The organism is Phenylobacterium sp. FG114, from assembly GCF_057809855.1.
This window is the reverse complement of record NZ_JBMDKU010000001.1, coordinates 221,950-273,483: the sequence shown is the minus strand read 5'-3', so window position 1 is coordinate 273,483 and position 51,534 is coordinate 221,950. Positions and strand designations below refer to the sequence as shown.

63 protein-coding genes (1 of these 63 only partly in view) are annotated in these 51,534 nt (G+C 69.5%); 36 read left to right on the top strand and 27 right to left on the bottom strand.

Translation table 11 applies throughout. The annotated features are described in order from the left end of the window. Nucleotides 1-259 carry the 3' portion of a DUF2237 family protein gene (locus ACODSY_RS01445; protein ID WP_488949847.1) on the top strand. 134 nt of this gene lie to the left of the window's left edge, so 259 of the gene's 393 nt are visible here — the last part of the coding sequence; its start codon lies off the left edge, out of view; it ends in the stop codon at nt 257-259. On the opposite strand, the gene thpR is transcribed toward ACODSY_RS01445, so the two are convergent. Beyond that, on the bottom strand, nt 256-789 hold the full coding sequence (gene thpR, locus ACODSY_RS01440; RefSeq protein WP_488949846.1) for an RNA 2',3'-cyclic phosphodiesterase: 534 nt from the start codon (nt 787-789) through the stop codon (nt 256-258). The genes ACODSY_RS01445 and thpR overlap by 4 nt on opposite strands. A 116-nt stretch (nt 790-905) precedes the next feature. Between thpR and ACODSY_RS01435 the strand changes: the two genes are divergently transcribed. Further along, nucleotides 906-1,658: a Bax inhibitor-1/YccA family protein gene (locus tag ACODSY_RS01435; RefSeq protein WP_488949845.1), complete on the top strand. Its 753-nt coding sequence runs from the start codon at nt 906-908 to the stop codon at nt 1,656-1,658. A gap of 61 nt (nt 1,659-1,719) precedes the next feature. On the opposite strand, the gene ACODSY_RS01430 is transcribed toward ACODSY_RS01435, so the two are convergent. The 3 genes from ACODSY_RS01430 to ACODSY_RS01420 form a co-directional block, all read right to left on the bottom strand. After that, nucleotides 1,720-2,055 (bottom strand): DUF2794 domain-containing protein, encoded by a 336-nt coding sequence (locus tag ACODSY_RS01430; RefSeq protein WP_488949844.1) that lies wholly within the window; start codon nt 2,053-2,055, stop codon nt 1,720-1,722. Between the two features lie 301 nt (nt 2,056-2,356). Next, a complete protein-coding gene (locus ACODSY_RS01425; RefSeq protein WP_488949843.1) occupies nt 2,357-3,055 on the bottom strand; it encodes a DUF1223 domain-containing protein in 699 nt (232 codons plus the stop codon). 60 nt (nt 3,056-3,115) lie between these two features. After that, complete coding sequence (locus ACODSY_RS01420) at nt 3,116-3,793, bottom strand: DUF1223 domain-containing protein (RefSeq protein WP_488949842.1); 678 nt, start codon at nt 3,791-3,793, stop codon at nt 3,116-3,118. A gap of 98 nt (nt 3,794-3,891) precedes the next feature. On the opposite strand from ACODSY_RS01420, the gene ACODSY_RS01415 reads away from it, so the two are divergent. Next, a complete protein-coding gene (locus tag ACODSY_RS01415; protein ID WP_488949841.1) occupies nt 3,892-4,413 on the top strand; it encodes a hypothetical protein in 522 nt (173 codons plus the stop codon). 206 nt (nt 4,414-4,619) lie between these two features. Here ACODSY_RS01415 and acnA read toward each other — a convergent pair whose 3' ends face one another. Beyond that, nucleotides 4,620-7,313 (bottom strand): aconitate hydratase AcnA, encoded by a 2,694-nt coding sequence (gene acnA / locus ACODSY_RS01410; RefSeq protein WP_488949840.1) that lies wholly within the window; start codon nt 7,311-7,313, stop codon nt 4,620-4,622. Between the two features lie 198 nt (nt 7,314-7,511). On the opposite strand from acnA, the gene ccmA reads away from it, so the two are divergent. Then, complete coding sequence (gene ccmA / locus ACODSY_RS01405; protein WP_488949839.1) at nt 7,512-8,111, top strand: heme ABC exporter ATP-binding protein CcmA; 600 nt, start codon at nt 7,512-7,514, stop codon at nt 8,109-8,111. Then, complete coding sequence (gene ccmB / locus ACODSY_RS01400; RefSeq protein WP_488949838.1) at nt 8,108-8,773, top strand: heme exporter protein CcmB; 666 nt, start codon at nt 8,108-8,110, stop codon at nt 8,771-8,773. The genes ccmA and ccmB overlap by 4 nt, the downstream gene beginning before the upstream one ends. On the opposite strand, the gene ACODSY_RS01395 is transcribed toward ccmB, so the two are convergent. After that, nucleotides 8,770-9,198: a nuclear transport factor 2 family protein gene (locus ACODSY_RS01395; RefSeq protein ID WP_488949837.1), complete on the bottom strand. Its 429-nt coding sequence runs from the start codon at nt 9,196-9,198 to the stop codon at nt 8,770-8,772. The two genes, ccmB and ACODSY_RS01395, sit on opposite strands and share 4 nt — an antisense overlap. A 165-nt stretch (nt 9,199-9,363) precedes the next feature. On the opposite strand from ACODSY_RS01395, the gene ACODSY_RS01390 reads away from it, so the two are divergent. From ACODSY_RS01390 to ACODSY_RS01365, 6 genes are all read left to right on the top strand, one after another. Continuing rightward, entirely contained in the window at nt 9,364-9,951 is a 588-nt protein-coding gene (locus ACODSY_RS01390; protein ID WP_488949836.1) for a Spy/CpxP family protein refolding chaperone, read from the top strand. 49 nt (nt 9,952-10,000) lie between these two features. Next, entirely contained in the window at nt 10,001-10,729 is a 729-nt protein-coding gene (gene ccmC / locus ACODSY_RS01385) for a heme ABC transporter permease CcmC (protein WP_488949835.1), read from the top strand. Then, nucleotides 10,729-10,866: a heme exporter protein CcmD gene (gene ccmD / locus ACODSY_RS01380; RefSeq protein ID WP_488949834.1), complete on the top strand. Its 138-nt coding sequence runs from the start codon at nt 10,729-10,731 to the stop codon at nt 10,864-10,866. Before ccmC ends, ccmD begins: the two co-directional genes overlap by 1 nt. Nucleotides 10,867-10,929: 63 nt before the next feature. Beyond that, nucleotides 10,930-11,445: a DsbE family thiol:disulfide interchange protein gene (locus ACODSY_RS01375; RefSeq protein ID WP_488949833.1), complete on the top strand. Its 516-nt coding sequence runs from the start codon at nt 10,930-10,932 to the stop codon at nt 11,443-11,445. Between the two features lie 61 nt (nt 11,446-11,506). Continuing rightward, entirely contained in the window at nt 11,507-11,770 is a 264-nt protein-coding gene (locus ACODSY_RS01370) for a hypothetical protein (RefSeq protein ID WP_488949832.1), read from the top strand. A 111-nt stretch (nt 11,771-11,881) separates the two neighbouring features. Beyond that, nucleotides 11,882-12,070, top strand: coding sequence for a hypothetical protein (locus ACODSY_RS01365; RefSeq protein WP_488949831.1), 189 nt, complete (start codon nt 11,882-11,884; stop codon nt 12,068-12,070). 4 nt (nt 12,071-12,074) lie between these two features. Here ACODSY_RS01365 and ACODSY_RS01360 read toward each other — a convergent pair whose 3' ends face one another. Both ACODSY_RS01360 and ftsY read right to left on the bottom strand, forming a co-directional pair. After that, nucleotides 12,075-12,656, bottom strand: a complete 582-nt coding sequence (locus tag ACODSY_RS01360; RefSeq protein WP_488949830.1) for an inner membrane-spanning protein YciB — start codon at nt 12,654-12,656, stop codon at nt 12,075-12,077. After that, nucleotides 12,653-13,597, bottom strand: a complete 945-nt coding sequence (gene ftsY / locus ACODSY_RS01355; protein ID WP_488949829.1) for a signal recognition particle-docking protein FtsY — start codon at nt 13,595-13,597, stop codon at nt 12,653-12,655. The genes ACODSY_RS01360 and ftsY overlap by 4 nt, the downstream gene beginning before the upstream one ends. 56 nt (nt 13,598-13,653) lie before the next feature. Here ftsY and ACODSY_RS01350 point away from each other — a divergent pair, with 56 nt between their 5' ends. Next, on the top strand, nt 13,654-14,280 hold the full coding sequence (locus tag ACODSY_RS01350; RefSeq protein WP_488949828.1) for a trimeric intracellular cation channel family protein: 627 nt from the start codon (nt 13,654-13,656) through the stop codon (nt 14,278-14,280). On the opposite strand, the gene ACODSY_RS01345 is transcribed toward ACODSY_RS01350, so the two are convergent. The 6 genes from ACODSY_RS01345 to ACODSY_RS01320 form a co-directional block, all read right to left on the bottom strand. After that, nucleotides 14,277-14,723: a GFA family protein gene (locus ACODSY_RS01345; protein ID WP_488949827.1), complete on the bottom strand. Its 447-nt coding sequence runs from the start codon at nt 14,721-14,723 to the stop codon at nt 14,277-14,279. The two genes, ACODSY_RS01350 and ACODSY_RS01345, sit on opposite strands and share 4 nt — an antisense overlap. Then, on the bottom strand, nt 14,720-16,000 hold the full coding sequence (gene mtaB / locus ACODSY_RS01340; protein ID WP_488949826.1) for a tRNA (N(6)-L-threonylcarbamoyladenosine(37)-C(2))-methylthiotransferase MtaB: 1,281 nt from the start codon (nt 15,998-16,000) through the stop codon (nt 14,720-14,722). The genes ACODSY_RS01345 and mtaB overlap by 4 nt, the downstream gene beginning before the upstream one ends. Next, a complete protein-coding gene (lepB, locus tag ACODSY_RS01335) occupies nt 15,981-16,886 on the bottom strand; it encodes a signal peptidase I (RefSeq protein ID WP_488949825.1) in 906 nt (301 codons plus the stop codon). The genes mtaB and lepB overlap by 20 nt, the downstream gene beginning before the upstream one ends. After that, complete coding sequence (gene dapF / locus ACODSY_RS01330) at nt 16,883-17,716, bottom strand: diaminopimelate epimerase (protein WP_488949824.1); 834 nt, start codon at nt 17,714-17,716, stop codon at nt 16,883-16,885. Before dapF ends, lepB begins: the two co-directional genes overlap by 4 nt. A 142-nt stretch (nt 17,717-17,858) precedes the next feature. Beyond that, nucleotides 17,859-18,422, bottom strand: coding sequence for a PadR family transcriptional regulator (locus ACODSY_RS01325; RefSeq protein ID WP_488949823.1), 564 nt, complete (start codon nt 18,420-18,422; stop codon nt 17,859-17,861). A gap of 216 nt (nt 18,423-18,638) precedes the next feature. Then, nucleotides 18,639-19,535 carry a hydrogen peroxide-inducible genes activator gene (locus tag ACODSY_RS01320; protein WP_488949822.1) on the bottom strand — a complete coding sequence of 299 codons (897 nt, stop codon included), beginning with the start codon at nt 19,533-19,535 and terminating at the stop codon, nt 18,639-18,641. A 193-nt stretch (nt 19,536-19,728) separates the two neighbouring features. On the opposite strand from ACODSY_RS01320, the gene ACODSY_RS01315 reads away from it, so the two are divergent. Then, entirely contained in the window at nt 19,729-20,286 is a 558-nt protein-coding gene (locus ACODSY_RS01315) for a peroxiredoxin (RefSeq protein WP_488949821.1), read from the top strand. Nucleotides 20,287-20,405: 119 nt separating this feature from the next. Further along, nucleotides 20,406-20,942, top strand: coding sequence for an alkylhydroperoxidase, AhpD family (gene ahpD, locus ACODSY_RS01310; RefSeq protein ID WP_488949820.1), 537 nt, complete (start codon nt 20,406-20,408; stop codon nt 20,940-20,942). Between the two features lie 43 nt (nt 20,943-20,985). On the opposite strand, the gene pdxR is transcribed toward ahpD, so the two are convergent. Beyond that, the gene (pdxR, locus tag ACODSY_RS01305; RefSeq protein WP_488949819.1) at nt 20,986-22,440 is read right to left on the bottom strand and encodes a MocR-like pyridoxine biosynthesis transcription factor PdxR; all 1,455 of its coding nucleotides are present in this window, start codon (nt 22,438-22,440) and stop codon (nt 20,986-20,988) included. A 94-nt stretch (nt 22,441-22,534) separates the two neighbouring features. On the opposite strand from pdxR, the gene ACODSY_RS01300 reads away from it, so the two are divergent. Beyond that, complete coding sequence (locus ACODSY_RS01300) at nt 22,535-22,762, top strand: hypothetical protein (RefSeq protein ID WP_488949818.1); 228 nt, start codon at nt 22,535-22,537, stop codon at nt 22,760-22,762. Beyond that, the gene (locus tag ACODSY_RS01295; protein WP_488949817.1) at nt 22,759-23,493 is read left to right on the top strand and encodes a pyridoxamine 5'-phosphate oxidase family protein; all 735 of its coding nucleotides are present in this window, start codon (nt 22,759-22,761) and stop codon (nt 23,491-23,493) included. Before ACODSY_RS01300 ends, ACODSY_RS01295 begins: the two co-directional genes overlap by 4 nt. Here ACODSY_RS01295 and ACODSY_RS01290 read toward each other — a convergent pair. Together ACODSY_RS01290 and ACODSY_RS01285 are read right to left on the bottom strand one after the other, a co-directional pair. Next, on the bottom strand, nt 23,469-23,993 hold the full coding sequence (locus tag ACODSY_RS01290) for an SRPBCC family protein (protein WP_488949816.1): 525 nt from the start codon (nt 23,991-23,993) through the stop codon (nt 23,469-23,471). The genes ACODSY_RS01295 and ACODSY_RS01290 overlap by 25 nt on opposite strands. Before the next feature lie 15 nt (nt 23,994-24,008). After that, nucleotides 24,009-24,860 carry a glutamate racemase gene (locus tag ACODSY_RS01285; RefSeq protein WP_488949815.1) on the bottom strand — a complete coding sequence of 284 codons (852 nt, stop codon included), beginning with the start codon at nt 24,858-24,860 and terminating at the stop codon, nt 24,009-24,011. A gap of 127 nt (nt 24,861-24,987) precedes the next feature. On the opposite strand from ACODSY_RS01285, the gene ACODSY_RS01280 reads away from it, so the two are divergent. Then, nucleotides 24,988-26,370 (top strand): alpha/beta hydrolase family protein, encoded by a 1,383-nt coding sequence (locus ACODSY_RS01280; protein ID WP_488949814.1) that lies wholly within the window; start codon nt 24,988-24,990, stop codon nt 26,368-26,370. Here ACODSY_RS01280 and ACODSY_RS01275 read toward each other — a convergent pair. Continuing rightward, nucleotides 26,367-26,906 (bottom strand): methylated-DNA--[protein]-cysteine S-methyltransferase, encoded by a 540-nt coding sequence (locus tag ACODSY_RS01275; protein ID WP_488949813.1) that lies wholly within the window; start codon nt 26,904-26,906, stop codon nt 26,367-26,369. The genes ACODSY_RS01280 and ACODSY_RS01275 overlap by 4 nt on opposite strands. Before the next feature lie 109 nt (nt 26,907-27,015). On the opposite strand from ACODSY_RS01275, the gene ACODSY_RS01270 reads away from it, so the two are divergent. The 4 genes from ACODSY_RS01270 to rimM all read left to right on the top strand — a co-directional run bounded on the left by ACODSY_RS01270 (nt 27,016) and on the right by rimM (nt 30,167). After that, nucleotides 27,016-27,264 carry a hypothetical protein gene (locus ACODSY_RS01270; RefSeq protein WP_488949812.1) on the top strand — a complete coding sequence of 83 codons (249 nt, stop codon included), beginning with the start codon at nt 27,016-27,018 and terminating at the stop codon, nt 27,262-27,264. 306 nt (nt 27,265-27,570) lie between these two features. Beyond that, nucleotides 27,571-29,085, top strand: coding sequence for a signal recognition particle protein (ffh, locus tag ACODSY_RS01265; protein ID WP_488949811.1), 1,515 nt, complete (start codon nt 27,571-27,573; stop codon nt 29,083-29,085). Between the two features lie 24 nt (nt 29,086-29,109). Continuing rightward, nucleotides 29,110-29,649, top strand: coding sequence for a 30S ribosomal protein S16 (gene rpsP / locus ACODSY_RS01260; RefSeq protein WP_488949810.1), 540 nt, complete (start codon nt 29,110-29,112; stop codon nt 29,647-29,649). Nucleotides 29,650-29,660: 11 nt separating this feature from the next. After that, nucleotides 29,661-30,167, top strand: coding sequence for a ribosome maturation factor RimM (gene rimM, locus ACODSY_RS01255; RefSeq protein WP_488949809.1), 507 nt, complete (start codon nt 29,661-29,663; stop codon nt 30,165-30,167). Here rimM and ACODSY_RS01250 read toward each other — a convergent pair whose 3' ends face one another. Together ACODSY_RS01250 and ACODSY_RS01245 are read right to left on the bottom strand one after the other, a co-directional pair. Continuing rightward, nucleotides 30,168-31,043, bottom strand: coding sequence for an acyl-CoA thioesterase (locus ACODSY_RS01250; protein WP_488949808.1), 876 nt, complete (start codon nt 31,041-31,043; stop codon nt 30,168-30,170). Between the two features lie 66 nt (nt 31,044-31,109). After that, entirely contained in the window at nt 31,110-32,000 is an 891-nt protein-coding gene (locus tag ACODSY_RS01245; RefSeq protein WP_488950149.1) for an acyl-CoA thioesterase, read from the bottom strand. An 84-nt stretch (nt 32,001-32,084) separates the two neighbouring features. Between ACODSY_RS01245 and ACODSY_RS01240 the strand changes: the two genes are divergently transcribed. Genes ACODSY_RS01240 through rplS form a run of 3 tightly spaced genes read left to right on the top strand, consistent with a single transcriptional unit; the run spans nt 32,085 to nt 33,871 of the window. Beyond that, nucleotides 32,085-32,687 carry a hypothetical protein gene (locus ACODSY_RS01240; RefSeq protein WP_488949807.1) on the top strand — a complete coding sequence of 201 codons (603 nt, stop codon included), beginning with the start codon at nt 32,085-32,087 and terminating at the stop codon, nt 32,685-32,687. A gap of 39 nt (nt 32,688-32,726) precedes the next feature. Then, nucleotides 32,727-33,437, top strand: a complete 711-nt coding sequence (gene trmD, locus ACODSY_RS01235; RefSeq protein ID WP_488949806.1) for a tRNA (guanosine(37)-N1)-methyltransferase TrmD — start codon at nt 32,727-32,729, stop codon at nt 33,435-33,437. A gap of 20 nt (nt 33,438-33,457) precedes the next feature. Further along, a complete protein-coding gene (rplS, locus tag ACODSY_RS01230) occupies nt 33,458-33,871 on the top strand; it encodes a 50S ribosomal protein L19 (RefSeq protein ID WP_488949805.1) in 414 nt (137 codons plus the stop codon). 71 nt (nt 33,872-33,942) lie between these two features. Here the strand turns inward: rplS and ACODSY_RS01225 are convergent, their stop codons facing one another. Next, nucleotides 33,943-34,428 carry a hypothetical protein gene (locus ACODSY_RS01225; RefSeq protein WP_488949804.1) on the bottom strand — a complete coding sequence of 162 codons (486 nt, stop codon included), beginning with the start codon at nt 34,426-34,428 and terminating at the stop codon, nt 33,943-33,945. A 122-nt stretch (nt 34,429-34,550) separates the two neighbouring features. On the opposite strand from ACODSY_RS01225, the gene ACODSY_RS01220 reads away from it, so the two are divergent. Then, nucleotides 34,551-35,438 (top strand): LysR family transcriptional regulator, encoded by an 888-nt coding sequence (locus ACODSY_RS01220; protein ID WP_488949803.1) that lies wholly within the window; start codon nt 34,551-34,553, stop codon nt 35,436-35,438. Between the two features lie 86 nt (nt 35,439-35,524). Here the strand turns inward: ACODSY_RS01220 and ACODSY_RS01215 are convergent, their stop codons facing one another. Next, on the bottom strand, nt 35,525-35,932 hold the full coding sequence (locus tag ACODSY_RS01215; RefSeq protein WP_488949802.1) for a GFA family protein: 408 nt from the start codon (nt 35,930-35,932) through the stop codon (nt 35,525-35,527). Nucleotides 35,933-35,983: 51 nt separating this feature from the next. Between ACODSY_RS01215 and ACODSY_RS01210 the strand changes: the two genes are divergently transcribed. Further along, the gene (locus ACODSY_RS01210) at nt 35,984-38,014 is read left to right on the top strand and encodes a PAS domain-containing hybrid sensor histidine kinase/response regulator (protein WP_488949801.1); all 2,031 of its coding nucleotides are present in this window, start codon (nt 35,984-35,986) and stop codon (nt 38,012-38,014) included. Nucleotides 38,015-38,110: 96 nt separating this feature from the next. On the opposite strand, the gene ACODSY_RS01205 is transcribed toward ACODSY_RS01210, so the two are convergent. Together ACODSY_RS01205 and ACODSY_RS01200 are read right to left on the bottom strand one after the other, a co-directional pair. Then, nucleotides 38,111-39,004: a LysR family transcriptional regulator gene (locus tag ACODSY_RS01205; protein ID WP_488949800.1), complete on the bottom strand. Its 894-nt coding sequence runs from the start codon at nt 39,002-39,004 to the stop codon at nt 38,111-38,113. A gap of 36 nt (nt 39,005-39,040) precedes the next feature. Further along, nucleotides 39,041-39,313, bottom strand: coding sequence for a hypothetical protein (locus tag ACODSY_RS01200; RefSeq protein WP_488949799.1), 273 nt, complete (start codon nt 39,311-39,313; stop codon nt 39,041-39,043). Between the two features lie 126 nt (nt 39,314-39,439). Here ACODSY_RS01200 and leuC point away from each other — a divergent pair, with 126 nt between their 5' ends. The 5 genes from leuC to leuB are packed head-to-tail and all read left to right on the top strand — an operon-like array spanning nt 39,440 to nt 43,693. Then, entirely contained in the window at nt 39,440-40,849 is a 1,410-nt protein-coding gene (gene leuC / locus ACODSY_RS01195) for a 3-isopropylmalate dehydratase large subunit (RefSeq protein ID WP_488949798.1), read from the top strand. A 9-nt stretch (nt 40,850-40,858) separates the two neighbouring features. Then, nucleotides 40,859-41,713: a VOC family protein gene (locus tag ACODSY_RS01190; RefSeq protein WP_488949797.1), complete on the top strand. Its 855-nt coding sequence runs from the start codon at nt 40,859-40,861 to the stop codon at nt 41,711-41,713. Beyond that, on the top strand, nt 41,713-42,324 hold the full coding sequence (gene leuD / locus ACODSY_RS01185) for a 3-isopropylmalate dehydratase small subunit (protein ID WP_488949796.1): 612 nt from the start codon (nt 41,713-41,715) through the stop codon (nt 42,322-42,324). Before ACODSY_RS01190 ends, leuD begins: the two co-directional genes overlap by 1 nt. Then, on the top strand, nt 42,321-42,623 hold the full coding sequence (locus tag ACODSY_RS01180) for a putative quinol monooxygenase (RefSeq protein WP_488949795.1): 303 nt from the start codon (nt 42,321-42,323) through the stop codon (nt 42,621-42,623). Before leuD ends, ACODSY_RS01180 begins: the two co-directional genes overlap by 4 nt. Nucleotides 42,624-42,640: 17 nt before the next feature. Then, a complete protein-coding gene (leuB, locus tag ACODSY_RS01175; protein ID WP_488949794.1) occupies nt 42,641-43,693 on the top strand; it encodes a 3-isopropylmalate dehydrogenase in 1,053 nt (350 codons plus the stop codon). A 127-nt stretch (nt 43,694-43,820) separates the two neighbouring features. Here the strand turns inward: leuB and ACODSY_RS01170 are convergent, their stop codons facing one another. Both ACODSY_RS01170 and ACODSY_RS01165 read right to left on the bottom strand, forming a co-directional pair. Next, nucleotides 43,821-44,741 (bottom strand): bifunctional helix-turn-helix transcriptional regulator/GNAT family N-acetyltransferase, encoded by a 921-nt coding sequence (locus ACODSY_RS01170; protein WP_488949793.1) that lies wholly within the window; start codon nt 44,739-44,741, stop codon nt 43,821-43,823. Nucleotides 44,742-44,787: 46 nt separating this feature from the next. Next, nucleotides 44,788-46,191 (bottom strand): pyridoxal phosphate-dependent decarboxylase family protein, encoded by a 1,404-nt coding sequence (locus ACODSY_RS01165; protein ID WP_488949792.1) that lies wholly within the window; start codon nt 46,189-46,191, stop codon nt 44,788-44,790. Nucleotides 46,192-46,304: 113 nt separating this feature from the next. On the opposite strand from ACODSY_RS01165, the gene ACODSY_RS01160 reads away from it, so the two are divergent. The 3 genes from ACODSY_RS01160 to ACODSY_RS01150 all read left to right on the top strand — a co-directional run bounded on the left by ACODSY_RS01160 (nt 46,305) and on the right by ACODSY_RS01150 (nt 48,845). Further along, complete coding sequence (locus ACODSY_RS01160; RefSeq protein WP_488949791.1) at nt 46,305-46,715, top strand: EVE domain-containing protein; 411 nt, start codon at nt 46,305-46,307, stop codon at nt 46,713-46,715. Nucleotides 46,716-46,717: 2 nt separating this feature from the next. Then, nucleotides 46,718-47,479: a 3-keto-disaccharide hydrolase gene (locus ACODSY_RS01155; RefSeq protein WP_488949790.1), complete on the top strand. Its 762-nt coding sequence runs from the start codon at nt 46,718-46,720 to the stop codon at nt 47,477-47,479. Nucleotides 47,480-47,645: 166 nt separating this feature from the next. Beyond that, complete coding sequence (locus ACODSY_RS01150) at nt 47,646-48,845, top strand: MFS transporter (protein WP_488949789.1); 1,200 nt, start codon at nt 47,646-47,648, stop codon at nt 48,843-48,845. 33 nt (nt 48,846-48,878) lie between these two features. Here the strand turns inward: ACODSY_RS01150 and ACODSY_RS01145 are convergent, their stop codons facing one another. Then, complete coding sequence (locus ACODSY_RS01145; RefSeq protein ID WP_488949788.1) at nt 48,879-49,247, bottom strand: PaaI family thioesterase; 369 nt, start codon at nt 49,245-49,247, stop codon at nt 48,879-48,881. Between the two features lie 208 nt (nt 49,248-49,455). On the opposite strand from ACODSY_RS01145, the gene ACODSY_RS01140 reads away from it, so the two are divergent. Next, nucleotides 49,456-50,487, top strand: coding sequence for an aspartate-semialdehyde dehydrogenase (locus ACODSY_RS01140; RefSeq protein ID WP_488949787.1), 1,032 nt, complete (start codon nt 49,456-49,458; stop codon nt 50,485-50,487). A gap of 3 nt (nt 50,488-50,490) precedes the next feature. Further along, nucleotides 50,491-51,426 carry an EamA family transporter RarD gene (gene rarD / locus ACODSY_RS01135; protein WP_488949786.1) on the top strand — a complete coding sequence of 312 codons (936 nt, stop codon included), beginning with the start codon at nt 50,491-50,493 and terminating at the stop codon, nt 51,424-51,426. Nucleotides 51,427-51,534 lie beyond the last annotated feature (108 nt).

Here is a 51,534-nt window from a genome sequence, read left to right as displayed (position 1 = left end):
CATGCACACCGTCTGCGCGGTGATGACCGCCGAATTTCTCAGCTATTCCAAGAGCGTGGGCAACGACCTGTCGACGCCACGCCCCGACCTCGGCTTTGCGGGCCTCAGGCCCGGCGACCGCTGGTGCCTGTGCGCGCCGCGCTGGAAGGAAGCCCTCGACGCTGGAGCCGCCCCCCAGCTGGTGCTGGAGAGCACCCACGAGGAGACGCTGGCGATCGTGCCGCTGGGCGTGCTGAAGGACTACGCGGTCGAGGCCTAGATCTCGTACTCCGCCTCCAGGGTGTAGTGCGAGCCGTCCCGGGTCAGCACGCTGGAATAGAGGCCGAAGCGATCCACCGCGATCGGCGGCGACTTCAGGAGGTTGTTCGACTGGATCCACGCGCCGACTTCGGCCGGGTCGGGCCGGCGCAGGTAGGCCAGGGTCACGTGCGGCTTGTAGTTCCGTTTCTCGGGCTTCAGCCCGACCCGGCGCGCGGCGCCCTCGCAGGCCTCGGCCAACCGGCGCAGCTCGGTATTTTCGGCGACGCCGGCCCATACCGCGTTGATCTCATCGCCATCGGCGAACGAACCTGCGCCTTCGAGGACGATCTCGAACGGCCGCGCCGATACGGTCACCAGCTCCGCATCGAGGTCGCGGGCGATGTCCTGCCGGATCTCGCCATAGAAGCGCAAGGTCACGTGCAACGCTTCGAGCGGCCGCCAGCGCGCGCCCTCGATCCCCGTCTGGCGGGTCAGCAGCGAACGCCCGATCTCAGGCGGAATGGAAAGGGCCGCGAAGAGGCGGATCATACATGTATTCCCACGCGTTCACCGTTTCGTGCGCGGAAGGCCTTGCTTACGCCACGCATCAAAACGATATTTCGGCTGCGTCCGGTTTGCGACGCGTATCATAGGGCCTTGCTCAGATGAGCGACTTCAACCGCGGCTACGCGCGCTCGATCCCGGCGGATCGCGCCGACATGTCGGTGGACGCGGGCCTCCGCAGCTTCATGCTCGGTGTCTACAACAAGGTGGCGCTGGGCCTCATCGTTTCCGCCGTGCTGGCGTATGTCACCGGCCAGGTCGAGCCCGTGCAGCAGCTGCTGTACCGCGTGACGACCGACGGTCGCCTGGTCGGCTACACCCTGCTGGGCTACATCGTGGCCTTCGGCCCCCTGGCGGTGATCCTGTTCGGCGCCTTCGGCATGAAGAACGCCACGCCGCGCAGCTCGGGCATCTACTACTGGACCATCGTGGCGCTGCTGGGCGCGAGCCTCGGCGCGATCACGCTGATGTATACCGGCGCGTCGATCTTCCAGACCTTCCTGATCACGGCGACGGCCTTCGGCGGCCTGAGCCTGGTGGGCTACACCACCAAGAAGGACCTGGGCCCGATGGGCAGCTTCCTGATCATCGGCATGATCGGCCTGGTGATCGCCAGCCTGGTGAACATGTTCCTGGGCAACGGCATGCTCGCCTTCATCATCAACGTGGTGGGCGTGCTCGTGTTCGCGGGCCTGATCGCCTACGACACCCAGCGCCTGAAGATGACCTACTACGAGCTGGGCGGGAACCAGACTGCCCTTGGCGTCGCCACCAACTACGGCGCGCTCAGCCTGTACCTCGACTTCATCAACCTGTTCATGTTCCTGCTCCGCCTGTTCGGCGACCGTCGCTAAGGCTTGGGAACAGCCTGAAAACGAGAGACCCCGGCGGGCGACCGCCGGGGTTTTTCATGGCCTATTCGACGACCGAGAACCGGCCCTTGTCGAAGAAGCGCAGCACCTGCTCCAGCTCGTGGCCTCGCTTCAGGATATGCCCACCCTCGCCGACGATCGCCCAGGCGCCCTGCTTGCGGGCCAGGGCCGGATGCTTCTCGATGCGGTAGAGAGGAGCCTCGGCGCTGCGGCGGAAGACCGAGAACACGGCCGACTCCCGCAGGCTGTCCATGCCGTAGTCGCGCCATTCGCCCGCGGCGACCATGCGCCCGTAGAGGCGGAGCAGGCGCTCCAGTTCGCGCCGTTCGAAGAAGACGCCGGCCTGGCGCGGGGCCGAATAGCTCGGATCGAATGCCATCGCCCTTGAGCCTGTATGAAATTTTCGAGTCCGGCCACCCCCGAAATCGAGCCGCCGCTGCCCGCATGCGCCGCCTAGAAATGACCTTATTCCGGCCAATCGCCCGCCTGATGCGGTTCCGATATTGAGATCGTCGGTTGGTCAGAGACTGTTGGTCCCGGATCCTGAACAGCCCCCCAGCCCCCCTGGATCGGCAGTGGCCAACCGACACCTCCAACTACCCTTCCCCAAGCGTCAGCCCGTGCGGAGTCTCTCCAGCCGCACGGGCTGAGGTCCGTTGGGCTTACCGACCGGCCCGCTCTCAGGTCTTGGGCTGGGCCACGCCGAGCACGCGACCGCCGCGAGGGGCCTGCACCACAACCACCGTCTTCAACCCATCATCCGACGCCGCGGGAATGCGGTAGGCCTGCGGGCGGCCGCGCCAGGCGCCCAGGCGGCGGATCTCGCGCACCACGTTGCGCTGGATGACGGTCTCGCCGCGGTTGTCGCCAGCCCGAGGCGTCACCTCGACGGCCCGCGGGTCGTAGCGGATGAGCCAGACCTCGGCGCCGCCCTTGGCCACGCGACCCGAACCCACGTCGACCCGACGCGCGCCCACGAAGCGGATGTCGGGCGGGTTGCGAGGCGCGGCGGCGGCGGCCCTGACCAGGCGGTCGACCTCGGTGGTCTTCAGCCCCTGCGCCTCTTCGTGGCCGTCGACCACCACCTGGGGCGTATAGGGCTCGCGCAGCTTCAGGCGGGTGACATAGGCCTTCTGGCGCTCGGCGTACTCGGGCTTGGCGAAGGTGTCCGTCCAGCCGAGGTAGTCCCAGTAGTCCACCGAGAACGTCAGGGCGATCACGCCCGGGCGTTCCGCCAGCCGGCTAAGGTAGTTGTTCGCGTCGTTGCACGAGCCGCAGCCCTGGGCCGTGAACAGCTCCACAAGCACGGGGGGCTTGGCCGCCGCTGCGCCCGCCGACGAGGCAAGCAGGATCAAGCTGAAAAGCGCGGCCTTCCGCATCGCCCCGGCTTAGGGCGTGTTCCGAGGGCTGTAAATCTCAAGAAGCCGTGAGGCGCGCGGCTAGAGCCGGGCCGCGGCCAGGATCGGGCCGCCGTCCGCCGCCTGAACCAGCACGACACTACGAAGCGCCGGATCGTCGACCGGCGCGGCGTAGCTCGCGGCCTGGCCGTTCCACCCGCCCAGGCGCTTCAGGCTGCGCACCACGTTGCGCTGGGGGAGGGTCTTGCCGCCATTCTCGCCCGCCTTGACCGGCACCTGGATCGTGCGCGGGTCGTAGCGCACCAGCCAGACGTCGGCGCCACGGCGGGGCGCGATGCCCTCGGCCACGGTGAGCCTGCCCCCGGTCGCCGAGATCGTCGTCGTCGGCTGGGTCCGGGCGCGGGCGATCAGGGCATCGACCTTGCCCGGCGTATTGGCCACCGCGTCGACCCGGCCGCCGGCCACGACCTCGGGCGTGAAGGGCGCGCCATGGCCCAGGGCCCTGGCGTAGGCCACTTGGCGGGCGGTGAACTCTGGCCGCGAGAAGGTGTCCCCCCACCCAAGGTGGTTCCAGTAGGTGACGTTGAAGCTGAGGGCGATGACGTCCGGCCGGTCGGCCGCTTTGGCCACCGACAGGTCGGCGGGCGGGCAGGAAGAGCAGCCCTGGCTGGTGAACAGCTCCACCACCACCGGCTGGGTCGGCGCGGGCGCGGCGGCGATCAATGGGATTGCGGCGAAGGCGGCGAGGAGCGTGCGCATGACCCCGCATAGGTGGGGACGCGCGAGGCGTCGCACACGCCCCGATGGCGGAAAAAGCGTGGCCCTGGCTAGAGTGGGACGCCCTTCGAGGAGACGCCGTGTTCCAGGCCCCGCCGCCAGAGCCCATCCCACCCGAGATCGTGCGGACCGAGTCCGACTACCTGCGGATCGCCCGTAAGGACGTACCGCTGCTGCTCACCCGCGAGAAGCAGAGCGAGAAGGCGCTTATCCGCTACCAGCTGTTCCTGCGCACCGACGTGGAGGCCCGGCAGGCGGGGGCCGAGCCCGATCGGCCGCCGCCGCCGATTCAATGCCAGTGGGCGGTTACGCTCTACCTGGAGCGCGAGCCCTGCCTCGAGTCGCTCAGCGGCAAGTTGGCGTGCGGCGAGCGCTATACCGTTCGCCTCCCCGACCGCGAGGATGGGCGCGAGACCCTGCCGCTCACCGCCGAGCCCTCGGCCTGCGCGATCTCCCGCCCCGACGTCCAGGCCTCCAGCGGACGGCTTGGCGCCGCGGCCGGGGCCAGCGCCGAGGAACGCTTCGCCGACGACCTCGCCCGCCGGTTGACGCCCGAATACGCCAAGGGCGGGATCAAGGCCGTGGCTCGCCCGGCGAAGTAGCTCCCATCCGTCTGCGCGCCGCAGGCGCTCTCTTTGAACCACGAAAGGCACGAAAAACACGAAAGGGCCGGAGCTGCTGCGCTTTCGTGGTTTTCGTGCCTTTCGTGGTTTGAATCCTCTCGGCGCTGACGCGCCCAACGAAGAAGGGGCCGCCGGACATGCCGGACGGCCCCTCTCCATCATCCCCGAAGGATAAAGGACGCTGATTACGCCGCCGGCTTGGCCAGGCTGCGCAGGACGTAGTTCAGGACGCCGCCGTGCTTGAAGTACTCGAGCTCGGTCGGCGTATCGATCCGGCAGCGGACCGGGAAGCGGGCGATGCGGCCGTCCGACGGACGGTACATCTCGACGATCAGCTGCTTGCGCGGAGCCAGTTCGGTCAGGCCGCGGATGGTGACGATCTCTTCGCCCGTCAGGCCCAGCTTGTGCCAGCCTTCCTGCAGGAACTGCAGCGGCAGAACGCCCATGCCGACCAGGTTCGAGCGGTGGATACGCTCGAAGCTCTCGGCCACCACGGCGCGGACGCCCAGCAGCTTCGTGCCCTTGGCCGCCCAGTCGCGCGACGAACCGGTGCCGTATTCCTTGCCCGCGAACACCACCAGCGGACGGCCTTCGCCCTGGTAGCGCATCGCCGCGTCGTAGATCGACATCTGGTCGCCCGACGGGAAGTGCTTCGTCACGCCGCCTTCCACGTCCGGGGTGATCCGGTTGCGGATGCGGATGTTGGCGAAGGTGCCGCGCATCATGACTTCGTGATTGCCGCGGCGGGCGCCGTAGCCGTTGAACTCGGACGGCGGCACCTGGCGCTCGATCAGGTACTGCCCGGCCGGCGAAGTCGTCTTGATCGAACCGGCCGGCGAGATGTGGTCGGTGGTGATCGAGTCGCCGAACACCGCCAGCACCCGGGCCTCGACGATGTCGGTGACCGGCGTCGGCTCCATCTTCATGTCGCGGAAGTAGGGCGGGTTCTGGACGTAGGTCGAACCCATGTCCCAGTCGTAGGTCTGGCCGCCCTTGACCTTGATGCCCTGCCAGTTCTTGTCGCCCTTGAAGACGTCGGCGTAGCGGGTGGCGAACATCTTGTTCGTCACGTGCTTGCGCTGCAGGGCGGCGACCTCGGCCGAGGTCGGCCAGATGTCGCGCAGATAGACCGGCTTGCCGTCCTTGCCCTCACCCAGCGGGTCGTTGGCCAGATCGGTAAGCATCGAGCCGGCCAGGGCGTAGGCCACCACCAGCGGCGGCGAGGCCAGGTAGTTGGCCCGCACGTCAGGGTTCACGCGGCCTTCAAAGTTGCGGTTGCCCGAGAGCACCGACACGGCGACCAGGTCGTTCTTCTGGATGGCTTCCGACACCGGCTCGGGCAGCGGGCCGGAGTTGCCGATGCAGGTGGTGCAGCCGTAGCCGACCAGGTTGAAGCCCAGGGCGTCGAGGCTCTTGTCCAGCTTTGCGGCCTTCAGGTAATCGGTGACCACCTGCGAGCCGGGGGCCAGCGAGGTCTTGACCCAAGGCTTCACCTTCAGGCCCTTCTCGACTGCCTTCTTGGCCACCAGGCCCGCGGCGATCAGCACCGAGGGGTTCGAGGTGTTGGTGCACGAGGTGATCGCGGCGATCACCACGTCGCCGTTGCCCAGGTCGTAGTTCTCGCCCTCGACCTTGTAGCGTTCGGCCAGGGCGTCGGGCTTGTTGAAGGTCTCGCCGGTCAGGGCCGTCTTGAATTCGTCGGCTGAGGAGGTCAGCAGGACGCGGTCCTGCGGACGCTTGGGGCCGGCGAGCGAGGCCGTCACGGTTCCCAGGTCCAGCTCCAGGGTGTCCGAGAACACCGGATCCGGATCGGTCGGCTCGCGCCACATGCCCTGGGCCTTGGCGTAGGCTTCGACCAGCGCCACGCGCTCGGGCGCGCGGTTGGTGGCGGCGAGGTAGTCGATGGTGGCCTGGGTCACCGGGAAGAAGCCGCAGGTGGCGCCGTATTCCGGGGCCATGTTGGCGATCGTCGCCTGGTCTTCCAGGGTCATCTTCGCCAGGCCGGGGCCGAAGAACTCGACGAACTTGCCGACCACGCCCTTCTTGCGGAGCATCTGGGTGACCGTCAGCACCAGGTCGGTGGCGGTCGTGCCGTCGGGCAGTTCGCCCGTCAGCTTGAAGCCGATGACTTCGGGGATCAGCATCGGGATCGGCTGGCCCAACATGGCCGCCTCGGCCTCGATGCCGCCCACGCCCCAGCCCAGCACCGCCAGGCCATTGATCATGGTGGTGTGGCTGTCGGTGCCGACGACCGTATCGGGATAGGCCACTTCCGGGCCCTCGTCGGCGTTCGTCCAGACGGTCTGGGCGAGGTACTCAAGATTCACTTGGTGACAAATTCCGGTGCCGGGCGGCACGACGCGGAAGTTGTTGAAGGCCGACGAGCCCCAGCGCAGGAAGTTGTAGCGCTCGATGTTGCGCTGGTACTCGCGCTCCACGTTCTCGCCGAACGACTTGGAGGTGCCGAAGTAGTCCACCATCACCGAGTGGTCGATCACCAGGTCGACCGGGTTCAGCGGGTTGATCTTCTCGGGGTTGGCGCCCAGCGCCGTCATGGCGTCGCGCATGGCGGCCAGGTCGACGACGGCGGGCACACCGGTGAAGTCCTGCATCAGCACGCGCGCCGGGCGGAAGCTGATCTCGTGCTCGACGGCGCCCTTGTTCTCGATCCAGGCGGCGACGGCCTTCAGGTCGTCTTCGCCAACCGAGACCCCGTCCTCGTTCCGCAGCAGGTTCTCGAGAAGCACCTTCATCGAGATCGGCAGGCGCGAAACGCCGGAAAGACCGGCTTCCTCAGCGGCCGGGAGGCTGTAGTAAGCGTAGGTCTTGTCGCCCACCGTCAGTTGACGGCGGGTCTTGAGGGTGTCCACAGACGCCATATTCGGGAGATCCTTTCTGCTCGCTGCCGGCCAGACACCCAAAGGGGATCGCGCGCTCTATCAGAGACGGACACACAGCGTTCGTCCCCGCGCGGCGTTGGTTCCCCCCAAGCGTCGGCGGCCGCCGCTTCATAGACCCGACCTATCCGTCCGTCCATGCACGGGCGGAAGAACCTTCCCAAAAGCTTGGGTGAACGCTTGATCTCGCAGCTTTCGATCGAGGGCGCCGCCGTCCGGCGAGGCGGGCGGCTGCTGTTCGAGGGCGTGTCCCTGGCGCTGGCGGCGGGCGAGGCCTGCGCGCTGACCGGGCCGAACGGATCGGGCAAGACCAGCCTGCTGCGCGCCGTGGCGGGCCTGGTGCGGCTGGAAGCCGGTCAGGTCGGCTTCGGTGGCGTGGATCCGGCGGACGCGCGCGGCGATCTGCATCTGCTGGGCCACGCCGACGGGCTGAAGGCGGCCCGGACGGCGCGCGAGGAGCTGACGTTCTGGACGCGCTGGGGCGGCGGCAGCGAGGCGGCGTTGCGGGAGGCGGCCGAGGCGCTGGAGCTGGTGACCCTGCTTGACCTCGAAGTCCGCCGTCTGTCGGCCGGCCAGCGCCGGCGCCTCGCGCTGGCCCGGATGCTGGCCGCGCCGCGCCCGCTGTGGCTGCTGGACGAGCCGCTCAGCCCGCTCGACGCCCGCTGGCGCGAGGGCTTCAGCCAGATCATGCAGCGCCACCTGGACGGCGGCGGCATGATCCTGGCCGCCGTCCACGACCCGCTGCCGGTCGCCACCCGCAGCCTGGAACTGATCGCGTGAGCCAGTTGGGAGCCCTCATCGCCCGCGAGACGACACTGGCCTGGGGACGGGGCGGCGGGCCGTTGGTGGCCGTGGGCTTCTACGCCGGCGTCGCCACCTTCCTGCCGCTGGCCATCGGCCCGCAGCACGACCGCCTGGCCGCCATCGCCACCGGCGCCGCGTGGGTCGCGCTCGCGCTGGCCTCGCTGCTGTCGCTGGAGCGGATGTTCGAGCGCGACTACGAGGACGGGGCGCTGGACCTCCTGATGCTCTCGCAGGTGCCGCTGGAGCTCACCTGCCTGGTCAAGTGCGCGGGTCAGTGGCTGGCGACCGGCGCGCCCCTGGCCCTGGCCGCGCCGCTCGCCGCGATCGCGCTGGGCGCCGACCCGGCCCTGTCGCCCCTGATCTTCGCCTGCGCCCTGCTGGGCGGCATCGCCTTCGCCTTCGTGGGAGGGATCGGGGCGTCGCTCAGCCTGGGCGCCCGGCGCGGCGGCCTGTTGACCGCGGTGATCGTGCTGCCGCTGTTCGTGCCGCCGGTGATCTTCGGCGGCGGCGCTCTCGCCAACTTCGCGGCCGGACTGCCCTGGACCGGCGGCTTCGCCTTCCTCGGCGCCTATGCCGCAGCCGCGGTCGCCTTCGGACCCCTGGCCATGGCCGCCGCCTGCCGTAACGCGCTGAGCTAGCCCTTCGGCTTGGGATACCAGAGGGCGTTGACGATCACCCAGCGCTCGCCGAAGCGACCCATGTGGAAGTAGTCGACGAACCAGGGCGTCTCGACCCGGGCGACGGCGGCGTTGCCGGCGATGTCCAGCACGCGCACCGAGCGGTCCCACTGGTCCTTCGGCGTCTTCAGCACGCCCTGTTTCGTCAGGTCGACCAGTTCTTCCTTCGACATGCGGCGCAGCGCCAGCTTCTCGTCGGGATCGGTGGTGACCGCGCGCTTGGCGAGGTCGGGGTGCAAGGCGCGCGCCACGCGGGCGGGATCACCCTCCAGCTGGCCGTCGACGTAATCGTAGGCCACGGCCTCGATGGCCTTTACCTGCGCGGGGTCCATCGGCGCGGGGGCGGCCGTGACCACGGCGGCAGCGGCGAACAGGGCGGCGATCATCGGCGGGGCTCCATCCTCGAAGCGTCGCCATATGCCGCCTCAAGGCCTTGGAAGCATGTGAAGAAAGCTTAATCCCGCGCGCCGCTTTTCGGCCCCATGCTCTGCCCCAGCCTGGCCCTTCGAAGGGAACCACCCCCGGGAGAAGAGACGACGATGTCGAAACCCATGACCTGGCTCCTCGCTGGAGCCCTCGCCCTCACGGCCCCCCTCCTTGCTGGCGGCGCGGCGCTGGCGCAGGCCGACACTGCGCGGCGCCAGGCCAACGAGGACTCGGCGGCCGCCGCCCCTTCGGATCGGCCCGACCGCGTCGACCGGGCCGAGCGCCGCCAGATGCGCGTCTACCGCCACGGCGGCGGCGTTCATCACACGAGTCGCAGCGACTACCTGTCCGACGTGCTCCAGCTGCGCCCGGACCAGGAGCCGGCCCTGAAAGCGTTTCTCGAAGCCACGCGCCGCGACGAGGACCATCGCGACCACATGGTGAAGTTCGAGCGGGACACCGAGCGGACGACCCTGCAGCGGCTCGACGAGATGCAGGCGCGCATGGCCGAGCAGCAGGCCGAGACCGGCCGCAAGATCGCGGCGATCAAGACCTTCTACGCCCAGCTCGACGCGAAGCAGCAGAAGGCCTTCGACGCCATGCCGATGCTCATGTTCTCCGGCCCCTCCTTCGGGCCGATGCTGATCCCGGTCGGCCATCACATGCCCATGCCGCCCGAGCCGCCGGAACCTCCGCCGCCTCCGAGGCTCTAGTCCAAAGCTGCAGCTTGCGGGGCGGGCGCTCGCTCTCTATGCCGGACGCATGAGTTGGGCGCCCGCCTTCTTGTCGAATCCGGACCGCTTCATGGCGTTCTCCCGCTGGGCGGCGCCGATGTTCGGGGTGATCGCCGTCGTGCTGGCCGTCGCCGGCCTCTACCTCGGCTTCACCGCGCCCGAGGACTACCAGCAGGGCCAGACGGTCCGGATCATGTTCATCCACGTGCCCGCGGCCCAGATGAGCATGTTTGCCTATGTCTGCCTGGGCGTGGCCAGCTTCCTGGCGCTGATCTTCCGCCACACCCTGGCCGACTGCGCCGCCGTGGCGGCCGCGCCGCTGGGCGCCGCCTTCACCTTCATGGCCCTGGTCACCGGCTCGCTGTGGGGCCGGCCCATGTGGGGCACCTGGTGGGAATGGGACGGCCGGCTGACCTCGGTCCTGGTGATGTTCCTGCTCTACATCGCCTACATCGCGCTCCGGGCCTCGATGGACGACGAGCAGAAGGCGGCGCGCGCCGCGGCGATCCTGGCGCTCGTCGGCTCGATCAACCTGCCCATCATCCACTTCAGCGTCGAATGGTGGAACTCGATCCACCAGGGCACGTCGCTGTTCCGCAAGGGTGGGCCGTCGATGCCCCCGGTCTTCTGGGTCCCCCTGCTGCTGATGGCGCTCAGCTACATGTCGGCCTTCGGGTCGCTATGGCTGGTGGGCATCCGGGCCGAGGTGTGGCGCCGGCGCGCCGAGGCCGAGGCGCTCCGCGTGGCGAGGGGCTGATGTTCGATTTCAAGTACGCCGAGTTCATCGTCCCGGCCTTCGCCATCACGGCCATCGTCTTCGCCGCCATGGTCGGCCTGTCGCTCAGCCGCGCGCGCCGGTGGCGTCGACGCTACGAAGAGCTCTCGCGCAAATGATCCTGCTTCGCCGAGCCTACGCAGGGCCCTGTCCTTCGAAGCTCCCAACGGGAGCGAAGTAGGATGACCCGCTGGCTCGCCTTCCTGCCGATCGCGGCGCTCGTGGCCCTGGGCGGTCTCTTCTACTTCTACGCCCTGAAGCGCGACCCCCAGGTCCAGCCGCAGGCGTTGGTCGGCAAGCCGGTTCCCGACCTCACCTTGCCGACCCTGGCCGAGGGCCAGCCGGTGCGAATCCGCGCAGCGGCCGCCGAAGGTCCCATGGTGGTGAACTTCTTCGCCTCGTGGTGCGCCCCGTGCGAGATCGAGCATCCTGTGCTGATGGGCCTCAAGGGCTCGGGTGTCCGCGTCGTCGGCGTCGCCTACAAGGACGCGCCGCCCAACACCCAGGCCTTCCTGACCCGGCTGGGCAATCCGTTCACCACGGCCCTGGTCGACCGCGACGGCCGCGCGGGGGTCGAGTTCGGCGTCACGGGCGTGCCAGAGACCTATGTCATCGGCCGCGATGGCGTGGTCCTGGCGAAACACACCGGTCCGCTGGACGAAGCGGAGGCCGCGAGGCTCGCGAAACTGGCGCGTTAACCCTGCGTTGAGGCGTAAGCGGCAGTTTGCCTGCGTCGCCCGTTAACCATGTTGGCCGCCCGTGACCACGATCCGCTCGAACCCGTTCCCGCAGCAGGCGCCTCAGCGTCCGATGGGACAGGACACCTCGAAACTGGCCGCCCAGCGGGCGTTCTTCGAGGCGCTTGGGAAGGCCCAGGCGCCGGTCCAGGCCGCCGCGCCCGCGCCCCAGGCGACGGTCGCAGCCCCTTCGCCCGTTGCGCCGCAACGCACGGTGGCGGTGGAGCCTGGCGATCAGCCGCAGAAAATCCTGCGCCCCGGCTCGCTGTTCGACATCCGCGTCTGAACCACCTGCCGTGGGTTCCACGGCTAAGCGCCGAAATTAACTGTAATTTATCACGGAACGCCGTACGTCCCCGGCGGGTTTTGTCCGTGCAGTCGCATTTGATAGGCCCTTATGGGACGGGATGAGCGCATCTACGAGGAAGCCGTCGCCCTTTGGCGACAGCTTTACGGCGAACCGCCGCCCCACGTGGCCGGCGGCGCGGAGCTGCTCGGCCTGATCGTCGGCGGCCTGGCGGACGCGGACTACAACCGCATCCAGACGCCCCACCTGCGCCCGACCAACATCACCTTCCCCAAATAGGCCGCTACTCCGTCGGCGGCGGGGGCAGCTCCTCGGCCTTCACGTACTTCATCAGCAATGGCGCGTGGGCGATCGAGAACGCCACTGTCAGGATCATCATGCCCGGGAAACGGAAGAGCACCCACGTGCCGTCCGGCTGGGTGCGCCAGATCACCTCGTTCAGCGCGGCTAGCGCCAGGAAGAAGGCGGCGTAGTTCAGGGTCAGCCGCCGCCAGGTGGCGTCGGGCATCTCGAACGCCTCGCCCAGCACCAGCTTGAGCGGATGCTTCTTCATCAGAAGGCCGCCCAGCAGCAACAGGCCGATGGCCGTGTTCACGATGGTCGGCTTGATCTTCAGGATTCGCGGGTCGTGGAAGAAGAGCGAGGCGCCCCCGAACACCAGGCCCGCGCCGCCCACGAACAGCGGCAGCGGCGCGATGCGGCGCTCGACCGCGAAGCCGACGACGATCGCCACCACCGAACCCACGACCAGGCCCCACGTGGCCTTCTGCAGGTCCCTGGTCACCAGGTAGACGGCCAGGAAGGCGGCCAGGGCGGCGTAGTCCACGAAATAGCGGACCCAGTGCCGGTTGTTCTCGGCGCTCATCGAATCGGTTCCTCGAGGCCCACCAGTGAGCGGGCGAACGCGCGGGCGTCGAACGGCTGCAGGTCGTCGACCCCCTCGCCCACGCCCACCAGCTTGATCGGGCTGTCGGAGGCCTGGGCCACCGGCACCAGCACCCCGCCGCGCGCGGTGCCGTCCAGCTTGGTCATCACGATGCCCGAGACCCCGATCTGGTTGCCGAAGATGTTTTCCTGAGCCAGGGCGTTGCGGCCCACGGTGGCGTCCAGCACCAACAGCGTCTCATGCGGATAGTCGGGATCGACCTTCTTCACGACCCGGATGATCTTCAGGAGTTCGTCCATTAGGCCCTGCTTGTTCTGCAGGCGGCCGGCGGTGTCGATCAGGACCACGTCGTAGCCCTCGTCGCGGGCCTTCTGCACGGCGTCGAACGCCAGGCCTGCGGCATCCGATCCCGTGGGGCGACCCATGAACTGCGCGCCGGCCCGTTCGGCCCATACCTTTAGCTGCTCGACCGCCGCGGCGCGGAAAGTGTCGCCGGCGACCACCAGCACCTTGGCGCCCTGCCGCGTCAGGTCCGTGGCGATCTTGCCCAGGGTGGTGGTCTTGCCCGATCCGTTCACCCCGATGAACAGCACGACGTAGGGTTTCGGCCCCGACAGCGGCTCGAAAGACCCCTGGCGGCCGGACAGTTCGTCGCCGATCGCCGCCGACAGCGCCTCGCGGATCTCGTTCTCGTCGACGTCCTTGCCGAATTTCTCCGAGGCGAAGCGCTCGGTGATCCGCGCGGCCGAATGCGGGCCCAGGTCGGCCTCGATGAGCATCTCCTCGAGCTCGTCGAGCTTCTCCTGGGTGAGCGGCTCCTTGGCGACGAAGACCTGGGCGATCTGCTCGCCCATCTGCTTGGATGACTTGGTCAGGCCTTCGGTAAGGCGCGCGAACCAGCCGCGTTTGGGTTCTGCCATGGCGGGCCTTCTAGCGGGCCACTTGCCCCGCGTCACGCGCCACCGCATCAAGGGGCATGGACGCGCTCGCCCAGGCCCTCGCCGTGCTGGACTACGCCGCCGTGGCGGTGTTCGGCGCTTCGGGCGCCTTGGCTGCGGCGCGGCGCAAGCACGACATCATCACCTTCGGCTTCTTCGCCGCCGTGACCGGCGTCGGCGGCGGCACGCTGCGAGACCTCCTGATCGACGTGCCGGTCTTCTGGGTGGGCCGGCCCGAGTACATCATCGTCTGTCTGGTCGCCGCGCTCGCCATCTGGCTGCTCGGCTGGGGACAAGGCCGCGAGCGCCTGCTGCTCTGGCTGGATGCGCTGGGGATGGCGGCCTACGCCGTGGTGGGCGCCCTGAAGGCCACCTCGCTCGGCGTGCCGCCGTTCTCGGCGATCATCATGGGCGTGCTCACGGCGTCGTTCGGCGGGGTGATCCGCGACGTCCTGGCCCACGAGCCGTCGATCCTGCTGCGCCGCGAGCTCTATGTGACGCCGGCGCTGATCGGCGCTGCGCTGTTCGTCGGGCTGCATGCCCTGGAGCTGCCGCTGGCGGTCAGCGGGACCACGGGGTTCCTCGCAGCTTTCCTGGTGCGCGCTGGCGCCATTCTGTTCGGCTGGCAGATGCCGGGCTTCCCCGGCCGCGCGCCGCCGACCTAGGTGTCGTGGTCCGGGTGCTGGTGGCTGACGACCTTGGCCTGGTACTCGGCGGTCTTGGCTTGGGTCTCGGGCGATTGCGTGCGCAGCGCGCCCAGCTCGTCCACCCAGGGCAGCTTGGAATCGAGGCCGATCTGGATGGTGGGCCGGATGTCGCGCGGGTCGTCGAAGGCGCCGATGGCGATGTCGAAGAAGCCCGAGCCCTCGAAGGTGAGCTGGGTGCCGCAGTCGCCGCAGAAACCGCGGCTGACCAGGTTGGAGCTGGCGAACAGCTTCCGTGCGCCGCGCGTCCAGGTCACCTGCTCGGCGTTCATCGAGACATAGGGGCCGTAGAACGCGCCGAACGCCTTCTGGCACATGCGGCAGTGACAGATGCTGGCGCGGCCCAGGTCGCCCTCGACGTGGAAGCGTACGGCGCCGCACTGGCATCCGCCCGTCCTGGTCACGCCGCCTCCGCCGTCAGCCGCCGGCCGTCATGGCCCGTAATGCGCATCGACGTCACCTGGCCCACCTCGGCCTCGCCCACGAAGGCGATCTCGGTGAAGTCCTCGGCGCGCGCCACGCCCGGCCGCTCGACCAGCCCCGACAACGTCCGGCCGACTTGGCGCCCCAAGTGGCGCGCCAGTCCCGCCTCGCCGGCGGCCCGCAGGCGGGCGGCGCGAGCCTTGACCACCTCGCCCTTCACCTTCGGCATCCGGGCGGCTGGCGTGCCGGGCCGGGCGCTGAACGGAAAGACGTGCAGGAAGGCCAGGTCCGCCTCCTCCACCAGCCGGATCGAGTTCTCGAACATCTCGTCGGTCTCGGTGGGAAAGCCCGCGATCAGGTCGGCGCCGAAGGCCATGTCGGGCCGGGCGGCGCGCACCTCGGCCACCAGCTTCAGCGCGTCGGCGCGCAGGTGGCGGCGCTTCATGCGCTTCAGGATCATGTCGTCGCCGGCCTGCAGTGACAGGTGCAGGTAGGGCATCAGCCGCGGCTCGTCGCGCAGGCAGCGCATCAGGTCGGGGTCGATCTCGGCCGCGTCGATGGACGACAGGCGCAGGCGCGGCAGCTCGGGGACCAGCTTCAGGATCCGCGCCACCAGCTGGCCCAGCGTCGGCTGGCCGGGCAGGTCGGCGCCCCAGCTCGTCACGTCCACCCCGGTCAGCACCACCTCCTGGTAGCCCTGGGCGGTCAGCTTGCGCACCTGTTCCACCACCTCGCCGGCGGCGGCCGAGCGCGAGTTCCCGCGTCCGTAGGGGATGATGCAGAAGGTGCAGCGGTGGTCGCAGCCGTTCTGGACCTCGACGTAGGCGCGCGCCCGGTCCTTCAGCCCGTCGATCAGGTGCCCTGCCGTCTCGTGCACGCTCATGATGTCGTTGACGCGCACCCGCATCGGCTCGGCGTCGGGCGCCGGCGGGGCGTAGGCGCCAGCCTGGCTCTTCTCGGCGTTACCCAGCACAAGGTCCACCTCGGCCATGGCGGCGAAGGCGGCGGGGTCGATCTGGGCCGCGCACCCCGTGACGATCAGCTTCGCCCCCGGCCGCTCGCGGCGGGCCTTGCGGATGGCTTGGCGCGCTTGGCGAACGGCCTCGTTCGTCACCGCGCAGGTGTTGAAGACGATGGCGTCGGAGAGCCCGTCCTCGGCGGCCCGCTTGCGGATGACCTCGCTCTCGTAGGCGTTCAGCCGGCAGCCGAACGTGACGATGTCGACGTCGCTCGTCTTGTCAGGGGCGTCGGCCGACACGGCTCTTGTCCTTCGCGTAGACCACCTTCAGCGCCACGGCGCAGACGTCCGCGCCCGCCACCGGGCCGAAGGTCCGCGAGTCCGCGGAGTTGTCGCGGTTGTCGCCCAACAGATACCACGAACCGGCCGGGACCGTCGTCGCGCGCGTCTGGTCCAGTTCGCCGGTGGGGCCGAGGTCATAGGTGCGATAGCGCGCGCCGTTGGCCAGCGTCTCCTCGAACTCGGTCGCGCGCACGGGCAGGTTGGGCAGCGCCACCGAGCCCATCGGACGCCGCGCCACGGCCTTTCCGTCGACGGTCAGCACGCCCTGTTCCATCGCCACCGTCTGGCCGGGGCCGGCGATCACGCGCTGGACGAAGGGCGCAGCCGTGCCCGGCCTGCGGAACACCACCACGTCGCCCGACTTCACGCCCGCGTGGCCGCACTCGGCGCGGGCGCCGTCGACCATCAGGATGTCGCCCGGCCGCAGCGTCGGCGACATCGCTTCGCTCTCGATGTTGTAGGTCGGGTGCGGGCCGTAGGCGCTGAAGACCATGTTGGCCACGACCAGCAGCACCCAGGGCGCGAGATAGGCCAGCGCCAGCTTGCTGGGCCGGCCGCCGCGCGGCGGCGCGCGCCAGGCCAGCACGGCCGCCGCGGCGCCGAACAGTACGGCGCACACCCCCGCGCCGACCAACAGTCCGTCCAGCCCGAAGCGATAGACGCCCGGCGGCGACGCCAGCGTCCACTCGTTGGCCGCCACCGCGCCGGCGATGAGTATGACCACGGTCATACCGACCGCCTTCCACGCCCCGGCATAGGCGAAGCCCACGGGCGGGAAGAGTGCGTTCAGCAGGAAAGCGATCCACCACCGACGCGGCCGGGGCGGCCAGGTCGGCTCGCTCAAGTCTGGCCCCCGGGCAGCTCACCCATGAAGTCGACGGCCGCGGGCCCGGTCATGATCACATGGCCATCATCGCGCCATTCGACGTGCAACTCGCCGCCGTCCAGCACCATCGTGGCGTGGCGCCCGACCAGGTCGCGGCGCGACGCGGCCACCAGGGCCGCGCAGGCGCCGGTGCCGCAGGCCTTGGTCAGGCCCGCGCCCCGCTCCCAGACCCGCAGGCGGATGCGGTCGCGGTCCAGCACCTGGGCGAAGCCGACGTTCACATGCTCGGGGAACAGCGGGTGCTTTTCGATCGCCGGCCCGATCTTGGCGATCGGAACCGCCTCGACGTCCGGCACGAAGAACACCACGTGCGGGTTGCCCATCGAGACGCAGCCGGGCGGCGCCATCAGGTCGGCATGGTGATAGAGCACGACGTCCAGAGCGGCCGTGTCGTGCGCCTCGGCCAGCGGGATCTCGTTCCACGCCAGGCGCGGCTTGCCCATGTCGACGCTCACCAGCCGGTCGCCGGCGCGGGTGGCCACCAGGCGACCCGCCTTGGTCTCGATCACGGCCTCGTCCTTGCCGCTGCCTTGCATGAGCAGCCAGCCGACGCAGCGCGTGCCGTTGCCGCAGGCCGAGACCTCCTCGCCGTCGGCGTTCCAGAAGCGCACGCGCGCGTCGGCGCCCTCGGCCTTCTCGATCACGATAAGCTGGTCGCAGCCAACGCCCGACTTGCGGTCGGCGATCGCGCGCACCTCTTCGGCGGTCGGCGAAAACGGGGCGCTGCGGGTCTCGACCACGACGAAGTCGTTGCCGAGCCCGTTCATCTTAAGGAACGGACGGCTCATGGCCGCGGCTATATAGGGGAAAGGCGCAGGCGTCGCACCTGAGGCAAAAAAGAGCCTCCGCTGGGGGCGGAGGCTCGAGGTGGAACCGCTCGGGCTTCTGGGGAAGAAGCGGTTCAGGCGACCGGATCAGGTGGGGAGGAGATCAGGTCCGCTCGATGGCGGCTGCGGTGTCGTCGATCATGGCGATGATCCGATCGAGCTCTTCCGGAGAGACCGGGCGGCCCATGCGGTTCTTCAGCGCCATGCCGAGGTTCATCATCGCCCGGCCCACGCGGTGGCGACCGGGGCCGGCGTGACGCGAGGCCTCGTCCATCCGGCCGAAGACCTGGTCGACGGCGGGGCGGCTGCGGTCCAGCTCGGCCTTGCCGTCGGCGGTGATCTCGAAGCGCTTGCGGCCGCCCTCGGCTTCCGTCTGCCGGATCAGGCCCTCGTCCTCCAGCATCGCCAGGGTCGGATAGACCACGCCGGGTGACGGCCGGTAGGCGCCGCCGGTGCGCTCCTCCAGCTCCTTGATCAGCTCGTAGCCGTGGCGCGGCTGCTCCTCGAGCAGGGCCAGGACCACGACGCGCAGGTCGCCGTGCTCGAAGAAGCGGCCGAAGCGCCGGCCGCGGCGCTCATGCCGGTCGCCTTCGTGGTCGCGGCCCATGCGGCCGCCCCAGCCATGGCGGCTGCGGTGGAAACGGTGTTCGTGAAAGTGTCTATGCATCTGATTTAGACCTAGTTTCGATATGTCTGAAAATTAGATACATCGAAATCGTATCGGCCCGCAAGCGGTTTTTCGATACAGTCTAAACTGTGTCTAAAACGCCGCAGGGATCGGCACGACCGGCTTGACCCGCCACTCATTCCAGAGGGCGCGCAGCCTGGATCCCCGGGTCAGGCCCGGGGATGACGAAGGAGCGGGGCCGAGGCCGAGGGGCGCTCAGACTTCCTTCAGCACCTCGGCCAGCAGCTTGCCCTCGGCGCGCCGGTTCGACCCCGCTCGCCACGCGACGACGATCTCGCGGGCGGGATGTTCGGCGTCGATCGGCCGGACGGCGACCTGCGCCGCCTCGGCCAAGCCCGCGCTCACCGCCATCTGGGGCAGGAAGGTGACCCCCAGCCCCGAGCCCACCATCTGCACCAGCGTCGGGAGGGAGGTGGCGGCGAAGGGCTCCTCGCCCACGCCCACGCGCGGCGGGTCGAGGCGGCAGGCGGACAACGCGTGCTCGCGCAGGCAGTGGCCGTCCTCGAGGAGGATCAGGTTCTCCTGCTCCAGGGCTTCGGGCGAGGCGGTCTTCAGCTTGGCCAGCGGATGATCCGCCGGCAGCGCCGCCAGCAGCTCGTCGTCCGCCACATGGGCCCATTCCAGGCCCGCCATATCGAACGGCAGGGCGATCAGGGCGGCGTCCAGCCGGCCGGCCTTCAGCTCCGCGATCAGCCGCTGGGTCAGATCCTCGCGCAGGAACAGTCGCAGCTTGGGAAAGCGCTCCCGCAGCAAGGGCAGAGCGCCCGGCAGCAGGAACGGAGCGATGGTTGGGATCACGCCCAGGCGGAAGCGGCCGGTCAGCGGCTGGCCGGCGTTCTTGGCCGCCTCGACCAGTTCCTCGGCCTCGTTGAGGATCACCGTCGCCCGGCGCAACGCCTCCTCGCCCACCGGCGTCAGGATGACTCCCGTCCGCGCCCGGTCCACCACCGGAGCGCCCAGGGTGCGTTCCAGCTCCTGGATGCCGGCCGACAGCGTGGGCTGGGTGACGTGGGCGGCCTCGGCGGCCTTGCCGAACGCTCCGTGCTCGGCAAGCAGTTTCAGGTACTGCAGCTGTCGGATGGTGGGGAGCATGCCTTGAAACCTGTCATCCCGGCCAACGGAGCGGTGAAGCCGCGCAGGCCGAGCCGGGACCCATCAGCTATATAGACCAAACCTATCCCGACGCCAAAAACTATCGATTGGAATTGTCGGCCAAGACTCCCTATCTCCCCGGTCCGGCGGCCCTCCTCCCCCTGTGGCCGCCCTTACATTTTAGGAGAGTTGTATGCTGGGTGTTGGCCAGACGCTGCCCGATTTCAAGGTTGTGGGCGTGAAGCCCAAGTTCATGCGTCACGAGGAAAACGGCGAGAGCGCCTTCGAGACCATCACCAAGGAGAGCTTCCCCGGGAAGTGGAAGGTGATCTTCTTCTATCCGAAGGACTTCACCTTCGTGTGCCCGACCGAGATCGCCGAGTTCGCCCGCCTGAACCGCGAATTCGCCGACCGTGACACCGTCGTCCTCGGCGGCTCGACCGACAACGAGCACTCCAAGCTCGGCTGGCGCCGCGAGCATCCGGACCTGAACGAACTGGCGATCTGGAACTTCGCCGACAACTCCGGGAAGTTCGCCCGCGACCTGGGGGTGCTGAACGAAGAAGAAGGCGTCGCGCTCCGCGCCACCTACATCGTCGATCCCGACAACGTCGTGCAGCACGTCTACGTGACGAACCTCAACGTCGGCCGGAACCCGCAGGACACCCTGCGCGTCCTCGACGCGCTGCAGACCGACGAACTCTGCCCGTGCAACCGCTCGGTTGGCGGCGAAACCCTGAAGGCCGCGTAAGCGACGCTTCCCTGGGCCGCGTAAGCACACCGCGCGGTCCAGTGCTGGCCGGGGGCGCTCCCCTTCTCTCCCCCAAAGAGCGCCCCCGGTTTTTTCATCTGAACTTTCCGGAGACCACCATGTCCCTCGACGCCCTGCGCGACGGCCTGCCCGCCTATGCCAAGGACATCAGCCTGAACCTCGGCAGCCTGGCCTCCGAGACCGTCCTCACCGACCAGCAGAAGTGGGGCGCCTTCGTCGCCTCGGCCCACGCCGTGGGCACCCCCGCCGTGGTGAAGGCGATCGAAACGGCTGCGGACGCCGCCGGCCTGTCCGCAGAAGCCAAGGCCGCAGCCAAGGCGGCCGCCGCCATCATGGGCATGAACAACGTCTACTACCGCTCGCTGCACCTGCTCTCGAACGGCGAATACAAGACGCTGCCGGCGCGCCTGCGGATGAACGTCCTGGCCAACCCGGGCGTGGACAAGGCCGATTTCGAGCTGTGGTCGACCGCCGTGTCGGCCGTGAACGGCTGCGGCATGTGCCTCGACGCCCACGAGGCCGAGCTGAAGAAGCACGGCGTGCCCACCGCCAACATCCAGGCGGCGCTGCGCATCGCGGCCGTGGTCAATGCCGCGAGCCGCGTGATCGCGGCGGAGACGGCGCTGGCGGCCTGATCTCTTCCGCTCATCCCGGCGAAGGCCGGGATGAGCGGAGTTTCTATCGTTCCAGCACAGCGGCCAGGCGCGCGACGCCCGGATCCATGGCCTTCGGCGGGAAGCCGGTGAAGCCCAGCAGCAGGCCCTGGCGCGGCGACGCCTGGTGATAGAGGGGGCTGATCGCACGCGCGGTCACCCCCTTTTTCATGGCCGCCGCCTCGACGTCCAGATCGCGGCGGCCATCCTTCAGATAGGCGATCAGGTGCATGCCCTGGTCTGGGACGTCCACGTCCAGCACATGGCCCAGGCGCTTCTGCAGCGCCTCGGCGAGCGCGTCACGCTGGGCTTTATAGGCCAGGCGGCGGCGGCGGATGTGGGCGGCGAACTGGCCGCTCTCCAGGAAGTCCAGCGCAATGGCCTGGGTGAGCGTCGGCGGCTGGCGGTCCGCCAGGCGGCGCAGGCCCGCAAAGGCCTGGACCAGCGGCTTCGGCGCCACCAGGTAGCCCAGTCGAAGGCCGGGAAAGAGCGACTTGTTGAAGGTGCCCACGTAGATCGTGCGTTCGCCGCCATCCAACCCCTGTAGCGACGCCAGCGGCGCGCCGGCGTAGCGGAACTCGGAGGCATAATCGTCCTCGAGGATCCAGGCGCCCGCCGCCCGCGCCCAGGCAACCAGCTCCAGCCGCCGGCCCATCGACATGGCCACGCCCAGTGGAAACTGATGGGAAGGCGTCACGAAACAGGCCCTGGCGTCCGACGCGGCGGCGATGCCCGCCTGCACCACCAGCCCGGAGCGGTCCACGGGAACGGCCACGCCCTCGGCCTGGGCGGCCAGCAGCGCCTGCCAGGTGTTGGCGTAGCCTGGATCCTCGAGCCAGACCCGGTCGCCCGGCTTCAGCAAGAGCCGAACGGCCAGGTCGACAGCATGCTGAGCGCCGGCGGTGACGATCACCTGCTCGGCCTCGCAGACCACCCCCCGCGCCGCGCGCAGGTAGTCGGCGATGGCGGCGCGCAGGCGCTGGTCCCCGGCCGGCTCGCCGTAGCCGAAATGAGCGGCGGACAGGGTCCGCAAGGCCCGGCGCGTGGAGACCGACCAGGCGTCCTGCGCCCGGGCGTCCATCAGGGTGCGGCCGTTGGAGAAGGTCTGCGGCTCCAGCGAGGGCGCGTGCGCCATGATCTCGGCCAGGCCCAGCGCCCGTTCGGGCATGGCCGGCGGCGCGGCGACGGGCGCGGGCGTCGGGGTCGTCAGGTCCAGCACGCCCGACAGGTCATCCGAGACATAGGTGCCCGAGCCGGTGCGGCCCTGGGCGTAGCCTTCGGCCAGCAACTGGTCGTAGGCCGCCACCACCGAGGCCCGCGCCACACCCAGCCGGAGCGCCAGGTCGCGGCTGGACGGCAGGCGGCCGCCGGGCTTGAGAGCCCCCGCGTGGATGGCGCTGCGGACCTGGTCGTAGACCTGGCGGATCACCGGCCGGCCGGCTTCGGGCGCAGCCCAGGGATAGATGTCGGCCCAGCTCATGCCGCCCCCGAATGGTCTGTCCAGATTGTGCGAAGTGGACCTGTTTAGCAGACCACACAAGGCGTAGCTCGCCAATCTCAGAAAGGAGGCGGCCATGCCCGACACCCCGTTCCATCCGACGATCGACACGCTGCGCCGCCTCGCCGTCAGCACCCTGGCCTACGCCGTAGCGGTGGCCGTCGTGGCGACGGCGCTCCCTGCGATCCTCATGCCCTCGCCGGTGGTCCGGCTGCTCCCAGAGCCGCCGCCGGTCGTGGCGCGGGTCCCCGTCACGCCCCCACCGGCGGGACCCGCGCCCAACCCCGCGCAGGCCACGTCATGAGCCCGCCGGACGACGGAGCCGCCGCCTTCACGCCCACCGACCGCTCGCGCGTGCGCCGCCGGCCCCAGCGGGCGCGCTACGATGAGGCCGCGGTCTATTCGGTGCTGGACGCCGGGGTGATGGCGCACGTGGGCTATGTCATCGACGGCCAGCCCTTTGTGACGCCCACGGCCTATTGGCGCGAGGGCCGCAAGCTCTACTGGCATGGCGCGGCGGCCAGTCGGATGTTGGCCACTGTCGCCGAGGGCGCGCCGGTCTGCGTCACCGTGAGCTTTCTGGACGGCTTCATCGTCGGCCGCTCGGGCATCATGCATTCGCTGAACTACCGCTCGGTGATGGCCTTCGGCCGCGCGCGGCTGATTCGCGACCTCGGCGATGTCCGCGCCGCCATGGACGCGTTCATCGACCGGCTCTACGCGGGCCGGCCGCTCAAGCTGCGGCCCACCACCGACGACGAACTCCGCCGGATCACTCTGGTCGAGATGGAGATCGAGGAAGCTTCGGCGAAGGCGCGCAACGACGGCCCCGGCGACCTACCCGCGGATGAGGGCTGGCCGGCGTGGTGTGGCGTGTTCCCGGTCGAGACGCGGATCGGCGCGGCCCTGCCCGAACCCAGCATGGGATCGGGCGGCCCACCGACGCCCGACCTCGCGCCCTACCGCGAAGGCGCCCGCCTGGACGAGGCGCTCAGCGCCGCCGCGCGCGTTCAGGGCTTGCCGGTCTCCACGTAGCTCTTCAGCCGCTTCACCGCGCCGCCGATGACCCCGTCCACGGCGGGCGCGATGGAGACGATGAAGTCCCGCGCCCCGCCGACGTTGTACGTCGTGGTGAGCTCGGTTCCGCCATCCTTGGCCTTGAGGTTGAAGGCCAGCGCGGCCGAGACCCCTTCATCCTGCAGCGGACCCAGAGCCGCATCCACCCGGACCAGCTGGTTCGGGATCACCAGTTCCACGACGCCATGACGCACGCTTCCACCGCCCGGCAGGGTCTCGCAGAAGCAGTCCGTCGCCTTCAGGGGCATCGTCATGTTCGAGGCCTTGCCGGAGTAGCTGTGGGCGCCGTCCCACCACTGGCCGATCTCGCCCAGCGCCCGGAAGACCTTGTCGGGCGGCGCGGCGACCTGCTGCACGAACTTCAGCCGAAAGCCGTAGGCGCCCTTGTCGACGACCTCGGCGCTTGCGTCCGAAACGAACGCCACGGCGGCGAGCGCCGCCAGGATCATGGACCGCATGCTTCTCCCCCGAAGTCAGGCCGGTTCGAAGCTTAGCGGTCCTCCCCAGAAGGTCTCAACCAGACTGTTCTGCTGGCCGGGCTGACCGGTGGTCAGAAAGCGACGAACGGCGGTCGTTCCCGGCTGGAACTCGGTATGGCGGGCGAAATAGCGCTCCAGCGCATCGGCCGTCGCGTCGGGCTGACGGATCAGCGGCGTTCCGGGCGGCAGCGCGGCCTGGAACAGGTCGGCCACGATCTCGTAGTGCGTGCAGCCGAGGATCGCCCGGTCGGGATGGCGGCCGATGCGGGTCGCCAGCGCCTTCACATGGCCCTGGATCGTGGCCGCCAGTTCGTCGCGTGGCGCATTGGTCTCGATCATCCGGGCCAGTTCAGGGCAGGGCTCGGAGAAGACGGCCACGTCCTGCCGGCGCTTGTCGATCTCGATCTCATAGACCCGGCTCTTCGTGGTCGCGGGCGTCGAGAACACGCCCAGGATCTCCAGCTTCTCGGCCTTCTCCTCGCGCCACTGGGCCTCGTGCTCCCAGGGCAGGCCGGTGGCCGCCTCGATGGTCGGCACCACGATGCCCAGGATGTTCACCGGCCGGCCCAGCTCGCGCCGGTAGCCGGGCAGCCAAGTCTGCTGCAGCCGGCGCAGGGCCACGCTCGCGGCGGTGTTGCAGGCCAGGACCACGACGTCGCAGCCTTCCTCGAACAACCGGATGCAGCCGGCCTTGGTCAGTTCGACGATCTCCTCGCCAGGCCGCCCGCCATAGGGGGCGTTGGCTTGGTCGGCCAGGTAGATGAAGTCGGCCTGCGGGAACCGCTCCACCAGCCGGTGGTGCACGGTGAGGCCGCCGACCCCGGAATCGAACACGCCGATGCTCATGTCCCGGTGTTAGCGGGCGCCGTCGACGCCGCCTAGAGGCCGCGTCGCCGCCGCACGGGTTCGCCACGCAATCCACGCGACAGCTGCATGGCGATGCGCGAACGTGGCCGGCGGAGGGCGAAGAGACATGACCCGGATCGACGCTGCGCTGCTGGCGGGCCTGCTGGCGGTGGCCGCATGGCGCCTGTGCGCGCCGCGCCTGGGCCGCGGCGCGCGCGCATTCGCCTGCGCGGCGCTCGTCCTGTTGGCCGGCGCGCAGTACGCGCTGCACGGCTTCACCTGGCAGTTCGTGGCGGGCTACGCCCTGCTGGCGGCCACCGCACTGCCGGTTCAGGCGCGGCCAGGCTGGGCGGTGCGCATTCTCGGCGCCACCGGCCTCGCGGCCTTGATGGCGGTCGCCGCGGCGTGCTGGGCAGTGCTGCCCGCGCCCGTGCTGCCCAGGCCCAGCGGCCCCTACGCGGTGGGCTCCGAGATACTGCGCTGGACCGACCCGGCGCGCCTCGAAGCCGCGACCGACGACCCGACCGACCGTCGCGCCGTCGTCGTGCAGGCCTGGTACCCCTCAGTCCCGGGCGCCGCGCGTGCAGGAGCCGCCGCCATTCCGTACCTGGACGGGCTCGGCCGCCTGCCGCCAAGCATCATGGGCGTTCCTCGCTTCGTCTTCCGGCGCTTCGGCGAAACTCGGATTTTCGCCGCCGCCGGGGCGCCGGTGTCCGCCGACCGCAGGGCCTGGCCGGTCCTGGTCTTTTCTCATGGCCACGGCGCGACCCGAGGCGTCTACACGGCGCTTCTCACCGATCTCGCCAGTCGGGGCTATGTCGTCCTCGCCGTCGACCATCCGCACGAGGCGGCGGTGACCCAGCTCGCGGACGGGCGGATCGTGGGCTTCACCCTCAACTCGGGCGACCGCGAGGGGGATCGCGTCGCCTACATGCAGCGGCAGGTTCTGGTCCGCGCCGCAGACGTCGGCTTCGTCCTGGACCAGCTCGGCCGTCCCAACGCCCTGGGCCCGGTCCTGGCGGGGCGCCTCGATCCGACCCGGGTGGCCGTCGCCGGCCATTCCTTCGGCGGGGCCACCGCGGTCCTGATCGCGGGCCAGGATGCCCGCGTGCGGGCGGCGGCCGACATCGACGGCATGCTCTATGGTGACGTGCGGGGCGAGGCTTTCCAGGGGCCGCTCCTGCTGCTCGAAAGCGAGCGGACGTCCGCGATGAGGCCCTATGCCGAGGCGACGCAGGCGGTGATGGCGCGCGTCCCCGCCAGCGGCTGGCGCTACGCCCTCGACGGCGCCGCCCACCTCAGCTTCACGGACGCGGACTTCATGCTGAGCCCCCCGGGCGCCTGGGCCGCGCACCAGGTGATCGGCGGCCCGCGCGGCGCGGCCGACACGGTGCGCACAACCGCCGACATCCTCGACGCCTTCCTGCGTGGACCGCTGAAGGGGCAGGCCAGCGACGTCGCCGCCGCCGCGGCGCGTCATGCCGGCGTGCGCGGCGGGCCGGCCAGCTAGAGCGCGAACAGGTCGGCCTGGGCCGCCGCCTTCGCGCCCTCGATCCCCAGCAGCTTCAGTTTGGTGTTCACCCCGCCGCGGGCGGAGAAGCCGCCGGGCTTGCCGCCGGCCGCGGTGATCCGGTGACAGGGCACCACGATGGGCCAGGGGTTCTTGCCCAGCGCTTGGCCGACGTCGCGGGCCAGCAGCTTATCGCCCAACTTCACCGCGATCTCGCCATAGGTCAGGGTCTCGCCGGGCGGAATGGCGCGGGCGATCTCGTAGACCTTGGCGTGGAACTCCGGCGTGCGGGACAGGTCGATGGGCGTGTCCAGCAGGTCGGGCTTCTCGCCGCGCATCAGGGCGCGGATGTCCTCGACCGTCTTGCCGAACTCGGCCGGGACCGGAGCCTCGGAGGCCTCGGGGAAGCGGCGCAGGAACGAGCGGCGCGCTGCCTCGGGGTCGGCCTCGGGCAGGTGGACGCCGACCAGGCCGTGATCGCCCCAGGCGATGCCGGCGTGGCCGATGGCGGTTTCGAAGAGGGCGTATTGGGTCATGGCGTGAAGATAGTGGCGTTCGCCGATAATCGCTGGCGGCTTTCGGACATGGATCGCACTTGATCGCGGGTTCGGGTCGGCGGCAACTGGACGCCTGCCGGAGACCGCCATGCCCCGCCTGTCCTACGTGAACGAGCGTCCCGACGAAGCCCTCGTGGTCATAGAGCCGTGGGCTCAGGCCGCGCGCGTGGCCCCTGGCGGCCGCATCGACGTCACCTTCGAAGCGGTCGCCCTCGGCTCCGGCGAAATTCGGATCAGCCACCGGGCGGAGAACGAGATCGTCATCAGCCTCGACGTCGCCCTGGTCTCGATCTCCGGCGACCGCGTGACGAACCTCGCGGCGCGGGGGGAAGATTGACGTCTCCTCTCCCAGGCGCGGCAGCGCCGTGGGAGAGGCCCAACACGCCTTGGCGGTTCTCACGGGCGGGGCGTTACCGGCGTCGCCTTGCTTGTGGCGGGTGCGACGTTGCCGCGCCGGCCCGCCGCGACGCCCCTTCCTTGACCTGAGTTCTCCACAGGCGCATAAGCGCGCCCTTCCGGCGCCAACCTTGGTCAGCGCCCTCCACCGCTACGACCCCCATCCTATATGGGACGAGAGCGGCGAGGCCCCCCGTCGACGCAATCGTCCACGGGGGTCGACCGCGTTTGGGCCATAGGTGATTGAATGTTCGACGCGCTTACAGATCGGCTGACAGGGGTTTTCGACCGGCTTTCCGGTCGTGGCGTGCTGTCTGAGAAGGACATCGACGAGGCGATGCGCGAGGTGCGCGTGGCCCTGCTCGAGGCCGACGTCGCCCTGCCGGTCGTCCGCGACTTCATCGCCAAGGCCAAGGAACGCGCCACCGGCGAGGCGGTGATCCGCGCCGTGAAGCCGGCCGATCAGGTGGTGAAGATCACCTATGACGGCCTGGTCGAGATGCTGGGCGGCGAGGGCGAGGCCGAGGGCCTGAACCTCTCGCTGAACCCGCCGACCGTGATCCTGATGGCCGGCCTGCAGGGCTCGGGCAAGACCACCACCGCCGGCAAGCTGGCGCTGCGCCTGATCCGCGAGCGCAAGAAGGTCCTGCTGGCCTCGCTCGACACCCGCCGCCCGGCCGCCATGGAACAGCTCGGCATGCTGGCCGAGCAGGCCGGCGCCAACTTCCTGCCGATCGTGGCCGGCCAGTCGGCCCCCGATATCGCCCGGCGCGCCATGCAGGCCGCCAAGCTGCAGGGCTTCGACGTCCTCATCCTCGACACCGCCGGCCGCACGACGATCGACGAGGCGATGATGAGCGAGGCGGCCGAGATCGCGAAGATCTCGTCGCCGTCCGAGACCCTGCTGGTCGCCGACGCCCTGACCGGTCAGGACGCGGTGCGCACCGCCAAGGCCTTCCACGAACGCCTGCCGCTGACCGGCCTGGTGCTGACCCGCGCCGACGGCGACGGCCGCGGCGGCGCCGCGCTCTCGATGCGCGCCGTCACCGGCCTGCCGATCAAGTTCCTGGGCGTCTCGGAGAAGATCGACGGCCTGGACGCCTTTGACGCGGGCCGCGTGGCCGGCCGCATCCTGGGTCGCGGCGACGTCGTCGCGCTGGTCGAGAAGGCCGCGCAGGAACTGGACATGGCCAAGGCGGAAGCCACGGCCAAGAAGCTCGCCAAGGGCCAGTTCGACCTCGACATGATGGCCGACCAACTCGCCCAGATGAAGCGCATGGGCGGGATGGAAGGTATGATGGGCCTGCTGCCCGGCGTGGCGAAGATGAAGAAGCAGATCAGCGAGAGCGGTCTGACCGACAAGACCTTCGACCGCCAGATGGCGATCATCTCCTCGATGACCAAGGCCGAGCGCAAGAAGCCCGACATCCTGGCCGCCTCGCGCAAGCGCCGCATCGCCGCCGGTTCGGGCGTCGACGTGGCCGAGGTGAACCGGCTGCTGAAACAGCACCGCCAGATGGCCGACGCCTTCAAGTCCCTCAGCAAGAACGGCGGCAAGGGCTTCGGCCAGATGGCCAAGATGCTGGGCGGCGGCAACATGGACATGGGCGCCCTGGCCAAGATGGCCGGCGGCGGGCAGCAGCCCACGCCCGAGCAGCTCGAAGAGATGGCCGCCAAGCTCAAGCAGATGCCCGGCGGCCTCCCGAAACTTCCCGGCCTCGGCGGCGGCCTGCCGCCGGGCTTCAATCCCTTCAAGAAATAGACTGAAAGACCAAGGACTTAGACCATGCTGAAGATTCGTCTCGCCCGTGGCGGCGCCAAGAAGCGCCCCTACTACTCGATCGTCGTCGCCGACAGCCACTCGCCCCGCGACGGCCGCTTCATCGAGAAGGTTGGATCCTACAACCCGCTGCTGAAGAAGGATGACCCGAACCGCGTCGTCCTGAAGGTTGAGCGCATCCAGGAATGGATGGCCAAGGGCGCCCAGCCGACCGACCGCGTCGCCCGCGAGCTCGGCAAGCTGGACCTGGTGAAGTGGGAAGCCGGCAACAACCCGAACAAGGGCAAGCCGGGCAAGAAGGCCACCGAGCGCGCCGAGGAGAAGGCCCAGAAGGAAGCCGACCGCGCCGCCGCCGCCGCTGAGGCCGCCGCCAACCCGCCGCCGGCCGAAGAGCCGGTCGCCGAGGAAGCTCCGGCTGAAGCCGCCGCTCCGGAAGCCGCTGCCGAAGAGGCTCCGGCCGCCGAAGCCGCCGCCGAGGAAGCCCCTGCCGCCGCTGAAGAGCCGGCCGCCGAAGCGCCCGCCGCCGAAGGCGAAGAGCAGGCCTAAGGTACGGCTGGGTGAGCACTGATCTCATCCAGGTGGGCCGCGTCGCGGGCGCCTTCGGGGTCCGCGGCGAGGTCCGCATCACCAGCTTCACGGCCGAGCCGCTGGCGCTGTTGGATTACAGGGACTTGAAGCGTGAGGACGGCTCGACCGGACTCACGCTGACCTCCGGGCGCGCCGCCAAGGGCGGGATCGTCGCCCGCGCGAAGGAAATCGAGACCCGCGAGCAGGCCGAGGCCTTGCGCGGCCTCAAGCTCTACATCCCAAGGGACGCCCTCCCCGAGCCAGACGAGGACGAGTTCTACGTCACGGACCTGATCGGGCTGTCGGTCGTCGACAGGGCCGGCGAGCCGCTGGGCCAGATCAAGGCGGTCCAGGACTTCGGCGCTGGCGACCTGCTTGAGATCGCGCCCGCCGAGGGCGGCGCCACTTGGTACCTCCCCTTCACCCGCGAGGCCGTCCCCGAGGTGCGGATCGCCGATGGCGTGGTCGTGGGCGTGAAGCCGGACGAGGTGGAGTAGCTAGGCCTTCGCCTTCGGCTTCCGCATCCGCATCAGCCCTTCCTGGGCGCAGCTCGCCACCAGGGCGCCGTCGGACGCGCGATAGATGTAGCCCAGGTTGAAGCCGCGGCCGCCCGACGCCGACGGGCTCTCCTGCACGTACAGGTGCCACTCGTTGAAGTTCGTCTCGCGGTGGAACCACATGGCGTGGTCCAGGCTGGCCGACTGGAAGCCGGGCGTGCGCCAGCTCACCCCGTGCGGCCGGATCGCCGTGCCCAGCAGGCTCATGTCCGAGGCGTAGGCCAGGATCACCTGGTGCATGTGCTGATCTTCGCCGATCGGATGGCGCGCGCGGAACCAGACCTGCTGGTGGGGCTCACGTGGCTCGGGCGCCGCCACGTCGAACCGGCCGCCCACGGTCCGCATCTCGATCGGCTGCTCGCGGTCGATCCAGTCCAGGTCCTCGGGCGGTGCGTCGGCCCGAAACCGGCGGCGGACCTCGGCGTCGTCCTCGACCGCGTCCCATCCCGGCGCGTCGGGCATGTCCGACTGATGTTCGTAGCCGTCCTCGGCCACTTGGAACGAGGCGGCCAGGTTGAAGATCTGCTGCCCGTGCTGGACGGCGATGACCCGCCGGGTGGTGAAGCTGCCGCCGTCCCGCGACCGGTCCACCTCGAAGACGATCGGGATCGAGGGGTCGCCGGGCCGGATGAAGTAGCAGTGCAGCGAGTGGCAGACGCGCTCTTCCACCGTCTCGTAGGCCGCCAGCAGCGACTGGGCGATCACCTGGCCGCCATAGATCCGCTGGCGCTGCTCCTCGTCGGGCGTCGTGCCGCGGAACAGGTTCACCTCAAGTCGCTCCAGCTTGAGCGTTTCGGCGAGCGTCTGGCCGGTCATGGCGTCCCCGGATGCTGCAATTGCGAAGGCGCGTGCCTTACGCCGGGGGCGTGGGCCTGTGAAGCGCTACTTGGCGGTCTTCATCCGCAGCAGCCCCTCCTGGGCCACCGAGGCGACCAGCGTCCCGTCCTCGGCGAAGATCTGGCCGCGGATCAGGCCCCGCCCGTCCGAAGCCGATGGGCTGTCGTGGACGTAGAGGTGCCACTGATTGAAGTCGCTGGGCGTGTGGAACCACATGGCATGGTCGAGGCTGGCCGACTGGAAGCCCGGCGTCTGCCAGTGCACCCCGTGCGGGCGCATCGCCGTCGACAGCAGGTTCATGTCCGACGCATAGGCCAGGATCACCTGATGCATGTGGGCGTCGTCGCCAATAGGGGTGCGGCAGCGGAACCAGTTCTGCGCCACCGGCTCCTTGGGCTTGCCGTCCATCCAGTACGTGCGGGCGTCCTGGGATCGCATCTCGATGGGAGGCGTCCGCGAGAGCCAGCGCTTCGCCTGCGCGGGCGCGTCCTTCATCAGCTCGCGCATGACGTCCATCTGGTCGGGCAGTTCGCGCCAGTGCGGGCCCGCGGGCATCGGGGCCTGGTGGCTGAACCCCTCCTCCGGATCCTTGAACGAGGCGGCCAGGTTGAAGATCTGCTTGCCGTGCTGGACGGCCACCACGCGCCGCGTGGTGAAGCTGCCGCCGTCGCGTGAGCGGTCCACCTCGAAGACGATCGGCACGGTCGGATCGCCGGGCCGGATGAAATAGCAATGCAGCGAGTGGCAGACGCGCGCCTCGACCGTTTCGTAGGCCGCCAGCAGCGACTGGGCGATAACCTGGCCGCCGAAGATGCGCCCCGGCGAATTGTCGGGCGTGGTGCCGCGGAACAGGTTCTCCTCGATCCGCTCCAGCTGCAGCGTCTCGACGAGGGTCTCGTCCTGGCCTTCGGTCTCGGGGGCGTCGGTCTGGCTCATGCGGCGGCGATTACGCTGCAGGCGGTCCATCGGCAAGGCGCAGGCGCCTTGCGCGCGTCCGGCGAGCACCGTCATCTACACGCAATGGGAGAGAGCCCGTACATCCGGCCGGTGTGGCGCACGCCGCTCGCCGCGTGCCTCGCGGCCTGGATGGCGCTCGTGGTGGCGGGCCTGCTGGGCGCGGCGCGCCTTATGGAGGTGACGCCCCCCGCCATCGCCCCGGTGCTGGTGGCGGTCGTCTACGTCCTCCCCCCGCCTATCCTGCTGGTCTGGAGCTTCTGGACCATGTTGCGGGAGCCGATCACCGGCTGGCTCGCGCCCTCGGTGCTGATGGCCTTCTGCGGCGGCCTGATCCCGGCGTTCGCGCCGCTGTACGAGGCCGGCGTCCGGCTGAACTTCGAGGCGCGACGCCCGGTCTACGAGACGATCGCCGCCGAGGTGCGGGACGGCCGGATCGGCGGACGGCCCAATCCGCGCGGCTGGATCTCCGGTGAGCGCGACGGGGTGCGTTACCGCTTCCGCCCGACCGACCGCGGCGCGATCGACTTCAACTGGACCCGCGCCTACGGCTTCACCGCCGGCGTCCGGTACGACGACACCCCCTGCATCAGTCGCAGGGGCGCGCTCTGCATCGACCGCGGCGAGCGCCTGGAACAGCGCTACACCTACTACGCCCGGTTCTTCTGAGGCTTGACGCGCGGCCGCTGAACAGCGCTTTCACCGCCGATGTCGTTCGACTGCACTGTCCTGACCATGTTCCCGGACGCGTTTCCGGGGCCGCTGGGCGTCTCCCTGATCGGGACGGCGTGGCGAGAAGCCGCGCTCTGGACCTTGGAAACAGTGGACATTCGAGCCTTTTCCACAGATAAGCGCGGCTTCCTCGACGACACCCCCGCGGGTGGCGGTCCGGGGCAAGTGATGCGGGCGGACGTGATCGCCTCTGCGCTGGACAGCGTGGAGCGGCGCGAACGGCCGCTTTTGTACATGAGCGCCAGGGGTCGGCCCCTTACCCAGGCGCGCGTTCGTGAGTGGGCCGCCGGACCGGGACTCATCGTCCTGTGCGGGCGGTTCGAGGGGGTGGACCAGCGGGTGCTCGACGCCCGGGGGTTCGAGGAGGTCTCCGTCGGAGACGCGGTTCTCGCCGGCGGCGAGGCGGCGGCGATGGTGGCGATCGAGGCTTGCGTAAGGCTGGTGCCCGGCGTTTTGGGGCAGGCCGAGAGCCTCAGTGAAGAAAGCTTCGAGGACGGCCTCCTCGAGCATCCGCAGTACACGCGACCGCGGACGTTCGAAGGGCTCGACATCCCCGAGGTCCTGCTTTCCGGCCACCACGCGGACATCCGCAAGTGGCGCCAGGCGAAGCGGGAAGAGACCACGCAGGCGCAGCGGCCGGACTTGTGGGCGCGGCGACCCGCCAATCAACAGGCAAAGGGCGACTAAGCCCAGTAAGGACGAAGACGATGGCTGCCAATATTATCGAGACCCTTCGCAAGGAAGAAGCCGACCGCCTGCTGGCGACGCGCAAGATCCCCGAGTTCCGCCCGGGCGACACCGTCCGCGTGAACGTGAAGATCAAGGAAGGCGATCGCGAGCGCGTTCAGGCCTACGAGGGCGTCTGCATCGCCCGCGCCGGCCAGGGCGTCGACGAGAACTTCACCGTCCGCAAGATTTCGTTCGGCGAGGGCGTGGAACGCGTGTTCCCGATCCTGTCGCCGAACATCGACTCCATCGAGGTGAAGCGCCGCGGCGTCGTGCGCCGCGCCAAGCTGTACTACCTGCGCGACCGCCGCGGGAAGTCGGCCCGGATCGCCGAGCGCCAGATGAGCGCCGCCGCTCCCAAGGAAGACGCCGCCCCGGAAACCACCGAGGGCTGATCCCCTTCCAGGGACGAGACAAGGAAACGGCGGCTGGAGCGATCCAGCCGCCGTTTTCGTATGCGCGGGGCTCAGGCCGCGACCGGCGGCGGGCCGGCGGCCAGCGCGGCGCGCCATCCCCCAGACGTCATGGCCGTGAGGTACTCGGCCTGCATCTCGGGCGTCAGCACCTCGATCATCAGCCGGTCCTCCAGCCAGACCTCGATGACGCCGAAGGCGTCGCCGCGCTTACGGTACTTGCACGTCCAGCCTTCGTCGGCCGCGATGGCCATGACCTCGGCCTGGGTCAGCGGAGAGGCGATGGCCACGTGGGTCGCCGAATACTGCTGCGGGACCGGCGCGATGCGGCCGTCCGGATCGGCGTCGCCGTTTCCCGGCATCAGTTCGACGCCGCGCGGATAGATCTCGACCGCCGAGTTGCGGTGGTCGCCGGCCATCACGATGACCGAGCCGTCGCCGACCGGCGGGAACGGCAGCAGCTCGCCGCGCCACAGGCGGGCGATGGCGGCGCCGACGCGCTGGGGCTCGTCGGCGTCGATGGAGAAGTGGAAGATCATGTGGGCAGGTCCGTTGTCGAAGGTGGCGCGAACCTAGGCAGCGGCGTCCGGCCCCGAAATCCGCGATGTTGCGGACCTGGGCTGCAGGAATGCAGTGTGCGGCGACGACGTCGGGAGGTCGCATGGATTGGGATGACATCCGCTTCTTCCTCGCGGTGGCGCGGACCGGCAGTACGGTCGCCGCCGCGCGCGCGATGGGCGTGAACCAGACGACGGTGGCGCGGCGCATCTCCGAACTCGAGGCCGACCTGGGCTCGCCGCTCTTCGAGCGCAGCCGCGACGGCTATCGCCTGCGGCCGGGCGCGGACGCGCTGCTCGACGCCGCCGCCCGTGTCGAGGAAGAGGTCAAGACGTTCGGCGAGTTGGCCGCCGCCATGAGCCGCGGCGTCGATGCGCTCAAGGTCACCACCAACGAGCCGCTGGCCAACCTGATCCTGGCGCCGGCCATCCGCGTCTTCCGCGAAAGCCACCCGCATGTGCGGATCGACCTGGTGATGGGTCCGCAGCAGCTGGACCTCGCCCGGCGCGAGGCCGACATCGCGCTGCGGGCGGCGCCGATGCCTACCGATACGTCGCTGATGGGCCGTCGCGTCGGCGACGCGCACTGGGCGGTCTATTGCAGCCGCGACTATGCCCGCTTCAACGGCGCGCCCCGGACGGTCGAGGATCTGACCGACCACCCGCTGCTTGTTCTGCCCGACGCCAGCGGCCGGCGCCTGGGCGAGATCTCGACGCCGCGCAGCCTGGAACAGCGCGCGACGGCCAACGAGATGGTCGTGGCGGTGCGGGCGGGCCTCGGCGTGGCCAGCCTGCCCTGCGTCGTCGGCGACGTGCTCGCCGATTTCGAACGCTGCTTCGTCCAGCCCGAACCCGTGACCCCGATCTGGCTGATCTATCACGAGCGGCTGAAGGGCGCCCCGGAAGTCCGCGCCTTCCTCGACTGCGTGATCGAACACACCCAGGCGGCCCGCGACCGCCTCCGCGGCGCCGTCACGCCGGCCATCGCCTAGGGTCGATCGACACTCGGAACGGGGCGCGCGGATCCCCCACCTCACCCGCAGGGGGGGATCAATCGGGCTCCAGATCCTCGGTCGCCCTAGCCCGGCACGAAACCCTGCGCGAACCGCGGCAGGCCGTCGTCGATCGACAGCCAGGGCAGCTTCGCGCTGACCCAAATATGCACCTCCGGCCGGATCGCATCCGGTTCGTCCAAGGTGGCGAGCGAGACGCCGATGCGCGCCGGCGCGTCCTTCGGCTCCGCGAACATCGGGGTCCCGCAGCGCGCGCACGACAGGCGATCGACCCGCGGCGACGTCGACCAGCGCGTCACCTCGCCCGACCACGCCAACACGCTCTCCAGGAAGATCGCCCGCGCGAAGAACGGCCCGCCGGTCGCCCGCTGGCACAGCCGGCAGTGACAGACGCGGACGTTGGCCGGCGCCGCCGTGGCCCGCCAGCGCACCTGGCCGCACAGGCAGCCGCCCTCGTACAGGGGATCGCTCATCGGCGGATAGAAGCGAGCCGCCTCGCAGCTTGCAAGGATTGGCGCCGCAGGATGTCGCCCGTGGGCCCGGCGTCCTTGCGTTCGGTCAAGGTCGCGCCCTGGCAGGAGATGATGCTGCTCTCAACCGTTGCGGTGCGGGCATTGATTACCCACGAGATCCTCGACAGCATTGGGGACGCCATCTACGCGCTGGATGACGCTTGGCGCTTCACGTTCTTCAATCACGAGGCGGAGCTGTTCTTCGGTCGGAGCCGAGCCGAGGTGCTCGGGCGCACCGTGTGGGACTGTTTCCCGGCGGCGAGGGGCACCGAGCTCGCAGCGGCGCTTGAACGTGCGATGGAGCGCCGCGAACCACTTCACCTAAGCGTCTTGAGTCCGACGACGAAACTTTGGACGGACACGCGCATCTTTCCGCTGGCGCAGGGCGGTGTCGCCGCAAGCTGGCGCGACGTCACCGACGAGCGGCGCCGAGAACAAGATCTCGCAGCGATGGCCGAGGGCCGCGACCGGGCCGCCCGCGAACTGCGCACCATTATCGACCACGTACCCGCGATGATCGCCTATTGGGATCGCGACCTGACCTGCAGATTTGCCAACGACAGATACCTGGAGTGGTTCGGCCGCCCTGCCGAACGGATGGTAGGCCTCAGGATCCAATCCCTGATGGGAGAGGAACTCTTCCGTCGGAACGAGCCCTTCATCCGCGGCGCTCTGGCCGGAAAGCCCCAGACCTTCGAGCGGGATCTGCGGAAGCCTTCCGGAGAGGTCGGGCACACTTGGGCGCAATATATTCCCGACGTCGACGACCAGGGCGTGGTCCATGGCTTCTACGCCTTGGTCACTGACGTGAGCCCCCTGAAGGCGACGGAGGAGCTTCTCAGGGAGACGAACGCCGCCTTGCAGGTCGCTCGCAGGACGGCCGAGGCGGCGACGGCCGCCAAGAGCGCCTTCCTGTCGAACATGAGCCACGAACTCAGGAATCCGCTCACCAGCATCATCGGCTACGCCGAACTGCTCGCCAAGCACCGCGCCAATTTGGACGAGACCCAGGGCAAGTACCTGGAGCGAATCTACGATGCGAGCACCGCCCTGCTCTCGACGATCAACGAGGTCCTCGACTACTCGAAACTGGAGGCCGGCCAGGTAGAAATCGAGCCGCGCCCGACAGACCCGCTCGCGCTCGGACGCCAAGTGCTCGAGATGTTCGAACCCGCGATGGAAAAGAAGGGGCTGGACTACAGCCTCGAGGCTGTGGACGCGCCAGCTCTGGTGCTTGTCGACGATACCCGGCTTCGCCAGATCCTGGTCAATCTCGTGGGCAATGCCGCCAAGTTCACCTCCGCCGGCAGTATCGCCCTTCGATGCGCCTATGATCGCGCCGCGGGCGCGCTCAGGTACGAGGTCACCGACACGGGTCCCGGCATGCCCGCCGATCAGCTGGATCAGCTGTTCCAGCGCTTCTCACAGCTCGACGTCTCGACCACCCGGAGGTTCGGCGGCACGGGTCTGGGTCTGGCGATCTCCAAGGGCCTCGCCGAGGCGATGGGCGGCGACATTGGCGTCTTGAGCATCGCCGGCGAGGGCAGCTGCTTCTGGGTCCAGATTCCTTGCGACCTCGCCGACCAACCCGCTCCGCCGGAGCCGTCTTCGGGCGACCAGGAGACGCTGATGCGGCGGCTCGATGGGCTGCGGCTGCTCGTGGTGGATGACGAGCCATTGAACCGCGACTTGGTGCGCAAGATGGTCGAGCCGTTCGGGGTCGTGGTGACCGAGGCGGCTGGCGGCGCCGAGGGGGTCACGGAGGCGAGATCGCATCCCTTCGACGTGATCCTCATGGACATCCGCATGCCCGGCATCGACGGGGCGACGGCGGCGCAGCTGATGCACACCCCGGCGGGACGGAATGCCGGCACGCCGATCGTCGCCTTCACGGCGGAAGCGTCGGCTTCGCCGCCGCCTTGGCGCGGCGTCTTCGACGGGGTGCTTCAGAAGCCGATTGTTTCCCGCGACCTGCTGGCCCAGTTGGCCTCGCTGAGAGCGGAGCGGGAAGCTGACATCTCGCGGCAGGCGTCATCCGACTAGCGGAACGCCCTTCATAGGTCGCCTCGCCTGGGCTTGTTCGTCGCGCAGTGCCGGGCGAGAACTGAGCACCGAGACACCTCGCAAACTCACGATGCCTCAGTCTGGCCGCGCGGCGTAGGCGCCCAATTCCTGGACCAGGTGGTCGAACATCAGCCGCATGCGCGGGCTGCCGCGCAGGGTCTCGTGCATGCAGATCCACATATCCAGCTTGAACGAGAACTTGTCGTGCATGACCGGCGTCAGCCCGAACCGCTTGCCCAGCTGGATCTGGCAGGCGCCGATGCCGAAGCCGGCGCGCAGGGCTGCGAACTGGGCCACGTCGCTGTCGGTGCGCAGGGCGAACAGGTCGCGGCTTATGGGCCGGTCCAGCGCCAGGTCGTTGACCAGGTCGGGAATGTCGCGGTCGTAGCCGATCAGGTTGTGCTCGACCAGCTCGTCGAAGGTCGTCGGCGTCCCCTTGCGGTCGAGATATTCGGCGGTGGCGTAGAAGGCGATGGTCAGCTCGCCCACCTTCTTCGCCACCAGGCTGTTCTGGGTGGGCCGCTGCATCCGCACGGCGATGTCGGCGTCGCGGCGGGTCAGATCCTCGATCTTGTTGGAGAGCGCCAGTTCCACGTCCACGCCCGGGTTCTTCTGGCGGAAGCGGCTCAGGACCTGGGGCAGCACCTCGACGCCGATGACCTCGCTGGCCGCCACGCGGACGATCCCACCCTCGCCGCTGGCCACGCCGGAGGCGTCGCGCCCGGCGGCCTCGGCGGCGGCCGACATGTCGGCCAGGTGCGGCCGGAACGACAGGGCGAGGTCGGTGGGCTTCAGGCCCCGCGGGCTGCGCAGGAACAGCGGCGCGCCGAGCTGGCGCTCGAGCTGGTCGATGTGGCGGCCCAGGGTCGGCTGGGTCAGGCGGCGCAGGCGCGCGGCCGCCGAGAAGCTGCCCGCCTCCAGCACCGCGTGCAGGCTCTGCAGAAGGTCCCAGTCAAGCTTCCCAGGCATACGCGCCTGAATAGCCCTTTCGCCGTCTACGGCAAGTCAGGGCTCGTCGTAGACGATCAGCCAGCAGCCATAGCGATGGGCGCCCGCCAGCGCGTCGCGGAAGTCCTCGGGCATCGCGCCCGCGTCGATCACCTCGGCCGTCCGCAGCACTTCGGGCTGCGTGAAACCGTCGCGCACTGTCTCGCGGACCGCCGTCGCCTCGGCCTCCGCCATGTCCGCGGCCTTGGCGAAGGCGAGGACGGTCAGCCTCGTTCCGGCCTCCCACGCGTGAAGCGTGACCACGAAAACCCCGGCCGGCGCGTCGTCCATGCCCCCGTATCCCGCGATCCGCGCAAGCGCAGAAGAGGCTTCGGGATTTTCATTACTTAGCATTCTAATGATTTGATGCGTCGCAGCACTAGACGCACCGGCCTCCTCGGACCTACATGCACGGCCATGTCCGGCAAGACCCTCTACGACAAGATCTGGGACGCGCACGTCGTCGACACGCAAGACGGCGAGGCCATCCTCTACATCGACCTGCACCTCATCCACGAGGTGACCACGCCGCAGGCCTTCGCCGGGCTCCGCGCCAACCGCCGCCCGGTGCGCCGGCCCGACCGCACGCTGGCGGTGGCCGACCACAACGTGCCGACCGAGGGCCAGGCCCTGGGCGTCGACGCCGTGGCCGACGAGGAGGCGCGCCTGCAGCTCCAGACGCTCGCCAAGAACGTCGAGGCCTACGGCATCGAATTCTTCCCCATGGGCGACATCCGCAACGGCATCGTCCATGTGGTGGGGCCGGAACAGGGCCGCACCCAGCCGGGCATGACCATCGTGTGCGGCGACAGCCACACCTCGACCCATGGCGCGTTCGGGGCCCTGGCCCACGGCATCGGCACGTCCGAGGTCGAGCACGTCCTGGCCACCCAGACGCTGCGCCAGAAGAAGGCCAAGAACTTCCGCGTCCGGATCGAGGGCGAGCCCGCTCCCGGCGTCGGCGCCAAGGACTTCGCGCTGGCCGTGATCGGCGAGATCGGCACCGCCGGCGGCACCGGCTACGTCATCGAATACGCCGGCTCGGCGGTCCGCGCGCTGTCGATGGAAGGCCGCATGACGCTGTGCAACCTGACCATCGAGGGCGGGGCGCGGGCCGGCCTGGTCGCGCCCGACGAGACCACCTTCGACTACCTCAAGGGCCGGCCGGCCACGCCGAAGGGCGGCGCCTGGGAGATGGCGCTGGCCTACTGGAAGACCTTCTTCACCGACGAAGACGCGGTCTTCGACCGCGAGATCGTGCTGGACGCCGCCAAGATCGCGCCCACCGTCACCTGGGGCACGAGCCCCGAGGACGTGGTCGCCATCACCGGCACGGTCCCCGACCCCTCCAGCTTCGACACGCCCGACAAGCGCGCCTCGGCCGAACGAGCCCTGGAGTACATGGGCCTCAAGGCGGGCCAGCCGATCACCGAGGCCAAGGTCGACGTGGTCTTCATCGGCTCGTGCACCAACAGCCGCATCGAGGACCTGCGCTCGGCCGCCAAGATCGCCGAAGGCCGTCGCGTCGCCGAAGGGGTCCGCGCCATGATCGTGCCGGGCTCGGGCCTGGTCAGCGCCCAGGCGGAGGAGGAAGGCCTCGACGAGATCTTCAAGGCCGCCGGCTTCGAGTGGCGCGAGCCAGGCTGCTCGATGTGCCTGGGCATGAACCCCGACAAGCTGACCAGCGGCCAGCGCTGCGCGTCGACTTCGAACCGCAACTTCGAGGGCCGGCAGGGCCGCGGCGGCCGCACCCATCTGATGAGCCCGGCCATGGCCGCCGCCGCCGCCATCGCCGGCCACATCGCCGACGTGCGGGACTTCCTGTGAGGGTCTCCCGTGATTAGGGGCCTGGACCACGTCGCCTATGTGGTTCGCGACCTGGACGCGGCCATCGACGGCTATTCGCGCCTGCTGGGTGTCACCCCCGACTGGATCGGCCGGGGCGGCGGCGTCCGCCAGGCCTGGTTCCAGTTCCCGAACATGGCCCTGGACCTGATCGCGCCCGAGGGCGAGGGGCCGTTCGCCGACGGCGTGCGGGCCCAGCTCGACGCGACAGGCGAAGGCCTTTGGGCGCTCGCCTTCGCCAGCGACGACCTGGCCGGCGACGTGAAGCTGATGAACCGCCGAGGCATCCCCGCCAGCGATCCGGCGCCCGTCAGCACCACCGCCGACGACGGCGCCGTCCGCCACTGGCAGGGCAGCCGCCTCGACCCCGCCGCCACCGGCGGCCTGCGCATCCTGCTGATGGCCGAGACCTCCCCGCCCTGGCCGCTGGCCCCGCCGTCGGGCGACGCGCCGGTCACCCAGCTCGACCACGTGGTCATCGTGACGCCGAATGTCGACCGGGCGCTGGCGATCTACGGCGCCAAGCTGGGCCTCGACCTGCGGCTGGACCGCGAAAACCCCAAGTGGAACGCCCGCCAGCTGTTCTTCAAGGCCGGGAACTCGGTCATCGAAATGGGGGCGAAGATCGGCGCGCCTCCCACCGACGAGCCCGACCGGTCGGGCGGCCTGGCCTGGCGCGTGGCCGAGCCGTACGCCGCCCAGGCCCGCATCGCCGCCGCCGGCTTCGACGTCTCGGAAGTCCGCACCGGCCGCAAGCCCGGCACCCACGTCTTCACCGTCCGCGACGCCCCTGCCGGCGTCCCGACGATCCTGCTCAGCGCCGAACCTGCTCTGGAAACCGCCTGATGGAAGCCTTCACCCGCCTCGACGCGGCCGCCGCGCCCCTGCCGCTGGCCAACATCGACACCGACCAGATCATCCCGAAGCAGTTCCTCAAGACGGTGGAGCGCGCGGGCCTGGCGAAGGGGCTGTTCTACGAATACCGCTTCGACGAGCAGGGGAAGGAGAAGCCCGACTTCGTCCTGAACCAGCCGGCCTACAAGGGCGCGGGCGTGCTGATCGCCGGCGACAACTTCGGCTGCGGCAGCTCGCGCGAGCATGCCCCCTGGGCCCTGATGGACTTCGGCATCAAGGCCGTCGTCTCCACCAGCTTCGCGGACATTTTCTACAACAACTGCTTCCAGAACGGCCTGTTGCCCGTGGTGCTCAAGGCCGAGCAGGTCCAACAGCTCATGGACGAGGCCCGCGGCGGCAACCACGTGGTCTCGATCGACCTGGAAGGCCAGACCGTGACCTCGCCCTCGGGGGCCGTCTTCACCTTCGAGATCGACCCGCAGCGCAAGCAGAAGATGCTCCAGGGCCTGGACGCCATCGGCGAGACCCTGCAGGCCGCGCCCTCCATCGACCTCTACGAGCAGAAGCGCGCGCTGGACCGGCCTTGGCTGGAGCGCGCATGAGCGTCCTGATCGCCGGCACGGTGCGGATCCCGCCCGAGAAGCTGAGCGCCTTCCGGCCGCACATGGACGCCATGCTGGCGGCCAGCCGCGCCGAGGAGGGCTGCCTGACCTATTCCTATGCCGTCGACGTGCAGGACCCCGGCCTGATCCGCGTGTTCGAGGCCTGGCGCGACCAGGCGGCCATCGACGCCCATTTCCAGGCCGCCCACATGGCGGAATGGCGGGCCGCCGGCGCCGAGTTCGGGGTTTCGGACCGCCGCCTCACCCTGTACGAGGTCGCCTCCGAACGGCCGCTCTAGCTTCTTAAGGACTACCGATGACCGACCTGCTGCTCCTGCCCGGCGACGGAATCGGGCCGGAAGTGACGCGCGAGGTGCGCCGCGTGGCCGAGGCGCTGACGCCCGACCTCACCCTCGACGAGCGCCTGTTCGGCGGCATCAGCTACGACACCCACGGCGTCCCACTGACCGACGAGGCCCTGGCCGCGGCGAAGGCCGCCCGCGCCGTCCTGATGGGCGCCGTCGGCGGACCCCAGTGGGCCAATGCCCCGCGCGACAAGCGCCCCGAGGCCGGCCTGCTGAAACTCCGCGCGGAAATGCACGTCTTCGCCAACCTGCGCCCGGCGCTCTGTTTCGAGGCCCTAGCCGACGCCTCCAGCCTTAAGCGCGAACTGGTCGAAGGCCTGGACTTCATGATCGTCCGCGAGCTGACGGGCGGCATCTACTTCGGCGAGCCACGGTTCATCGAGGACCTGCCCGGCGGCGGCAAGCGCGCCGTCGACACCCAGGTCTACACCACCGCCGAGATCGAGCGCGTGGCGCGCGTCGCCTTCGAACTGGCGCGCGGCCGCCGCAACAAGGTGCACTCGGCCGAGAAGTCCAATGTGATGGATAGCGGCCTGCTCTGGCGCCAGGTGGTCACCGACCTGCACCAGCGCGAGTACGCCGACGTCCAGCTCGAGCACATCCTGGCCGACAACGCGGCCATGCAGATCGTGAAAAACCCCAAGCAGTTCGACGTCATGGTCACCGACAATCTGTTCGGCGACATCCTGTCGGACGCGGCTGCCCAGCTCACCGGCTCGCTAGGCATGCTGCCCTCGGCCGCCCTGGGCGTGGCGGGGACCCCGGGCCTGTACGAGCCCATCCACGGCTCGGCTCCCGACATCGCCGGCCAGAACCTGGCCAATCCGCTGGCGGCGATCCTGTCGTTCGAGATGGCCCTGCGCTGGTCGCTGGACCGCCCGGCCGAGGCCGACCGCCTGTTCGCCGCGGTCGAAAAGGCCCTGGAGAACGGCGCCCGCACCCGCGACCTGGGCGGCGCCCTCACCACGAACCAGATGGGCGACGCGGTCCTGGCGGCGCTCTGAACGAACGCGCCGCAGGCGCTGTCTTTTGAACCACGAAAGGCACGAAAAACACGAAAGCCTGGCTAGCACGGCACCTTTCGTGCCTTTCGTGTTTTTCGTGGTTCGAGTCTTTCGGCGCTGACGCGCTCTACAACTTCAGCCGCCAGGTCTCGCTCACCTCGGGCTTGCCGAAGTCCTCGTGGGTCCACTGGTCGACCAGTTCGAAACCTGCGGCGGCGTAGATGCCCCGCGCGGCGCTCAGCACCTCGTGGGTCCAGAGCACGATCTCGCGGTAGCCCTTCTCGCGGGAGAAGCGCACGCACTCGTCCACCAGCCGCTTGCCCAGCTTCTCGCCGCGCGCCGCCGCTTCGACCATCAGCAGGCGCAGACGCGCCACGCCCGGCTCGGCGTCCTTGACGATGAACACCGACCCCACCCGCTCGCCCCCGCGCTCGGCGATCCAGCACCGCTCCAGCTCGGGGTCGTAGTTGTCCAGGAAGTCGGCGCAGATCCGCGCCGTCACCGCCTCGATGTGCGGCGCCCAGCCATAGGTTTCGCCGTAGAACACCCCGTGGCGTTCGGTCACCCAGCCCATGTCGCCGGTCTGGTGGCCGCGCAGCACGACCGGCGGCTTCACCGCCTGCGGCTCCAGCAGCGCCTGGGCGGTGTCCAGCGCTCCGGCCAGCTCGGCCTTCTGCGGCCAGGACAGGTCGCCGATCAGGGTCTCCACCCGCTCCACCGTCTTCGCGTTCAGGCTGGCGAAGAAGGCCTCGCCCTGCGCCGTCAGGCTCAGCGTCACGCTGCGCCCGTCGCTGGGCGAGCGCGTGCGAGCCACCAGGCCGTCGCGCTCCAGCCGCGCCAGCATCCGGCTGAGATAGCCCGCGTCCAGATCCAGCGCGGCCGCGATCGCGCCGGGCGTGATCCCGTCGCCGTGGGCGATCTCGTACAGCACCCGGTTCTCGGCCAGGGTGTAGGGCCCGCCCATGTAGCCGCGCTCCAGCACCCCGATCGCGCGGGTGTAGAAGCGGTTGAAGCGGCGCACGGCCGCGACGGTGTCGATCTCTGCCATGGCCGGATTGGGCGGCAGATAGTTGCCTCCGTCAAGTATCTTCGTGTCAGCGCCGCAGCACAGACGCTGTGACCGCGATGGCGCGCGCGACATCGGCTTCGGTCGTGCGCCAGTTGCAGACACTGATCCGCATGCAGCGCTTGCCCTGCCAGGTCACCCCGCCGAAGAAGGCTTCGCCGGTCGCGTTGATCAGCTCGATCACCCGGTCGGTGCGCCGGTCGTGGTCGGCCTCGACGGCGCCCGGCGCGAGGTCGCGGAACCGCACCAGGCCCTGGTTCAGGCCCGAACCCGCCATCCGCGCGGCGCCCGGCAAGGCGGATAGCCCGTCTACCAGCGCCTGGGCGAGACGGCAGGTGCGCTCGACAACGTCGGCCAGGCCCTCGGTCCCCAGTTCGCGGAGCGCCGCGTAGATCGCGAACCCGCGCGCCCGGCGGGAGAACTCAGGGTTCCAGTCGATCTGGTCCCGCGCCGCCTCGGCCGCCGGGAGATAGCTGGTGGCCAGCGTCATGGCCGCGCGATGCGCGTCGGCGTCGCGCACGAAGGCCAGGCCCGAGTCATAGGGCACGTTCAGGTACTTGTGCGCGTCGGTGGTCCAGGAGTCGCAGAGCTCGATGCCGGCCGCCAGCGCCCGTCGCTGGGGAGCCGCCTTGGCCCAGAGGCCGAACGCGCCGTCCACATGCACCCACGCGCCGTGCGCCCGGGCCAGCGGGACAAGCGCCTCGAAGGGGTCGAAGGCCGCGCGGTTCAGGTCGCCCGCCTGCAGCACCACGATCGTCGGGCCGCCGCCTGCGGCCAGCGCAGCCGACAGGCCCTCGGGCGTCACGGTCCCCTCAACGCTCAGCGCCAGCGGTGCGATATTGTCCGAGCCCAGGCCCAGCAGCCGCACCGCGCGGTCCACCGATCCGTGCCGCTCGGCGTTGGCGAGGATGCGGATCGGCGGCGCGCCGGCCAGCCCCTTGCGCTCCACGTCCCAACTCGCGTCGCGCAGCACCGCATGGCGGGCGGCGGCCAGGCAGGTGGCGTGCGCCATCTGGGTCCCGGTCACGAACCCGACACTGGTCTCGGCCGGCAGATCGAACAGGGTCTTCAGCCAGCCCGCCGCGATCTCCTCCACCACCGAGGCGGCCGGCGAACAGGCGTGGATGCCGGCGTTCTGGTCCCAGGCCGTGGTCAGCCAGTCCGCGGCCATGGCGGCCGGGACGCCCCCGCCGATCACCCAGGCGAAGTGCCGTCCGGTCTGCGAACCCAGGATGCCCGGCGAAGCGTCGGCGGCCAGCTCGTCGATCACCTGCGCCGCCGGGGTCCCGGCCCGCGGCAGCGGCCGCGCCAGCCGCGCGCGAAGTTCGGCGAGGCCGACGGTCGTCGCCACCGATCGGGTGTCCAGGCTGTCGAGGAAGGCCTGCGCGTGGGCGGCCGCGCGGTGCAGGGCGTCGTGGTCGGTCGAGGTCATTGCCGACGGATTGTCCTGGGGCGGCCCAAGGTCAACGACCAGAATCCAAACTGCGGCTGTACGTTCCGTTTTCCGCCATGCCATCTTCCGCGCCGAACAGTGAGGACGCCGCCATGGGATCGTACTGGCTCGTGAAGTCCGAGCCCGCCAAATACGCCTTCGCCGACCTGCAGCGCGACGGGAAGACCGTCTGGGACGGCGTGCGCAACAACGCGGCCGCCCTGCACCTGAAGGCCATGAAGGTCGGCGACGAGGTGCTCTACTACCACTCCCAGGAGGGGCTGGCCGTGGTCGGCGTCGCCAAGGTGGTCAAGGAGGCCTTCCCCGACACCACCGACCCCGCCGGCCGCTTCGTGGCGGTCGAGCTGGCGCCCGTGCGCGAGCTGAAGCGCCCTGTCACCCTCCAGGAGATGAAGGCGACGCCGGCGCTGTCGGCGCTGGAGATGATCCGCCAGGGCCGCCTGTCGGTCTCGCCCGTCCGCCCGGAAGAGTGGGCCGCAATCCTGAAGATGTCGGAGACCTGAGCATGGCGTGGATCAAGCTTGCCCTGGGCGTCGCGGCCCTCGCCCTGGCCGGTCCGGCCTGCGCCCAGAAGCCGGAGGACACCGAGCAGGCGGGCCCGGCGCCCGCGATCGTCACCCCGGCCGCCCAGCCGGGCGGCGCGCCGTCGGACGCCGTGGTGCTGTTCGGCGGCAAGGACGCGTCGGAATGGGTCTCGGTGAAGGACGGCGGCCCGATCGGCTGGACGGTCGAGGACGGAGCCCTGGTCGTGAAGCTGGCCGCCGGCAACATCCAGACCAAGCGCACCTTCGGCAGTTACCAGCTCCACATCGAATGGAAGGTCCCCGAGGGCGTGACCGGATCGGGCCAGTTGCGCGGCAACAGTGGCGTCTTCCTGGCCGGGACCGGCCCCGGCGACGGGGGCTACGAGCTGCAGGTCCTCGATTCCTACCAGAACACCACCTACGTGAATGGCCAGGCCGCCAGCATCTACAAGCAGTCCCCGCCACTCGCGAACGCCATGCGTCCGCCCGGCCAGTGGCAGGTCTACGACGTGGTCTGGACGGCCCCCACCTTCACCGCCGACGGCAAGGTCAAGACGCCGGCCAAGGTCACCGCCTTCCACAACGGCGTCCTCGTCCAGAACGACTTCGTCCTCGCCGGCCCCACCCGCTACATCGGCAAGCCGGAATACGCCCCCCACGGCCGCTCCCCCATCAAGCTGCAAGCCCACAACGGCGGCGGCCCGGTCAGCTTCCGCAACATCTGGGTCCGGCCGCTGGACTAGGGACGACGCTGTCGCGGCAACCGGCCACTGGCCGACAGCGGACGCCCCAGACGACCGATTAGCGTCGGCATCGGCCCCAGCCCACGGACAGCCGCCGGCGCCGAACAGTCCGTCGAGGTCCGGAATGCGCCAGCGATCAGTTCTGCTGGTCGCTACTGCGGCGGCCATGAAGCATCCAAATTTCCGCGAAACGTCGTCCCCTGCTCCGCTGGTGGCCGGTAGCATTCCACTTCTGACGCTTGCGGCCGCGGTGGCGACGTCGACGAGCTATGCCGTCCAGCCCGAACTCGCCCTCATCGCTGCCGATCTCGAGGCGTCCGTAGCATCGACCAGTGCGGCCGCGGGGCTGCCGATCGTCGGTTACATGCTGGGACTGGGGTTGTTGGTCCCGCTGGTGGACCGTGTGGCGGCGAACAGGCTCGTGCCCGCCCAACTCGCCGCGCTCGGCGCCTCTATGGTCCTGACCGCGGCCGCCACCTCGGTGGAGCTTTTCGGGGCTGGGCTGTTCCTATCGGGCGTGTTTGCGAGCACGGGCGCGCAGATGAGCACCCTGGCCGCAAAGCACTCGCCGATCGAGCGCCGCGGGCGCGCCCTGGGGACCGTAACGGCAGGCATCTCCGTGGGGATTCTCGCCGGCCGCATGCTTGGCGGGGCGCTGACGGACGTCATGGGCTGGCGCGCCATGCTGGCTGTATTGGCAGGCGTCTGCATGCTTTGCGCGGGAGGCGCGCGCGCTTTCCTGCCCAAACGGCTCGAGCCTTCGCCCGACTCGTGGCTGTCGGGTCTCCTATCCGCACCGCAGCTGTTGCGCACCCACCCGGGCCTGGCAATCGCGGCCTCGGCTGGCGCGCTCTGGTTCTTCGCCTTCAGCCTGATCTGGGTGGGTGTCTCGCTGGCGCTGTCGTTGCCGCCGCTCGGACTGTCACCCACCGCCGTAGGCCTCTATTCGCTCGCAGGTCTCTCCGGAATGGCCGCGACACCCGCCGCGGGACGATTGGCCGATCGCTTCGGAAGCGGGCGCATCGTCGTGACCGGCCTGGTGGTCGCCCTGGTCTGCGTCCTGGCGATGTGGCCCGCCTTAGGCCTCGCACCGCTGTTGCTCCTCGCGCTGGCGCTGTTCGATGCCGGCCTCTTCGCCGCGCAGGTCGCCAACCAACGCCGCGTGCTCAGCATGGACCCGACGCGCCCCGGCCAGTTGAACAGCACATATATGGTCATCTACTTCGTCGGCGGCAGTGTAGGGGCGGCCACGGGTGGGCCTCTGGTGTCGACCTTCGGATGGCCGGCAGCGGTCGGCATCGCCGGCCTCGCGATCACTCTCGCGCTCGCGCTCTACATGGCGCGTCCGTTTCCGCCGGAGAGGTGACGGGCCTTCGCGGCAAGCCGGGAACTGTTGAACCTACGGAAAGATCGTCATCTGCGTCTGGATCACCAGGGCGAGCAGCTTGCCGTCGGCGTTGGTGATCCGCGTCTGCCAGACCGACGACCGCCGGCCCACGTGCAGCGGGGTCGCCTCGCCCTCCACAACCGAGCCCAGCGGCGCGCTCCCTAAGAAGTTGGTCTTGCTTTCCAACGTAGTGGTGCGCGCGCCCTCCGGCAGGTTCATCACCCCGCCGATGGCTCCCAGGGCGTCGGCGAAGGCCATGTAGGCGCCGCCGTGCAGGATGCCGCCCGCGGTGCACAGGTCGTCGCGCACAGTGAGGCGTCCACGCACCCGCTCCTTCGTCCGTTCGACGATCTCCACCCCCATCAGGTTGGAGAAGGGCATGCCGGTATCCAAGGTCTCGTCCTCCATCGCTTCGGGTCAGATTGGACGCGGCCGCTGCACAAGACCATGACCCGCGAGGTCATCGACGCGATGCATCTTCCATCCCGGGCGCACGAGCCTATCTGTGACGGCGTTCAGGATCGCTCGGTTGCCTTGGCAGGCCGCAGAGCGTAACGGGACGCTCCCTCAAGTTATAAGGAAGACGCCAATGGGTTACCGGGTCGCCGTCGTCGGCGCCACGGGCAACGTGGGCCGCGAGATGCTGAACATCCTCGAGGAAGTGAATTTCCCCGTGGACAAGATTCACGCGATCGCGTCGCGCAAATCCATCGGCGTGGAAGTCTCGTTCGGCGAGAAGATCATCAAGTGCGAGGATGTGGAGCAGTTCGACTTCTCCACGGTCGATCTCGTGCTGATGAGCGTCTCGGGCAGCTTCTCCAAGGAATGGTCGCCCAAGATCGGCGCCGCTGGCCCGATCGTCATCGACAACTCCTCGGCCTGGCGCATGGACCCCGACGTCCCGCTGATCGTGCCCGAAGTGAACCCGGACGACGTCGAGTGGGCGAACAAGAAGAACATCATCGCCAACCCGAACTGCTCGACCGCCCAGCTGGTCGTGGCGCTGAAGCCGCTGCACGACCTGGCCAGGATCAAGCGGGTGGTGGTCTCGACCTACCAGTCGGTCTCCGGCGCGGGCAAGGAAGGCATGGACGAGCTCTGGGACCAGACGAAGGGCATCTTCGTCCTGGGCGCCCCGCCACCCAAGAAGTTCCCCAAGCAGATCGCGTTCAACGTCATCCCCTTCATCGGGTCGTTCCAGGACGACGGCTACACCGATGAGGAAGCCAAGATGTGGAACGAGACCCACAAGATGATCGACCCGGCGATCAAGCTGACGGTCACCTGCGTGCGCGTGCCGGTCATGGTCGGCCACTCCGAGGCGGTGAACATCGAGTTCGAGAACCCGATCGACGAGGACGAGGCCCGCGACCTGCTGCGCGAGAGCCCCGGCCTGAACGTGATCGATAAGCGCGACTCCACCGGCTACATCACGCCGAAGGAGGCCCAGGGCGAGTTCCCGGTCTACGTCAGCCGCATCCGCAAGGACTCGACCGTCGAGCACGGCCTCAACATGTGGGTCGTCGCCGACAACCTGCGGAAGGGCGCCGCGCTCAACGCCGTCCAGATCGCCGAGCTGCTCCACGCCCGCGGCCTGATCAAGACGAAGGTGGCCGCCTAAGCCATGACACCTGCTCCCGCGCCCGGCGGTGAGGCCCGCCTGGCGCTGGGGGCGGGCATCACCTGCTACCTCATCTGGGGCTTCGTGCCGCTGGTCTTCCAGGCCATCGGGCACATGGGCGTGGGCGCGTGGGAGATCCTGGCGCACCGCATTCTCTGGAGCATTCCCACCGCCATCGTGATCGTCCTGCTGGCGAAGCAGGGCCGTCAAGTGATGGCGGTGCTGAAGAAGCCGAAGACCCTGGCGTGGCTGTTCCTCTCGTCGCTGCTGATCGCCACCAACTGGGTGGTGTTCATCTGGGCGGTGACGTCGGACCGGCTGCTGGAAAGCAGCCTCGGCTACTACATCAATCCGCTGGTGGTGATGGCCGCCGGCGCCCTGATCTTCCGCGAGCACCTCGACCGGATCGGGCTGTTCGCCATCGGCCTCGCCCTGGTGGGGGTGGTGATCCAGGCGGTGGCGCTCGGCCACCTGCCCTGGGTGTCGCTAGTGCTGGCCTTCAGCTTCGGCGGCTACGGCGTGGTGCGCAAACAGGTCGCCGCCGACGCCCAGACCGGCTTCCTGGTCGAGACCCTGCTGGTGGGCGTGGTGGCTGTCGGCTACCTGGCCTGGCTGGCGGGACAGGGCGGCAGCCACTTCGGCGATCCCGTCGCCGCGGCCTGGTTGGTCGCCTGCGGGCCGATCACCGCCATCCCGCTGGTCCTGTTCTCGTGGGCCGCGCGGCGCATCCCGCTGTCGATGATGGGCTTCCTGCAGTTCATCGCGCCGACCATCAGTTTCTTCATCGGCCTGGCCCAGGGCGAAGCCTTCACGCCGGTCCGCGCCCTGTCCTTCACCTTCATCTGGGCCGGGGCGGCGGTTTTCCTCTACGGCGCGTGGCGCAGGTCGCGAACCGTGCTGCGGGCGACCCGCGAGGCGGCGGAGGCCGCCGCGGAATAGCGCCATGCGCAAACGCATAGCGGTCAGGCGAAATCGCTGATCTGTGCAGTGTTCAGATAGTGCTATCTATCGGTTGTCCAAACGGACAGCCCCGCTCCCCCGGGGCTC

Bases quoted from the DNA above. Each gene is read 5' to 3' on its own strand.
- thpR (WP_488949846.1), bottom strand. From the start codon at position 789: ATGATCCGCCTCTTCGCGGCCCTTTCCATTCCGCCTGAGATCGGGCGT.
- ACODSY_RS01435 (WP_488949845.1), top strand. From the start codon at position 906: ATGAGCGACTTCAACCGCGGCTACGCGCGCTCGATCCCGGCGGATCGC.
- ACODSY_RS01430 (WP_488949844.1), bottom strand. From the start codon at position 2,055: ATGGCATTCGATCCGAGCTATTCGGCCCCGCGCCAGGCCGGCGTCTTC.
- ACODSY_RS01425 (WP_488949843.1), bottom strand. From the start codon at position 3,055: ATGCGGAAGGCCGCGCTTTTCAGCTTGATCCTGCTTGCCTCGTCGGCG.
- ACODSY_RS01420 (WP_488949842.1), bottom strand. From the start codon at position 3,793: ATGCGCACGCTCCTCGCCGCCTTCGCCGCAATCCCATTGATCGCCGCC.
- acnA (WP_488949840.1), bottom strand. From the start codon at position 7,313: ATGGCGTCTGTGGACACCCTCAAGACCCGCCGTCAACTGACGGTGGGC.
- ACODSY_RS01395 (WP_488949837.1), bottom strand. From the start codon at position 9,198: ATGATCGCCGCCCTGTTCGCCGCTGCCGCCGTGGTCACGGCCGCCCCC.
- ACODSY_RS01390 (WP_488949836.1), top strand. From the start codon at position 9,364: ATGACCTGGCTCCTCGCTGGAGCCCTCGCCCTCACGGCCCCCCTCCTT.
- ccmC (WP_488949835.1), top strand. From the start codon at position 10,001: ATGAGTTGGGCGCCCGCCTTCTTGTCGAATCCGGACCGCTTCATGGCG.
- ccmD (WP_488949834.1), top strand. From the start codon at position 10,729: ATGTTCGATTTCAAGTACGCCGAGTTCATCGTCCCGGCCTTCGCCATC.
- ACODSY_RS01375 (WP_488949833.1), top strand. From the start codon at position 10,930: ATGACCCGCTGGCTCGCCTTCCTGCCGATCGCGGCGCTCGTGGCCCTG.
- ACODSY_RS01365 (WP_488949831.1), top strand. From the start codon at position 11,882: ATGGGACGGGATGAGCGCATCTACGAGGAAGCCGTCGCCCTTTGGCGA.
- ACODSY_RS01360 (WP_488949830.1), bottom strand. From the start codon at position 12,656: ATGAGCGCCGAGAACAACCGGCACTGGGTCCGCTATTTCGTGGACTAC.
- ftsY (WP_488949829.1), bottom strand. From the start codon at position 13,597: ATGGCAGAACCCAAACGCGGCTGGTTCGCGCGCCTTACCGAAGGCCTG.
- ACODSY_RS01350 (WP_488949828.1), top strand. From the start codon at position 13,654: ATGGACGCGCTCGCCCAGGCCCTCGCCGTGCTGGACTACGCCGCCGTG.
- dapF (WP_488949824.1), bottom strand. From the start codon at position 17,716: ATGAGCCGTCCGTTCCTTAAGATGAACGGGCTCGGCAACGACTTCGTC.
- ACODSY_RS01325 (WP_488949823.1), bottom strand. From the start codon at position 18,422: ATGCATAGACACTTTCACGAACACCGTTTCCACCGCAGCCGCCATGGC.
- ACODSY_RS01320 (WP_488949822.1), bottom strand. From the start codon at position 19,535: ATGCTCCCCACCATCCGACAGCTGCAGTACCTGAAACTGCTTGCCGAG.
- ACODSY_RS01315 (WP_488949821.1), top strand. From the start codon at position 19,729: ATGCTGGGTGTTGGCCAGACGCTGCCCGATTTCAAGGTTGTGGGCGTG.
- ahpD (WP_488949820.1), top strand. From the start codon at position 20,406: ATGTCCCTCGACGCCCTGCGCGACGGCCTGCCCGCCTATGCCAAGGAC.
- pdxR (WP_488949819.1), bottom strand. From the start codon at position 22,440: ATGAGCTGGGCCGACATCTATCCCTGGGCTGCGCCCGAAGCCGGCCGG.
- ACODSY_RS01300 (WP_488949818.1), top strand. From the start codon at position 22,535: ATGCCCGACACCCCGTTCCATCCGACGATCGACACGCTGCGCCGCCTC.
- ACODSY_RS01295 (WP_488949817.1), top strand. From the start codon at position 22,759: ATGAGCCCGCCGGACGACGGAGCCGCCGCCTTCACGCCCACCGACCGC.
- ACODSY_RS01290 (WP_488949816.1), bottom strand. From the start codon at position 23,993: ATGCGGTCCATGATCCTGGCGGCGCTCGCCGCCGTGGCGTTCGTTTCG.
- ACODSY_RS01285 (WP_488949815.1), bottom strand. From the start codon at position 24,860: ATGAGCATCGGCGTGTTCGATTCCGGGGTCGGCGGCCTCACCGTGCAC.
- ACODSY_RS01280 (WP_488949814.1), top strand. From the start codon at position 24,988: ATGACCCGGATCGACGCTGCGCTGCTGGCGGGCCTGCTGGCGGTGGCC.
- ACODSY_RS01275 (WP_488949813.1), bottom strand. From the start codon at position 26,906: ATGACCCAATACGCCCTCTTCGAAACCGCCATCGGCCACGCCGGCATC.
- ACODSY_RS01270 (WP_488949812.1), top strand. From the start codon at position 27,016: ATGCCCCGCCTGTCCTACGTGAACGAGCGTCCCGACGAAGCCCTCGTG.
- ffh (WP_488949811.1), top strand. From the start codon at position 27,571: ATGTTCGACGCGCTTACAGATCGGCTGACAGGGGTTTTCGACCGGCTT.
- rpsP (WP_488949810.1), top strand. From the start codon at position 29,110: ATGCTGAAGATTCGTCTCGCCCGTGGCGGCGCCAAGAAGCGCCCCTAC.
- ACODSY_RS01250 (WP_488949808.1), bottom strand. From the start codon at position 31,043: ATGACCGGCCAGACGCTCGCCGAAACGCTCAAGCTGGAGCGACTTGAG.
- ACODSY_RS01245 (WP_488950149.1), bottom strand. From the start codon at position 32,000: ATGAGCCAGACCGACGCCCCCGAGACCGAAGGCCAGGACGAGACCCTC.
- ACODSY_RS01240 (WP_488949807.1), top strand. From the start codon at position 32,085: ATGGGAGAGAGCCCGTACATCCGGCCGGTGTGGCGCACGCCGCTCGCC.
- trmD (WP_488949806.1), top strand. From the start codon at position 32,727: ATGTCGTTCGACTGCACTGTCCTGACCATGTTCCCGGACGCGTTTCCG.
- rplS (WP_488949805.1), top strand. From the start codon at position 33,458: ATGGCTGCCAATATTATCGAGACCCTTCGCAAGGAAGAAGCCGACCGC.
- ACODSY_RS01225 (WP_488949804.1), bottom strand. From the start codon at position 34,428: ATGATCTTCCACTTCTCCATCGACGCCGACGAGCCCCAGCGCGTCGGC.
- ACODSY_RS01220 (WP_488949803.1), top strand. From the start codon at position 34,551: ATGGATTGGGATGACATCCGCTTCTTCCTCGCGGTGGCGCGGACCGGC.
- ACODSY_RS01215 (WP_488949802.1), bottom strand. From the start codon at position 35,932: ATGAGCGATCCCCTGTACGAGGGCGGCTGCCTGTGCGGCCAGGTGCGC.
- ACODSY_RS01210 (WP_488949801.1), top strand. From the start codon at position 35,984: ATGTCGCCCGTGGGCCCGGCGTCCTTGCGTTCGGTCAAGGTCGCGCCC.
- ACODSY_RS01205 (WP_488949800.1), bottom strand. From the start codon at position 39,004: ATGCCTGGGAAGCTTGACTGGGACCTTCTGCAGAGCCTGCACGCGGTG.
- ACODSY_RS01200 (WP_488949799.1), bottom strand. From the start codon at position 39,313: ATGGACGACGCGCCGGCCGGGGTTTTCGTGGTCACGCTTCACGCGTGG.
- leuC (WP_488949798.1), top strand. From the start codon at position 39,440: ATGTCCGGCAAGACCCTCTACGACAAGATCTGGGACGCGCACGTCGTC.
- leuD (WP_488949796.1), top strand. From the start codon at position 41,713: ATGGAAGCCTTCACCCGCCTCGACGCGGCCGCCGCGCCCCTGCCGCTG.
- ACODSY_RS01180 (WP_488949795.1), top strand. From the start codon at position 42,321: ATGAGCGTCCTGATCGCCGGCACGGTGCGGATCCCGCCCGAGAAGCTG.
- leuB (WP_488949794.1), top strand. From the start codon at position 42,641: ATGACCGACCTGCTGCTCCTGCCCGGCGACGGAATCGGGCCGGAAGTG.
- ACODSY_RS01170 (WP_488949793.1), bottom strand. From the start codon at position 44,741: ATGGCAGAGATCGACACCGTCGCGGCCGTGCGCCGCTTCAACCGCTTC.
- ACODSY_RS01165 (WP_488949792.1), bottom strand. From the start codon at position 46,191: ATGACCTCGACCGACCACGACGCCCTGCACCGCGCGGCCGCCCACGCG.
- ACODSY_RS01160 (WP_488949791.1), top strand. From the start codon at position 46,305: ATGGGATCGTACTGGCTCGTGAAGTCCGAGCCCGCCAAATACGCCTTC.
- ACODSY_RS01155 (WP_488949790.1), top strand. From the start codon at position 46,718: ATGGCGTGGATCAAGCTTGCCCTGGGCGTCGCGGCCCTCGCCCTGGCC.
- ACODSY_RS01150 (WP_488949789.1), top strand. From the start codon at position 47,646: ATGAAGCATCCAAATTTCCGCGAAACGTCGTCCCCTGCTCCGCTGGTG.
- ACODSY_RS01145 (WP_488949788.1), bottom strand. From the start codon at position 49,247: ATGCCCTTCTCCAACCTGATGGGGGTGGAGATCGTCGAACGGACGAAG.
- ACODSY_RS01140 (WP_488949787.1), top strand. From the start codon at position 49,456: ATGGGTTACCGGGTCGCCGTCGTCGGCGCCACGGGCAACGTGGGCCGC.
- rarD (WP_488949786.1), top strand. From the start codon at position 50,491: ATGACACCTGCTCCCGCGCCCGGCGGTGAGGCCCGCCTGGCGCTGGGG.